Source organism: Stenotrophomonas sp. NPDC077420 (genome assembly GCF_044543385.1).
GTDB lineage: Bacteria > Pseudomonadota > Gammaproteobacteria > Xanthomonadales > Xanthomonadaceae > Stenotrophomonas.
This window is the reverse complement of sequence record NZ_JBITVZ010000012.1, coordinates 56,646-112,024: the sequence shown is the minus strand read 5'-3', so window position 1 is coordinate 112,024 and position 55,379 is coordinate 56,646. Positions and strand designations below refer to the sequence as shown.

Genomic DNA, 55,379 nt, shown 5'->3' with positions numbered 1-55,379 from the left:
GGACCTGGGCGATGGAGGCCGAGGCCAGCGGCTGCAGGTCGAAGCTGGCGAAGGCCTCGGCTACCGGGCGACCCAGCGCGGCTTCGACGATGCGCTGCGCGGTGGCGCCGTCGAACGGCTTCACCCGGTCCTGCAGCAGGGTGAGTTCGTTGGCGATGTCGGCCGGGATCAGGTCGCGACGGGTGGAGAGGATCTGTCCGAATTTGACGAAGATCGGGCCCAGGTCCTGCAGCGCCAGTCGCAGCCGGGCGCCGCGCGACTGCACGGCGATGTCGGCGGAGGCGCGCGGCACGAACGGCTTGGCCAGGCGCAGCCAGCCTTCCAGCGGCGTGCCATCCAGCAGGTCGTCCAATCGGTAGCGCAGGATCACCCGCCCGATGCGGCTGGCGCGGAACACCGCCTTCATGCGTGCACCTGGGCCAGGCGCTGCACCCGCGCCGCCATGCGTTCAACGTCGTCGCGCATCACATCCACATCGTCATGGAAGGCATCCAGTTCGGCTCGGGGTACCACGTCGCGCGACTCCTCGGTGACAAAATCGGCGGCGCTGTGCGCCAGGTCGGACGCGCCACGGCGCGCATGCTGCAGGGCCGAGCGCAGTGCATTGGCCACCTGCACGCCCAGTATTTCGCCGAACACCCGCACGAATGGCAGCTGCCAGTCCGGGTCGAAACGGCTGGCAAGCTGCTGCAGGCGGCGTGCCAGTTCGGCATCGCCGGAGACCTTGACCCGCCCCGCCGGGGCATCGCCGCCACGGCGCGCGTTGGCCAGCAGCGGCAGTTGTGCCAGCACCCCGCCCAGTGTGCTGCGCACGGCCAGGTCAGGTTCCTGCTGCGGGTCCACCGGGCCCACGGTGAGGCGTTCGCCCTCCACCCCGATCCGCATCGCCAGCGACGGCGACTCCAGGGTCAGGGCGATATGGCGGCCATCCAGCGCGACCAGCGCGCGGCGGGTTTCGGGGTCCAGCGCCAGCGCACGGTTAAACGCGAGCTGCAGCGCATTGCCGGCCAGCGGCTTGAGGGAGGAGAGCAGGGAACGTGCCATTGCGTCATTGTACCCGGCGCCTTGATGCGTAGAGCCACGCCCTGCGTGGCTGAACCACCGTCGGCCGTTCCAGCCACGCAGGGCGTGGCTCTACGGGGGAAATGCTTTCATGATGGGCATCCTCACACGCATGGCAGGAGCGGCAGCAGCATGGGCAAGATCCGGGTAGGCATCATTTTCGGTGGCCGTTCGGCCGAACACGAGGTCTCGCTGCAGTCGGCGAAAAACATCCTGGATGCGCTGGACAAGGACCGCTTCGAGGTCATCCTGATCGGCATCGACAAGCAGGGCCAGTGGCACGTGAGCGACCCGGAACGTTTCCTGCTGAACGCCGCCGACCCCGCGCGCATCGCCCTTGACCGCTCCGGCCACGGGGTGGCGGTGCTGCCGGGCGCCGACCGCCGCCAGCTGGTACCGGCCACTCCGGCAGCGGCGCTGGACCAGATCGACGTGGTCTTCCCGATCGTCCACGGTACGCTGGGTGAAGACGGTTCGCTGCAGGGGCTGCTGCGCATGGCCAACCTGCCTTTCGTCGGCTCCGGTGTGCTGGGCTCGGCGGTGGCAATGGACAAGGATGTGGCCAAGCGCCTGCTTCGCGATGCCGGGCTGGCGGTAGCCCCGTTCGCGTCCTTCACCCGGGCCACGGCAGCCGCCGCCGACTACGCGGCGCTGGTGGCGACGCTGGGAACACCTCTGTTCGTGAAACCGGCCAACCAGGGCTCGTCGGTAGGGGTGAGCAAAGTGCGTACCGCGCAGGAATTCCGGGACGCGCTGGCACTGGCGCTGGAGTACGACCACAAGGCGTTGGTGGAGTCGGCCGTCGACGGTCGCGAGATCGAATGCGCCGTGCTGGGCAATGCCACGCCGGAAGCGAGCGTCTGCGGGGAAGTGGTGGTGCACGACGAATTCTATTCGTACGACACCAAGTACATCAGCGAGAACGGCGCGGACGTGGTGGTGCCGGCCGACATCAGCGCAGACGCGCAGCAGCGCATCCGCGATATCGCGGTGCGGGCCTACCAGGCGCTGGACTGCGCAGGCCTCGCTCGCGTTGATGTGTTCCTCACCCGCAGCGGCGAGGTGGTGATCAACGAGATCAACACGTTGCCCGGCTTCACCCGGATCAGCATGTATCCCAAGCTGTGGGCCGCCAGTGGGCTGGACTACACCGCGCTGATCACGCGATTGCTGGAGCTGGCGCTGGAGCGGCATGCCAGCGAACGCTCGCTGCGCAGCTCGATTACTTCGGACTGACCGGTAGAGCCGCGCCCTGCGTGGCTGAACCACCGTCGGCCGTTCCAGCCACGCAGGGCGTGGCTCTACGGTGTGGACACCATCGGTCCCATATGCAGCGAGGGCCTGGCGCTCTTTCGAACGCCAGGCCCTCGGCGGTCTGCGCTGGATCCTGTCTGCCCGGAGAGAGGGGGCGGACAGGATCCTGCGCTACTACCCTCGCTTGCGGAACATCGAGATGATCGCAAGGATCAGGAACACCACGAACAGAATCCAGGCAACGTTGCTGGCGGCGCCGGCAATGCCGGAGAAGCCAAGCACCGCCGCGATGATGGCGATTACAAAAAAGATTACGGCGTAGTGCAGCATGTCGATCCTCGCGTCGTGCGTGCCGGATTGGCGTGCTGCCATATTCACCAAGGTGCGGTGTTCAGGAAGTGATGGGAATCTTGATGCGCGATGAAGCCTTCAGCCTCGTGAGACCTTCGTCAATGCTGACCTGCGGCACGTAGCCGAAGTCGCGCCGGGCCGGTTCCATGCTGTACCAGTGGGGGGTGCACAGCTGCTCGGCCAGGAAGCGGGTCATCGGCGGTTCGCCACGCAGGCGCAGCAGTGGCCACAGCCGCTCGGCCACGGCACCGATGCGGTAGGCGGTCTTGAAGCTGATCGACTTCTGCACCGGCGGCGCGCCGACGGCGGCCATCAGCTTGTTGACCAGCTCGCGCATCGGCAACGGCTCGCCGTTGGAGATGAAGTACGCCTTGCCCGCGCAGGCCGCGCCCGGGGCGAGGTGCTCGAAGGCGAGGAAATGCGCCAGCGCGGCGTTGTCGATATAGGTGGTATCGACCAGGTTGTTGCCGTCGCCCACGAAGCGCAGGCGACCGGCACGCGCGCGTTCGGCCAGGCGCGGTACCAGCTGCTGGTCGCCCGGGCCCCAGATCAGGCGCGGGCGCAGCGCGACGGTGGCCAGGGTCGCATCGTTGGCGGCCAGCACGCGCTGTTCGGCGATGGTCTTGGTGGCGGCATACGGCGCCTGGAAATCTTCGCCGTAGGGCACCTCGTCTGCGCCCAGCCCTTCCACCGGATGGGTGGCGCGGTGGGTGACGCTCGGGGTGGAGGTGTACACCAGCGTGCGCACGCCATGCGTGCGGCAGGCGGCGATGACGTTGTCGGTGCCGACCACGTTGGCCTGGTGGTAACTCTCGTAGCTGCCCCATGCGCCGGCCTTGGCGCCGTTGTGGAACACCGCGTCCACGCCGGCCACCGCATGCCGCACGGCGTCGGCGTCGGCCAGGTCGCCGCGGATCTGGCCCACGCCCAGCGCGGCCAGCGGCGGGTAATCGCCCCGGTTGAAGCTGAGTACTTCGTGGCCGCGCGCGACCAGGCCGCGGCACAGCGCCTGGCCGAGAAAGCCACCACCGCCGGTGACAAGGATCTTCATGCGTGTTGTTCCATTCGGGTAGCCGCCCAGGCCGCGAGTTTCTCGCGACCGATCTTGGCGTTGTGACGGATGTCGACGGGGAAACCGGGGTGGGCCAGGAAGCGTTCGATGCGCACGGTGCCCGCATGCGCTGCCGCTTCGGCACGCAGCCGTTGCTGCAACGCGGGCGAGTCGGGCGTGCCCGGCTGCAGCTCATAGCACAGCACCGGCAGCTGCGCGCCGGCCGTACCTACGCCGACCAGCGCGGTGCGGGCGATGCCGTCCAGCGCGTTGAAGACCGGTTCCACCTGCTCGGTGTACAGCGGGCCATGCGCGGTTTCCACGCGCTGGGTCTTGCGGCCGCAGAACCACAGGCGACCGTCGGCGTCGAAGTAGCCGACATCGCCCATGCGGTGCACCACGCGGGTGCTGCCGTCGGCCAGGGTCTCGCGGATCTTGGCGGCGGCGGTGGCTTGCGGGCGGTTGAAGTAGCTGTCGGTGGCGGTCGGGCCGGCCACGGTGATTTCGCCGACCACGCCGGTGGGCACTTCGCGCACCTGCGCCCAATCCGGCAGCGGCGCGTCGTCGATGGCGATCACGCGCACCTGGTTGGGCGGTACCACGCGGCCCACGCAGGTGCCGGCGCCGGCTTCGGTGGCCTGGCGCGTGCTCTCCAGCTCACGACCCTCGATCACCGCCACCGGGAGGCATTCGGTGGCGCCGTACGGGGTCCAGAACTGGGCCTCTTCCGGCAACAGCCGGCGGATACGGGCCACCACGTCCGGCGGCACCGGGGCCCCGGCGGAGGTCACGCGGCGCACCCCCGGCAGCGGTTGGCCGTAATCGGCCAGCACCCGCATCAACGCTGGCGACCCGAACAGCTGGGTCACGCCGAAACGGCTGATGGCGTCATGCAGCTTCCGCGGGTCGGCCTTGGCCGGACGGGTCGGGTCCATGTCGGGAATGACCGAGGTCAGGCCCAGCGCCGGGTCGAACAGCGCGAACGGCGGGAAGGTCGGCAGGTCGACCCCGCCGGCCTCCATGCCGAACGCCGCGCGCAACAGGTCCACCTGGCCGACGAAGTGGCGGTGGCGGTAGACCACGCCCTTGGGCACGCCGGTCGAGCCGCTGGTGAACAGGATGGCGGCGACATCCTCGCCATCGGTGGCGGCCATCGGCTGCGGTTGGCGTGCGCCCTGCGCTTCCAGCTGGTCCAGGGTGGTGCCGCCCCAGCCCCAGCGACGGCCGACCGTGACCAGGCGCGTGGCGGACGGGCACCAGCGCAGCACCAGCCGCGCCAGGTGGGCCAGGCCGATGCCGATGAAGGCTTCCGGCTGGGCCTCGTCCAGGCACTGCTTCAGCGCGCGCTTGTCGATGCCCGGGTCCACCAGCACCGGTACCGCGCCGTTCTTGAACAGCGCGAACATCAGCAGGAAGAACTCCGGCGAGGGCCGCACCATCACCACCGCGCGCACCCCGCGGCCGATGCCGTAGGCGGCCAGGCCGGCGGCCATGGCGTCGCTGCGGGCATCCAGGGTGCGGTAATCCAGGGTCACGTCATAGCGTGCCATGCCGTCCGGACCGGGCCTGCCGGGGCAGCGGATGGCGATCTGGTCGGGGCGTTCGCGGGCCAGTTCGGGCAGGCGCGCGGCGATGTTGATCGGGCTGTTCATCCGTTCATTGTCGCCGCTGCAGAAAATTCTTGCGCGGCGGCCGCCGGCGTGGAAAATTCGCGCCTCGCCTTTCCATCCCCTGCCGCCCGAGGCGGCACGCCCATGTCCCATCCCTGCATGACGTGCGGCGCCTGCTGCACCCAGTACCGCGTGGCGTTTCACTGGATGGAATCGGACGAGGCCACCCCCGGCGGCGTGCCGCACCGGCTGACCGAACCGCTCGACACGCACCGCCTGTGCATGCGCGGCACGCATTCGGCGCCGGTGCGCTGCGTGGCGCTGGATGCGCAGATCGGGGTGTATTCACGCTGCAGCATCCACCCCAACCGGCCCAGCGTGTGTCGTGAGGTGGACGCGTCGTGGGAGTACGGCAAGGCCAGCCCGCAGTGCGACAAGGCGCGGGCGATCCATGGGCTGCCGGCGCTGAGCCTGGAGAGCTGGGCGTGGCGGGATGGCGAGGGCAACGACGGCGATCGCGCCGCCTGAGGGTGCGTGTGACGACCAACGGTCGTCACCTACCCCCCGTGCCCGCCACGCCAACCCTTGTTATGTGACGACCAACGGTCGTCACCTACCCCCCGTGCCCGCCACGCCAACCCTTGTTATGTGACGACCAACGGTCGTCACCTACCGGCCGTGCCCGCCGCGCCAATCCTCGGTAGGTGACGACCGTTGGTCGTCACGCCCGTCAAATCGGGTTCTGGTCCAGGAACGCGCGGATCTCCGGCACCAGCACGTCGTGCTTGTCTTCCAGCACGTAGTGCCCGGCGTCCTCGAACGCGTGCACCTGCGCCTGCGGCAGCGCCGCCTGGAAGCCTGCCAGGAAGTGGTGGTCGAACACGAAATCGCGCAGGCCCCAGCCGATGAAGGCCGGGCGGTCGGCGAACGACGGCAGCGCTTTGCCGGCGCGCTCCAGCAATGACCAGGCCTTGTCGGCCGGGCCGAGCGGAATGTCCTGCATGAAGCGGATCGTGCTGATCCGGTTGGCGTAGCTGTTGTACGGGGAAACATACGCGCGGCGCACGTCCGCCGGCATCTTCCGCTCCACGCCCAGCCACGAGGCGCCGGACGAGAACGCGTTGAAGGTGCGGATGATCCACTCGCCGATCGTCCAGTGCCGGCCCAGTGCGATCTGCCACGGCATCTTCTTCGCCGCCGGCATCGGGAAGGCGGCAGTGTTGAGTACCACCAGGCGCTTGACCTGCGCGTGGTGCGACAGCGCCCAGCCAAAGCCGATCATGCCGCCCCAGTCGTGCACGGCCAGGGTGACCGGGCCGGTGATGCCCAGGTGCGCCAGCAGCGCGTCCAGGTCGTCCACGCGCGACTGCAGGGTGTAGTCGTAGTGCGCGTCATCGGGCTTGTCCGACAGGCCCATGCCGATGTGGTCGGGCACGATGCAGCGGTAGCGGTCCGACAAGCCGGCCACCAGGGTGCGCCAGTAATAGCTCCACGACGGGTTGCCGTGGACCATCACCACCACCTCGCCCTCGCGCGGACCTTCATCGAGATAGCTCATCGACAGGCCCGGGCGGACCTCGAAGCGCTGCGGATGGGCGGGGTAACCGGGAAGCTTGGGCATGCAATCGCACCTGTGAAAAGGGCCGGAAGAACCGGCCCTTGGATGTTGGAACCTTCGCGCAGCGCAGGGCTGCCGCGTCGGTTTACCAGACCACTTCGGCCATCGAGCAGTTCAGGCCCGAACCGATGCCGAGCAGGGCGATGCGGTCGCCCTTCTTCAGCTTGCCCAGCTGCTTGAGCTTGCTCAGCACGATCGGCACCGAGGCCGGGCCGATGTTGCCGTGCTCGCCGAAGATGGTCATCACCTTCTTCGGGTCGATGCCGAAGTTCTTGATGAACGCGGCGGTGTGCGGCTGGCTGACCTGGTGGATGACGAACTGGTCCAGCTCTTCCACGGCCCAGCCCAGCGCTTCGCGGGCGGCCATGAAGGTCTTCTGGGCCAGCTTGATGCCTTCGATCAGCAGCATGCGGGTGTCGGTGACCATGCGGTCCAGGTTGCCCCGGCACAGCTGGTTCCATTCGGTGGCCGAGCGGGTCACGCCACCGCGGTAACGCGGCGCGTCGGGGACCAGCTCGGTACGCGCCATCACCATGGCCGCCGCACCGCAGCCCAGGGTCAGGGCCGCCATTTCGTTGCGGAAGTCATCGGCGGTCACGCCCGGCAGGGCCATGCGCTCGAGGGTCTTCTCGTACACCAGGTTGGCGGTTTCGCCGTCGACGATCAGCGCATAGTCGATCTCGCCGCGTTCCAGCATGCGGGCGGCGATGTCCATGCCGTTGATGAAGGCCAGGCAGGCGTTGGCGACGTCGAAGGTCATGCACTGGTCGCTGACGCCCAGGTTGCCCGAGACGATGCTGGCCGTGGACGGCTCCAGGTAGTCGCGGCTGACCGAGGTGTTGACCAGCAGACCGATCTTGTCGGCGCCGATGCCGGCATCTTCCAGCGCTTTGCGCGCGGCAAGGGTGGCGGCGTCGGAGGCCAGCATGTCGGCGTCCCACAGGCGGCGGGCATGGATGCCGGCGATATCGCCGAGCACGTCGGTGCGGATACCCAGGCGGTCCAGCGTCGGCTGCAGACGTTCGTTGATTTCCTTGGACGTCAGCGTATGCGGCGCGTCGATATGCGCCAGGCCGGCGATCGATACATTCTTGAAGAGCATCAGTTAGCGCCAAGGCTCAGGCAAAGGGGGCGCTATTGTAAGCCCCCCGGGCCTTCACCGCACCTTTACGAATTCAGCTTCAGGCGTATGGTGCAGCGGAAAACGTGAGCGGTTCAGCGCGGCGGGCACTGGAACGCCCGGAAACGCTGGCTGCCGTCAGCCGGCAGGCCCGACGCCTGGACCGCATTGGCCCCGGCGCTGGGGGCCTCGTTGCGGGCCAGGGTCTCCAGTTCTTCCTGTACCCGCAGCGGGTTGCGGTTGTAGAAGCCCACCTTGCTCTTCACGGTCACCACTACTTCGCCCTTGTCGATGCAGCCGGTGGGGACCGGCCCGTTCGGCAGCACCCGCACGGCCTTGCCCACCGGTTCGATCGGCACCCAGGTGCAGGCGGTGGCGCTGAGGGTAAGAAGCGAGAGCAGCAGAATGCGCATGGCGGAGGGCTCGTGAAGATGAGAAAGGCAGTGTGCCTGAACGGGCTGAATCGCGGGTAGATGGACCCGAGGGCCGGCCAACGGCCGGCGCTACCGCGCTCTGGGTTCGTAGGTCCGGCCGTTGGCCGGACACCGCGCGCAGCGCGGCCAAAGCGTCCGACGCGGGAAAAACGCCGGTCGAATCAACCCGACCGGCGTTTACACCCACCGACGCCACCCGGTCGCCCGTTACGGAACCGGCTTGCCGTCGGCATCGATGATCGTCACGTCGCCCAGGTCGAGTGCGCGCACCGGGGCTTCGATCTGCTTCAGGTCGCCTACGACCACCCAGGTCAGGGTCTTGGGGTCCAGGGTGGCGGCAGCCTGCTGGACCTGGGCCGGGGTCATGGCCTCGATCTCGGCCTTGCGCTTGAACACGTAGTCGTCCGGGCGCTGGTAGCGGACCAGGCCGCTGATGGTGTCCAGCACCGCGCTGGCGGTCTCATAGGCGCCCGGGAGGCTGAGGTTCTGGATGTTGCGGATGCGGGTGACTTCGGCCGGGGTGATCGCTTCGCGGCCGGAGGCGAAATCGGCGATTTCCTTCTGCATTTCCTTCATCGCATCGGCGGTCTTGTCGATCTGCACCGGGGCCATGCCCATCCACGGGCGCTGGCCCAGGGTGCTGGCGGCCATGGTACGGGCGCCGTAGGACCAGTGCTTTTCCTCGCGCAGGTTCATGTTCAGGCGCGAGGTGAAGTCGCCCCCCAGCACGCCGTTGGCGATGTCGAAGCGGGTGGCGCTGGTGTCCATGGTCGACGGGACCACCTGGCCGGCGTACAGGTTGGCCTGCACCGCGCCCGGCTGGTCGATCAGGTACACGCGGGCCTTGGCCGGGCGTGCCACGTCGACCGGCGGCTTGGCCTGCGGGGCCGGGCCGCTGCTCTTCCAGTCGCCGAACTGGCGCTCCAGCAGCGGCACGATTTCCTTCAGGGTGGTGTCGCCGACCACGATCAGGGTGCCCTGTTCCGGGCGCAGCCAGTCCTTGTGGAAGTCGACCAGGTCGGCGCGGGTCAGCGACTGGATGTCCGCTTCATTGCCGCTGCCGGTGAACGGAATCGCGTAAGGATGGCCGGGGCCATACAGCAGCGGCGGCAGCACCCGCATGGCGGCAGCGCTGGGGTTGACCTTCTCCTGCTGGATGCCGGCGATCCAGGTCGCCTTGACCCGGTCGATCTCGGCCTGGTCGAAGCGCGGCTGGCGCAGCATGTCGGCATACAGGGCCAGCGACGGCGCCAGGTTCTCCTTCAGCGCCGACAGGTACACGCTGGCGCTGTCCAGCGACGCCGAGGCGCCCAGGTTGGCGCCCAGCGCGTCGGCGGCGTTGGCGAACGGCAATGCGCCCAGCTTGCCCGCGCCTTCGCCCATCAGGTCCATGGTGAAGTTGGCGGTGCCGGACTTGCGGCCCTGGTCGGCGGTGAAGCCGCCCGGGAACTCATAGCTGAACTGCACCACCGGAATGTCGTGGCGTTCGGCCAGGATCACCTGCGTGCCGTTCTTCAGCGTGGCGCGGTGCAGCTGCGGGAACTTCAGTTCCGGGAACGTCCTGGTCTGCGGCACGCCGGTGCTGCGGTCCACCACGCTGGACGTGGTGGAGAATTTCGGGTCCACGGCGGGGACGGTGAACGGCTTGGGGGTGGCCGACGGCAGTTCCGGCAGCGCCACGCGCGCGCCCGGTTCCACCACCAGGGTGTGGTCGCCGGCGCCCAGCCACTTCGCACCGGCAGCGCGAACGTCGGCGGCGGTGGCCGCATCGATGTTGGCCAGCGAGCGACGGAAGCAGCCCGGGTCGCCCTCGAACACGGCGCATTCGGCCAGCGCGTCGGCCTTGCCGCCGAACCCGCCGATGCGTTCGATGCCGCGGATGAAGCCGGCGCGGAACGCGGTCTTGCCCCGGCTGAGCTCGTCGGCGGTGGGACCGTCCTTGGCCAGGCGGCGCACTTCCTCGTCGATGATGGCTTCCACCTTGGCCGGGTCCACGCCCTGCTTCACCGTGGCCATGATCACGAAGTTGGAGCCCAGCTGCGAGGTGTAGGCACCGGCGCTGATGTTGTCCACCAGCTTGTCCTGGTGCAGCAGGCGCTGGTCCAGGCGCGAGGACTTGGCCCCGCCCAGCACCTGCGCGAACAGCTGCAGCTGGTCGATGTCGGTGGTGCCGGTCTGGGCGACGTTCCAGACGCGGTAGATGCGCGCCTGCGGCACCTTGTCGGTCATGGTTTCGCGGGTCGACTTCTCGCGCTTGGCCACGTTGACCTTGGGCTGGGCCATGGTCGGGCCGGCCGGGATGTCGCCGAAGTAGCGCGCGACCTTTTCCCTGGCGGTGGCCACGTCGATGTCGCCGGCCAGCACCAGCACCGCGTTGTTCGGGCCGTACCAGGTGCGGAACCAGTTCTTGACGTCGTCCAGCGAGGCGGCGTTGAGGTCGTTCATCGAGCCGATCACGCCGTGGTGGTACGGGTGGCCCTCCGGATACATGGCACGGCTGAGCTTGTCCCACACCTGGCCGTAGGGCTGGTTCTCGCCCTGGCGCTTCTCGTTCTGGACCACGCCGCGCTGTTCGTCGAGCGCGGCCTGGTCGATCGCACCCAGCAGGTGGCCCATGCGGTCGGACTCCATCCACAGCGCCATGTCCAGCGCGGTGGTGGGCACGTTTTCAAAGTAGTTGGTGCGGTCGGTATTGGTGGTGCCGTTCTGGCCGGTCACACCCACCTGCTTGAAGGGCTCGAAGTACTCCCCGTCGTGGTTTTCGCTGCCCTGGAACATGAGGTGTTCGAACAGGTGCGCAAAGCCGGTGCGGCCAGCCGGTTCGTCCTTGCTGCCTACGTGGTACCAGACATTCACCGCCACGATCGGCGCCTTGCGGTCGGTGTGCACCACCACGCGCAGGCCGTTGGGCAGGGTGAATTCTTCGTACGGAATGTCGACCTTGGCGACCTGCGCCGGCTTTGCCATCACCGGGGCCGGGGCGAGGCTGCCCAGGGCGGCGGAAAGCGCTACAGCCAGCAGCGCGGCACGCGGTCGAAGTTGGGCGGTCATTCCGTTTCCTTGGTCATGAAAGTGAAGGGGGGATGCTAGCCCGGGACTCCGGGTAAAGGCATCGGCCAACAGTCACTCCCTTTGTCGGGGAACTTTCCGGGCGCGTCGCTGACCGCCGCGGCGCCTTCTGCCGCCACCTGAACCCCTGTCCGGACAGTCGCGCAGCACTGGATCGGACAGGTGTCCGGACAGCGGACACCCGACGCATCCGATAAAAACCTTTCAAATCAACAACTAAGAGTTGGCACGGGGCCTGCTTATACCCAAGTGCGGAAAGAGCGCGATCAAACCAAAGCTGACTGATCGCTGAACACAACACGGAATCTGGAATTTTCTCTTGCACTCCCAGATTAGGTGTACTACCTTACTACCACACCACTGCTCACCAACACTAAACAGGCCCAGCCATGAACACCAAGACCATCGCAATTGCCATCGCCCTCGCTGCCGGCGCCGCGTTTGTTTCGAACGTGCATGCCGCTTCCGCCATCACCACCCTGCCGACCGTGCAGGTCCGCCCCGCCGCCGACCAGCTGGCCCAGGCCGAGGTCGAGCGCACCAGCAGCATCCCGACCCTGGCGCTGGTGGAAGTCCGTCCGACCGCCGGCCAGATCGCCGAATACCGTGCCGAACTGGCCAACAGCCAGCGCGTCACCACCCTGGCCGCCGTCGAGGTCCGCCCGACCGCCGAACAGCGCGAAGCCCTGGCTGCCGAGCAGGACACCCGCAGCACCGATTACATGGGTGCCCTGGCCTCGGCCGCCGGCACGATCGCCCGCGACGTGATCATCAACCTGCCGGCCCTGCAGGTGCGCCCGTCGCCGAACGACCTGCAAGCCTTCGCGGTGCGCTGAAACGTACCGTAGGGGTGCATGCCGTTTGATTTGTCCGTACATCGAGGGCGCGGCGTAAAATGCGCCAATGACAGCCACCCCGACGTTCCATGTTGTGTTGTTCCAGCCGGAAATTCCCCCGAATACCGGCAATGTGATCCGGCTCTGCGCCAACACCGGCGCGCGACTGCACCTGATCGAGCCGCTCGGTTTCGACCTGAGCGACAAGCAGCTCAAGCGCGCCGGCCTGGATTACCACGAATATGCTCGACTGCAGGTGCATCCGGACCTGGATACCGCCCTGCAGGTGATTGCGCCCAAGCGCCTGTTTGCGTTGAGTACCCGCGGCAGCGTGCGTTACGACACCCCGCAGTTCGAAGACGGCGATGCCTTCCTGTTCGGCCCGGAAACCCGTGGCCTGCCGCAGGACGTGCTGGATGCGTTGCCGCATGGCCGCCGCCTGCGCCTGCCGATGCAGCCGGACAACCGCAGCCTCAACCTGTCCAACACCGTGGCCGTGGTGATGTTCGAAGCCTGGCGCCAGAACGGGTTTGTCGGCGGCGCGTGAAGCGTATCGACCAACGGTCGATACCTACCGGATCATGGCCGAGGCCGGACACCGGTGGATGGCCACCGGTCGGTGCACGGACGATGGCCAACGCGCGATACCCGGTGGATCGCCAAACCGCCGGTGCAACGACGATGGTTCACGCGCGATACCCGTTGGATCGCCAAACCACCGGTGCAACGACGATGGTTCACGCGCGATACCCGGTGGATCGCCAAACCGCCGGTGCAACGACGGGGGTCAACGGCCGGTATCCGGGGTAGCGCACGACCGTTGGTCGTGCGGCACGCATTGACGAAGGCGCAGTGACCCTAGAACGCGTTGATCCCGGTCAATTCCCGGCCAATGACCAACTGGTGCACGGTCTCGGTGCCCTCGTAGGTGATCACCGATTCCAGGTTCAACGCGTGCCGGATCGCCACGTGCTCGGTGGTGATGCCGGCGCCGCCGAGCAGGTCGCGGCATTCGCGCGCGATGTCGATCGCCATGCGGCAGTTGTTCCACTTGGCCAGGCTGACCTGCTGCGGCTGCAGCTGGCCGGCGTCCTTCAACCGTCCCAGCTGCAATGCCAGCAATTGCGCGGTGGTGATGCGGCGGGCCATGTCGGCCAGCTTGATCTGCGCGCTCTGGGTGGCCGCAACCGGGCGACCGAACAGCACACGCTCCTTGGTATAGCCCAGCGCCTCGTCCAGGCAGGCCACTGCCGCGCCGATCGGGCCCCAGCTGATCCCGTAACGGGCCTGGTTGAGGCAGCCCAGAGGCCCCTTCAGGCCCTGCACGTTGGGCAGCCGGTTGCGCTCGGGCACGCGCACGTTGTCGAAGAACAGCGCGCCGGTGAGCGAGGCCCGCAGGCTCATCTTGTGCTTGATCTCCTGGGTGGTGAAGCCGGGCATGCCCTTCTCCAGCACGAAGCCCTGGATGCCGTCGTCGGTGTGGGCCCAGACGATGGCGATGTCGGCCACCGGTCCGCTGGTGATCCACATCTTGCTGCCGTTGACCACCCAGTCGCCGCCGTCCTTCACCGCGCGCGTCTTCATCGCCGCCGGGTCCGAGCCGCCGTGCGCTTCGGTCAGGCCGAAACAGCCGATCACCCGCCCGGCCGCCATGTCCGGCAGCCAGCGCAGGCGCTGTTCTTCACTGCCATAGGCGAAGATCGGGTACATGCACAGCGAGCTCTGCACTGAAACGAAACTGCGCAGGCCCGAGTCACCGCGTTCCAGTTCCTGGCAGATCAGGCCGTAGCTGACCGCGTTGAGGCCGCCACCGCCGTAGTGTCCCGGCAGGCTGGAGCCGAGCAGGCCAAGCGAGGCGATTTCGGGAATCAGTTCATCCGGGAAGCGGCCCTCGTCAAACGCGTCGCCGATGATCGGCAGCACGCGTTCGTCGGTGAAGCGCGCCACGGTTGCCTGCACGGCGCGCTCTTCCTCGCTGAGCAGCGAGCGGACATCAAACAGGTCGTACGGATCCAGGGCCATGGGCAGCGACGTCGCAGGGCGGTAACAGGGCGCCCATTGTGATGCCTGGCCCGGGGCCGGCCAAGGCACGCTGCACCACCCCTGCCCCGTACGATCACCGTCCACGCGGGATTGATGCGGCGCACCATAGGGTGACCAACGTCGGCGAACTAGGCTTGAACGGCGGGTACCGGTACCCTGATGCATTGATCCAGCATTGCGCAGTGACCTGTCGCGCGCGATTCCCAGGCAACCGCCGCCGGCTCCGGCCGGGATGGCACTACCCACGAGTTACGCATCACCATGAGCGAAGACACCACTGCCCTGCCCCCGCGTGAAGCCATGGAATTCGACGTGGTCATCGTCGGCGCCGGCCCGGCCGGCCTGGCCACCGCGATCCGCCTGCGCCAGCGCGCCGTTGAAGCCGGCCGCGAGCTGTCGGTATGCGTGCTGGAAAAGGGCTCCGAACCCGGCGCCCATATCCTGTCCGGCGCGATCATGGACACCCGCGCGCTGACCGAGCTGTTCCCGGACTGGGCCGAGCGCGGCGCGCCGCTGAAGCAGAAGGTCACCCGCGACGAGTTCCTGTTCCTGTCCGAAGACGGTGCGCGCAGCACGCCACATGCGCTGCTGCCGGACTGCTTCCACAACGAAGGCAACTACATCATCAGCCTGGGCGAGGTCACGCGTTGGCTGGCGCAGCAGGCCGAGGCGCTGGAGGTGTCGATCTTCCCCGGTTTCGCCGCTGCCGAAGTGCTGTACGACGAGAACGGCGCGGTGATGGGCGTGGCCACCGGCGACATGGGCATCCGCAAGGATGGCTCGCACGGCCCGAACTTCGAACGCGGCATGGAACTGCATGCCAAGTACACCATTTTCGCCGAAGGCTCGCGGGGCCACCTGGGCCGCCAGCTGATCGCCCGCTTCCAGCTTGACGCCGGCAAGGACCCGCAGGCCTATGGGATCGGCATCAAGGAGCTGTGGCAGGTTGACCCGGCCAGACACGAGCCGGGCCTGGTGGTGCATACCGCCGGCTGGCCGCTGGCCAGCGACACCTATGGCGGCTCGTTCCTGTACCACGCCGAAGGCGGCAAGGTCGCGGTGGGCTTCGTGGTCGGGCTGGACTACCGCAATCCGTGGATGAGCCCGTTCGAGGAATTCCAGCGTTTCAAGACCCACCCGTCGATCCGCAAACACCTGGAAGGCGGCAAGCGCATCGGCTACGGCGCGCGCGCGATCACTGCCGGTGGCCTGCTCTCCCTGCCCAAGACCGTGTTCCCGGGCGGGGCGCTGGTCGGCTGCGAAGCCGGCTACCTCAATGCCAGCCGGATCAAGGGCAGCCATGCGGCGATCAAGACCGGCATGCTGGCCGCCGACGCGGCCTTCGACGCGCTGGCCGCCGATCGCCAGCGCGACGAACTCAGCGCGTACCCGGCCGCGTTCGAAAGCAGCTGGCTGCACACCGAACTGCAGCAGTCGCGCAACTTCAAGCAGTGGTTCAAGAAGGGCCGCAACATCGCCACCCTGATGACCGGCATCGAACAATGGCTGCTGCCCAAGCTGGGCATCCGCAACCCGCCGTGGACCCTGCGCCACAGCAAGCCGGACCACGAATGCCTTGAACCGGCGTCGCAGCACACCCGGATCGTGTACCCCAAGCCGGACAACGTACTCACCTTCGACCGGCTCAGCTCGGTGTTCCTGAGCAGCACCAACCACGAAGAAGACCAGCCTTCGCACCTGACCTTGAAGGACGCCCGCATTCCGGTGCAGGTAAACCTGCACGAGTACGCCGGCCCGGAAGCGCGCTACTGCCCGGCGGGCGTGTATGAGTTCGTCGGCGCCGAAGGCCAGGAACAGCTGCAGATCAACGCGCAGAACTGCGTGCACTGCAAGACCTGCGACATCAAGGACCCCACCCAGAACATCGTGTGGGTGACGCCGCAGGGCGGGGGCGGGCCGAACTATTCGGGGATGTGATCCGGCAGCCCCTATAGGGTTGCCAGGTACTCCTGCAGGGCGGTTTCGAACGCTTCGATATCCGCTGCGCTCGCCGCCAGGCCCTGCTCCGGCACCTGCTGCATCAACGCGCGGGCCTGCTCGGCCAGTGCTTCGGCGCCAAGCGTGCCCAGCCCGCCCACGATGCGGTGCAGGACTTCCACCGCGGTGTTGGCGTCGCCCTGGTCGCGCGCCTGGCGCCCCCGCTGCAGGTCGTCGGTGGTGGCCTGGCGCATGCTGTCGATCAGCACGCTGGCCACGTGTTCGGACCCGAAGCGGCGCACGATCGCCTCGCGCGAGGGCGCCGCGGCGGGCACCGCCGACGCCAGCGGGGCGTCCTCTTCCAGCCCGGCATCGCGCTCGTCCGAAGGCAACCACCGGCGCAGTGCGTGGCGCAGGGTCGCCAGTGCCACCGGCTTGGCCAGCAGGTCGTCCATGCCGGCTTCGCGACACCGCTGCACGTCTTCGACCAGCGCGCTGGCGGTCAGCGCCAGCACCGGCATGCGCTGACCGCTGCCGCGTTCGCGTTCGCGGATGTGGCGGGTCAGGGTGTAGCCATCCATCACCGGCATGCGGCAATCGGTAATGACCAGATCGAAGCGCGACTGCGCCAGCAGCGACAGTGCCGCTTCGCCATCCACCGCCAGTTCATGCTGCAGGCCCAGCTGCTGCAGGCGCCAGCGCATCAACGCCTGGTTGGTGGGATGGTCTTCGACCACCAGCACGCGGCGCCGCGCCTGGCTGGGCGGCAGTGGCTCCACGCCGCCCACCGTGCGTTGTTCGTCGCGTACGCGTTCTTCGGCCGGCACCAGCGGCAGGCTCAGCACCACGTCCACGCGCGTGCCCTTGCCCGGCTCGCTGTGCATGTCCAGCCGCCCGCGCATCAGCCCCACCAGGCGCTGGCAGATGCTCAGGCCCAGGCCGGTGCCGCCGTAGTGGCGGGTGATGGCCACGTCGGCCTGGGCGAAGGGCTTGAACAGCCGCTCGCGCTGCTCGGCTGAAATGCCGATGCCGGTGTCGCTGACACGCAGGCGCAGGGTCTGTGCGATGTCGTCGGCGCGCACCACGGCCAGGGAAATATCGACCGCGCCTTCGTTGGTGAACTTGATCGCATTGCTGAGCAGATTGAACACCACCTGGCGCAGCCGCATGCCGTCGGCCAGGTGCTGCGGGCCCACCGCCGGGTCGACTTCCAGGCTGAGCTCCAGCCCCTTGCTGGACGCCTGTGGCGAAAGCAGCTGCTTCACGTTGTCGAGCAGGCTGCGCAATGCCACCGGCTGCGGTTCCAGTGGCAGCGCGCCGGCCTCGATGCGCGAGTAGTCCAGGATGTCGTCCAGGATCTGCCGCAGCATCTGCGCCGAATCCTCGATGACACCGATGATGCGCCGCTGCTCGCCATCCAGCCCGGTGTGCGACAGCGCCTCGACCATGCCCAGCACCCCGCTCATCGGGGTGCGGATTTCATGGCTCATGGTGGCCAGGAAGTTGGACTTCGCTGCCGTGGCGCGTTCGGCATCGGACTTGGCTGCGGCCAGCGCATCGGCCTGCGCGCGCGCCTCGGTCACGTCCACCCAATAGCCGCTCCACAGCACGGCGCCGTCGGCGGCGGCGTACGGCAGTGCGCGCGTACGCACCCAACGCACTACCCCGTGCGGGCTGGTGCGGAATTCCATGTCCAGTGCGGAAAAATCGCGCGCGGCCTGGGTCAGCGCCTGCTGCACCGCCTCACGGTCGCGCGGGTCGATCTGTTCGGCCAGGCGGGTTTCGTCGGCAATGACCTCACCGGTACTGACCCCGAACATCGCCTGCAGGTCGCCGGTGATGTACGGGAAGGTGACCCGCCCGTCGCTGTCGCGGCGGGCCTGGTAGACGATGGCCGGCAGGTTGTCGGTGACCTCCACCAGCCGCTGTTCCAGCCCGCGCCGCATGCCCACTTCGCGGCGCAACCGCCAGTAGCCCCAGCCGTGCACGACGATGCCGGTCAGCAGCACCAGCGACAGCGGCACCGCCCAGCGGGCCACCGAACGCCAGTCCAGCCCGGTGCGGTACTCGGCCAGCAGCCAGTCGCCGCGGATGGCCGCATGTTCGCGCGGGGTCACGTTGGCCAGCACGCGGTCGAAGGTCGTGGCCAGCGGCGCGTACTGGCGCTTGACCGCCAACGACAACTGGTCGCTGAAGCCGGCCGGCGCCGCCACGTGCAGCGTGGCCGGGTACAGGTCGCGGACCACCCGGTCGATCATGGCCAGGTTGCCGACATAGGCATCGGCATCCCCATTGGCCAGACGCGACAATGCCTGCTCCACGCTGCGCGCCGGCACGATCCGCGCCTTGGGCGCGTACTGCAGGATGTAACCGCGCAGGCGTTCGGGGTCGGACAGCAGGATGCTGCGCCCGTCCAGGTCGCTCAGGCCCAGCACCGAGCGGCTGTTGTTGGGGGTGACGATCACGTTGGGCACGCTGATGAAGGGCTGGCTGAACACCCAGTCGTCGCCCAGGTAATGCGCGTCGTTGGGCATGCCCATCACCACGTCGACATCGCCGCGCCGCATCTGTTCGCGCACTTCGAACCAGTCGTGCGCCGGCACCCGGTTCAACTGCGCCCCGACCATGCGCAGCTGGCGCAGGTAATCCCCGGACACGCCGCTGGGTTCGCCGGCCGCATCGATGAACGACAGCGGCGCCCCGGTAGGCGCGTAGCCCATGCGCAGCGGCGTGGCCAGGATGCGGCGCTCGGCATCGTTCAGGACCAGGCGCGACTGCGCCGACCACTGCAGCGGCGGCAGCCAGCGCTTGTACAGCGCTTCGCGCTGGGCGGCGGTCACCGTCGACAGCGCGCTGTCCAAGGCTTCGGCCAGCGGCTGCTGGGCGTTGGGCACGCCGAAGTGAAGGCGTTCAGGCGGCAGGTCGCTGGGCCGGAGCAGGGCAATTCCGTCAAGCGCTTCCTGACGAATCAGCGTGTTGGCCACATGGGCATTGCCGATGTAAACGTCGGCCCTGCCCTGGGCCACCATCAGCAGGGCCGCCCGGGTGGTGGGGGCGGTGAGCTGCCGCGCCCCGGGAAAACGCGACCGGACCTGGTCGCGGGTGAGGAACTCCTGTTCGGTCACCACGCTCAGGCCCACCAGGTCCGGATCGGAGGATATCCGGGTGTCGCCCGGCCGCCCTACCAGCGCCAGCGGGGCATCGGCGTAGGTGCCGGTATAGACCATGCAGCGGGTCCGGTCCGGGGTCAGGGTGATGTTCATCACCACGTCGATTTCGCCACGGCAGGCGGCATCCAGCACGTCGGCCCAGTTGGGATATACCCGTACCTTCACCTCGATCCCGAGCTGCCGGGTCAACAGCATCAGATAGTCATAGCCAAGTCCGTCAGGGCGACGGTTATGCATGAATTCGAATGGTGGCCAGCCGCTGTCGTACAGCCCCAAGAAGATGGTAGGGTTCCGTTCGATCCAGTCGGCTTGGCTCGGCGACAGCGAAGGAGCAGGCGCCGGTGACGCAACAGCGGCGCCGCCCCCCGCCCACGCCAGCCCCAGCACGACCAGCCAGCGGACAACCGAGGTACGCATGCTGTCTGTTCTCCCAGGAGTGATCCGCCCACCGCGACGTGCCCCAAGGGGCCGCTGCCTACCAGGCAATACTAGTCCATGACCTTGCGCATAATCATTGCCGACGACCACCCCGTTGTCCGGGTCGGCGCCAAAGCTGCCATCGAATCCAGTGGCGTGGGCGTGGTGGTGGCCGAAGCCAGCAGCGTGGAGGAGCTTTTCGAAGCCCTGCAGACCCACGAATGCGACGTGCTGGTCACCGACTACTCCATGCCGACCTCGTCCAAGGCTGACGGGATCGGCATGATCGAGAAAATCCGGCGCACGTATCCCGACCTGCGCATGCTGATGCTCAGCGTGTCCAACAATCTGGGCATCCTGCGCATGGTGGTGGGGGAAGGCGTGCTTGGACTGGTCGACAAAGGCTCGACCATGGATGAGCTGCCGGTCGCCATCCAGGCCGTGCACCGCGGCCAGCCCTATGTCAGCCGCAAACTGCGCGAGCGTATCGACATGGTGGGCACCCAGGCCATCGGCGACGACCGCACGCGCGCACTGTCGCCGCGCGAAGTGGAAGTGCTGCGGCTGCTGGCCAGTGGCTTGATGGTCAAGGAAATCGCAAAGAAGCTGCACAAGAGCGTGAGCACCATCAGCCGCCAGAAGGGCGACGCCATGCTCAAGCTGGGTGTCATTGGCGACGCACAACTGTACGACTACATGCGCGACAACAAGCTCTGAGCCGACGCCGCAACGCCCGATGGAAAGCGAACACCGTGTACAGGGCCTGGACAACGACCAGGTCGTCGCCGACTGGCCCGCGCTGGGCGACGACGAACTGGCCTGGCTGTGCGGGCACTACCCTGCACTTGCCGGCGGCTGCAGCGTGCTCTGGCACAGTCCACGTCCCTTCTCCGCAGCGGCCCTGGTGCAGTCCGGCGCGCGGCGTTACCTGGTCAAACGCCATCACGCCCGCGTGCGTACTGCCGCGCTGCTGGGTGAGGAACACCGCTTCATCGCCCACCTGGCCGCTGCCGGCCTGCCGGTGGTGGAGGTGCTGCACAGCCACCACGGTGCCACCGCGCTCGAACGCGACCACTGGACCTATGAACTGCATGCGCAGGGCGCCGGTCACGACCTGTACCGCGACAGCCCGTCGTGGACGCCACCGTTCGAGCCGGCGCATGCGCGCGAGGCCGGCGCCGTGCTCGCCCGCCTGCACCTGGCCGCGGCCGACTACCACGCGCCCCAGCGCAGCACCCACCTGCTGGTGGCCCGCGACGACCTGATCCGCGCGCGCGACCCGCTGGCCCGGCTGCGCAGTGAGCTGCCGGCCCGGCCCGGGTTGGCCGCGTACCTGTCGCGGCAGCCATGGGAGCAGGACCTGCAGCGCGCGGTGCTGCCCTGGCACGCGGCGCTGGCCGACCGCCTGCAGGCCGAACCGGTGCTGTGGGGGCACAACGACTGGCATGTGTCCAACCTGCTCTGGCACGGCCAGGGCGCGGCGGCAACGGTCGCCACCGTGTTCGACTTCGGCCTGGCGTCTCCTGCCAGCGCGCTGTTCGACCTGGCCACGGCGATCGAGCGCAATGCGGTCGCCTGGCTGGAGGCCGGCGGCCAGGGCCCGGTCGCCCATGCGGATGTCGCCCTGGCCCTGCTCGCCGGCTACCGCCAGGTGCGGCCGCTGTCGGCTGCCCAGGTGCACCTGCTGGCCGACCTGCTGCCGGTGGTGCACCTGGACTTCGCCTTGTCGGAAGTCGAGTATTTCCAGGGGGTTACCGGCTCGATGGCCAATGCCGACGTGGCCTGGCACACCTTCCTGCTGGGCCATGCGGACTGGTTCGCCAGCCCCGCCGGCCGCGCCCTGCTGGACGTGCTGCACGCCGCTGCCTGAGCCTGCGGGCTCGCCACGGGCGTCGATTGGTGTGAAAATGACCACTGAAGCGGGGGTGCCTGGATCTGCCAGGCTGAGAGAGTCCCTTGGAACCTGATCCGGTTTGCACCGGCGTAGGGAGCTTTGCGCAGCAGGCGCACCCCCGTTCCGGGCCGGTGTGCGTGCGTGCCTTCGCTTCGTCTCCCCTGGCTGATGACGAATCGAATGAACCGCTGCTACCGCCTCACGCTGTTGACTGCCGCCCTCTGCGCCGCACTGCCCCTGCATGCCAGCGAAGCCGACACCGGCGCGGGCGGGCGTTCGCCCACCGACCTGGCCGGGATCCGCGTCCAGGCCGACAAACCTGCCGCGGCAACCACCCCGTCGAGCAGCTTCGGCAGCGCCGACTGGAAGAACACCCCGGCGTCGGTCAACGTGCTGGACCGCGCGCTGCTGGACCAGCTGCAGGTGCGTACGCTGTCGGAACTGGCCCGGCAGGACGCCTCGCTGGGCGACAGCTACGCCCCGGTGGGCTACTACCAGAACATCGCCATCCGCGGCTTCGCACTGGACCCGGCCACCGGCTACCGCTTCAACGGCCTGTCCATCGCCGGCGAACAGCGGCTGGCGCTGGAAAACGTGCAGCAGGTGGAAATCCTCAAGGGCGAGGCCGGGCTGGCCGCCGGCGTGATGGCCCCGGGCGGCATCATCAACTACGTGGGCAAGCGCCCGGCCGACGTGCGCACCGTTACCCTGGCCACCGATTCGGAAGGCTCGCGCTACGTGGCCGCCGACGTCGGCGGCTGGATCACGCCGCGCTTCGGCGTGCGCGTGAACGCGGCCTGGGACGACAGCGCGTCGTACATCGACCACGCCGATGGCCGCCGCAACTTCTACTCGGTGGCCGCCGACTGGCTGATCGGCGAGCGCGGCAAGCTGGAAGTGGATGCCAATTACCAGACCAGCGCACAGCGCTCGGCCAGCGGCTACCAGCTGCTGGGCGGCAGCGTGCTGCCGCGCGGCGTGGACCGCAGCCGCATGCTCGGCCACCAGCCGTGGCAGCAGCCGGTGGGCATCGCCAGCACCAACCTCACCGCGCTGCACACCTATGATTTCAGCCCCGACTGGCAGTCGCGGCTGTCGGTGGGCCACAGCCGTTCGGTCATCGACGACAATGTCGCGTTCGCCTACGGCTGCTACTACGCGGCCGGTTGCGCCGACGGCAGCGTGCCGGGCAACTACTTCGCGCCGAATGGCGATTACGACATCTACGACTACCGCAGCCCCGACGACACCCGGGTCAACGACGAAGCACGCGGCGAACTGCGCGGGCGCTTCGGCAGCGGCACGCTGCGGCATGAACTGTCGGTCGGGCTCAGCGCCTTCCATCGCACCGTGGACAAGCGCCAGAACGTCAACGAATACGTGGGCACGGCCAACATCGCCGATGCGCAGGTGCCGGTGTTCGCGCCGTCGCCGCTGCAGCCGGGTGCCTCGGCGCGGCGCCTGGACAGCTGGCAGCGCGCGCTGTTTGCACTGGACCGCATCCACATCGGCGATACCTGGCAGTTCCTGGCCGGTGGCCGCTACGTGCGCCTGGACGAGCGCGCCTACGACAAGCGCGGCGTTCCGGAACGGCACAGCCGCCTGTCGCAGTTCCTGCCGCAGACCGCGCTGGTCTGGCAGGCCAGCGAACGCGTCAATGTCTACGCCAGCTACGTGGAGGGCCTCTCGCTGGGCCAGGAAGCGCCGTTCTGGACCAGCAACGGCAGCACCTTCCTGCCGGCCATGCAGTCGCGCCAGCGCGAGGTGGGCGTCAAGTACGCCGCCGCGGATGGGCTGATGCTGGGGGCGGCGCTGTTCCGCATCACCCAACCGTTCCAGTACGCCAAGCCCGATGCCAGCGATGCCGGTTTCACCTTCGTGCAGGAGGGCACCCAGGCGCACACCGGGCTGGAGCTGACCGCCAATGGCCAGGTCAGCGAGCGGCTGTCGGTGAACGCCAGTGCCAGCCTGCTGCAGGCACGCGCGCGTGATGCCGGTACCGCGTATTACGACGGCCAGCAGCTGGTCAACGTGCCCAAGGTGCGGGCTGCGTTGCACGTGGATTACGCATTGCCGTACGTGGACGGCCTGGCGGTGAGCGGCGGCTGGCGTTACGCATCCAGCAATGCAGCCACCGTGGACGGCAGCGTGAAAGCCCCGGCCTATTCCGTGTTCGACGCCGGCGTACGCTATCAGCATCAGCTGCACGCGCACCCGGTCACCTGGAGCCTGTCGGTGGACAACCTGTTCGACCGCTTCTACTGGCGCGACACCGGCAGCAGCGCCGGCGATTACTACCTGTTCCCCGGCGCGCCACGCCAGGCGCGGCTGTCGGTCACGGTCGGCCTGTGAGCGCGACCGTGCTCGAATGGGCGGCGGTGGTGGCCAGCCTGCTCGGCGTGTGGCTGATGGCACGCCGGCGCATGCTCGCCTGGCCGGTGGGGCTGATCGCGGTGGCTCTGTACGCCACGGTGTTCATCGAGGCGCGGCTGTATTCGGACAGCCTGCTGCAGGTGGCGTTCGGGGGCTTCCTGCTGTACGGCTGGCTGAGCTGGCACCGGCATGCCGAACAGGACGGCGCGATCGTGATCGTGCCGCTGCCGCGCATGCAGCTGCTGCGCGACCTGGGCGTGGGGTTCGTCTTCGGCGTGGCGTTGGGGGCGGCCATGCACACCTGGACCGACGCCGCGCTGCCGTGGCTGGACGCCATGCTGGCCGCGCTGAGCCTGGTGGCGCAGTGGTGGCAGGCCCGGCGCCATGTCGCCACCTGGTGGCTGTGGATCGTGGTCGACGTGGTGTACGTGGGCATGTACCTGGTCAAGTCGCTGGATGTCACCGCCGGCCTGTACCTGGTGTTCATCGGCCTGGCAGTGATGGGGCTGCGTGCCTGGTCGGCCGCCCGCGACGAGGGTGCGCTGCTCAAACCGCGCTAGCCTGTGCGGCATGAACCCGACCCCCGAACTGCTGCGCCGGCTGCTGCGGGCCAAGGACCACATGGACCGCGCCCCGCACGAGGCGTGGCCGGTGGCGCGACTGGCCGAGGTCAGCGCGGTGTCCGAGGCATATTTTGCACGGCAGTTCCGCCAGGCGTTCGGGCTGCCGCCGCACCGCTACCTGCTCACCCGGCGCATCGAACGCGCGGTGGCGCTGTGCCGCGACACCGACCTGCCGATCATCGACATCGCCCTGCAGACCGGCTGGAGCAGCCTGGGCACGTTCGGGCGGATCTTCCGCGACATCACCGGGCAGAGCCCGGGCGCGCTGCGCGCCAGCCTGTTGGCCGGAACCGCCGCGCAGGCGCCGGAGTGCATCGCGCGTGCTGCCAGCCGGCCGGATCTCAAGACCTCAGTTTCGGAGAAGCGGCAGGGTCGCGGCGGGCGTAAAAAGGAGCCTCACACACCGGAGGTCACATGAGCCAGGGCATTGAAGTAGTGGGTCTGTACGTGCGCGACCAGCAGGAAGCGCTGGACTTTTACGTGGGCACGCTGGGCTTTGTGGTGCATACCGATGCAGGCAACGGCGACTACCGCTGGCTGACCGTGCAGCACCCCGAACAGCCCGGTGTCCAGCTCGGCCTGTTCCGGCCCGGCCCGCCAGTGCACGATGCGGCCACCGCGCAGGCGCTGAACGCGCTGGTGGCCAAGGGCGCGATGCCGCCGCTGGTGATGACCGTGGATGACTGCCAGGCGGTCTACAAGCGCTGGTCGGCCGCCGGGGTGGAGTTCAACCAGGAACCGACCGAGCGCTACGGCACCGTGGATGCCGGGTTCCGCGACCCGTCCGGGAATGGTTGGAAGCTGATCCAGCGCGCGGGTTGACCGACGCTGGCACCCCCGGATCGTAGAGCTCAGCGGTAGCGCCGACTGTCAGTCGGCTGCCGTTCGCGCGGTGATGGGCGTGCGCGAAGAGCAGCGGACTGACAGTCCGCTCTACCTGTCCGCTCTACCGGTCCGCTCTACCGAGACGCTTCACCTCGGCGGTAGCGCCGACTGTCAGTCGGCTGCCGTTCGCGCGGTGATGGGCATGCGCGAAGAGCAGCGGACTGACAGTCCGCTCTACCGGTCCGCTCTACCGAGATGCTTCACCTCGGCGGTAGCGCCGACTGTCAGTCGGCTGCCGTTCGCGCGGTGATGGGCGGGCGCGAAGAGCAGCGGACTAACAGTCCGCTCTACCGGTCCGCTCTACCTGTCCGCTCTACCGAGACGCTTCACCTTGTCAGTGCGCGTGATGCGTGGACTTGTGGCGGAACTTCCGCGACATCCACTCACCCAGGTCATCCATCACGGTGAACGCGGCCGGGATCACGATCAGGCTCAGCAGCGTTGAGGTGATCAAGCCACCGATCACCGCAATCGCCATCGGCGCGCGGAAGCTGGAATCGCCAGCAAAACCCAGGGCGATCGGCATCATGCCCGCGCCCATCGCCAGCGTGGTCATCACGATCGGCTGGGCGCGCTTGCGACACGCATCAATGAGCGCATCGTGCTGGCTCATGCCCTGTTCGTCTTCCGCCATGACCGCGTAGTCCACCAGCAGGATGGAGTTCTTGGTGGCGATGCCGATCAGCATCAGCAATCCGATCAGCGCGGGCAGCGAAAGCATGTTCTGGGTGATCAGCAGCGCGCCGAACGCACCGCCGGCGCACAGTGGCACCGCCGCCAGGATGGTCACCGGCATCAGCGCGTGGTTGAACAGCAGCAACAGCACCATGTAGATGCAGATCAGGCCAGCGGCCATCGCCAGCATGAAACCGATGAACAACTCCACGAACACTTCGGCATCGCCGGTGTTGAGGAAGGTCACGCCCGGCGGCAGCTTTTTCACGCTGGGCAAGGCCTGTACTTCAGTCATCACATCGCCCAGCGGGCGGCCGTTGAGTTCGGCGGTGAGGGTCACGTTGCGCTGGCGCTGGTAGCGCGAAATCTGCGAGGGGCCACTGCCCTGGCGGATCTCGGCCACCGCCGCCAGCGGCACCGGGCCATCGCGGCCGGGCACGCGCAACTGCCCGATCAGCGCCGGATTGGCCAGCGTGGCTTCGGCGAAGCCGACCCGGATCGGCACCTGGCGATCAGGCAGGTTGAGCTTGGCCAGGCGCTGTTCGTAGTCGCCGGCAGTGGCGATGCGCGCGGCTTCGGCGATGTCCTGCGTAGCCACGCCCAGGTCGGCCGCACGCGCCGCGTTGGGCACGATCTGCAGTTCCGGGCGCAGCAGCGACGCGGTGGAAGTCACGCTGCCCAGCCCCTGGATGCCGCGCAGGTCGCGCTCCAGTGCGGTGGAGGCGTCCTGCAGGCGCTGCGGGTCGTCGCCGGACAACACCAGCTGCAGCAGGTTGCCCGGCTCGGAGCTGACATAGCTCACGCGTACGCCGGGCAGGTTGGCCAGGCGCTCGCGCGCATCGCGTTCCAGCGCGCGCTGGTCGCGGTCGCGGTCATCGGCCACGCCCCAGTCCAGGATCAGCGTCGCCTTGCGCGGTTCGCCCACGCCGGTGGCGCTGGGATCGCCCAGGTCGAGCACCGCACCGACGGCGGTGTAAACCTGCTTCAGCTCCGGCATGTCCTTGAGCAGCGCACGCGCACGCTCGGCCACGGCCACGGTTTCCTGCAGGCGGGTGCCCGGTGGCAGCTCCAGGTTGAGGTTGCTGCGGCCCAGGTCGGACTGCGGAATGAAGGTGGCCGGGATCAACGGGACCAGTGCCAACGACCCCACGAACATGGCGAAGGCCAGCCACAGGGTCCAGCCCCGGTGGCGCAATGCCTTGTCCACCCAGCCCAGGTACCAGCCCATCAGCTTCGATTCGGGCTTCTCTTCGCCATGCGGCTTGAGCAGGTAGGCGGCCATCATCGGGGTGAGCAGGCGTGCCACCAGCAGCGAGAACAGCACCGCCGTAGCGGCGGTCCAACCGAATTCGCGGAAGAACTTGCCGGCGATGCCGGGCATGAACGCCACCGGCACGAACACCGCAGCCAGGGTCAGCGAGGTGGCGATCACCGCATTGCCGATCTCGCCGGCGGCTTCGCGCGCCGCTTCCAGCGGCGGCTTGCCCATGCGCAGGTGGCGCACGATGTTTTCGATCTCCACGATCGCATCGTCCACCAGGATGCCGACCACCACCGACAACGCCAGCAGGGTGATGATGTTGAGGGTGAAGCCGAAGAAGTACATCACCGCGAAGGTGGGGATGATCGACAACGGCAGCGCCAGCGCCGACACCCAGGTGGCGCGCCAGTCGCGCAGGAACAGCCACACCACCAGCAGGGCCAGCAGGGCGCCTTCCCACAGCATGGTCATCGACGAATCGTAGGAGCGGTGGGTTTCGTCGATGGCGGTGGTGACCAGGCGGAAGTCGATGCCGGGGTGCTCGGCCTTGATCTTGTCCAGCGCCTCGTGCACGCCGGCTTCCACCTTCACTTCGCTGGAGCCGCGGGTGCGCGACATCGAGAACGCGACCACCTTTTCACCGTCCAGCAGTGCGGCTTCGGTGGGGTCGGCGGCGGCGTCGGTCACCTTGGCCAGGGTGGAAAGCCGCACCGCGCGGCCGTCCGGCAGGGCGATGGAGTAATCGCGCAGCGCCTGCGCGTCGCCCACCGTGCCCAGCGTGCGTATGGTCTGCTGCGCGCCTTCGATCTCGGCCTTGCCACCGGCGCGTTCCACCTGGATGCGGGCCAGCTGCTGCGAGACATCACCGGCGGTGATGCCCATGGCGATCAGCGCGTTCGGGTCCAGGTCCACGCGCACCTGGCGCTGCACACCGCCCACCCGGGTCACCCGCGCCACGCCGGGTACGCCGTACATGGCGCGCGAGATGTCGCGGTCGACGAACCAGCTGGCTTCGTCCGGGGTCATGTGCGGCGCGACCAGCGCGTAGGTCATCAGCGAACCGCCGATGTCCACCTTGGAGATCACCGGTTCCTGGATGTCCTGCGGCAGGTCGGTGCGGATGCGGGTAACCGCATCGCGGGTATCGTCCAGCGCGGTGGCCAGGTCGGCCTCCAGCTGGAACTCGATGGTGGTGGTGCTGACGCCTTCGCTGACCGAGGAGATCACGCGCTTGACGTTGTTGACCGTGGCGACCGAGTCCTCGACCTTGCGGGTGACCTCCGCTTCCAGCTGGCTGGGCGAGGCACCCGGCTGGGTCACGGTGACCGTGGTCATCGGGAAGGCGATGTCGGGGAAGCGCGCCACCGGCAGCTGGTAGAAGCCCCACAGGCCGGCCACGCACAGCACGAAGAAGATCAGCAGGGCAGGCAACGGGCGTTTGATCGCCCAGGCGGAAATATTCATTTGGCGCCGGCCTTGGCATCGGTCACCACGCGCACGCGGTCGCCTTCACCCAGGAAGCCGGCGCCATCGACCACCACCCGGTCGCCGGCCTTGAGCCCTTCGAGGATCGCGGTGCGGCCCTGCACGGCCTGGCCGGTACGCACGCGCAGGCGCGCGGCCTGCTGCTTGTCGTTCACGGTGAACACGTAGCTGTGGCCGTCGCGCTGCACGATCGCGGCGGTCGGCACGGTCAGCGCCGGGCCTTCGCCGATGACGATGCGGCCCTCCACGTACACACCCGGCTTGAGCGTGCCCGGTTCGGGCAGGTCGGCGAAGAGGGTGCCGGTGCGCGTCTGCGCGTCCACGCCGGGGGTGACTGCACGGATGCGGCCAGACACCACCGCATCGGCATAGGGCAGCTCGACGGTATTGCCCACGGCCACGCCGGTAAGCTGGTCTTCGGGCAGTTCGGCACGCCATTCCAGGCGGCCATCGCGGATCAGGCGCAGCAATTCGGTACCCGCCGACACCACCTGCCCCGGCTGCACCAGGCGCTTGGAGATCAGGCCATCGGCGGGCGCGCGCAGGTCGGCGAAGTCGCGGCGCAGCTGCGCCGCATCGCGCGAGGCACGCGCGGTGGCGGTCTGTGCTTCGGCATTGATGCGGTTCGCCCGCAGTTCGTCCAAGCTGCTTTCGCTGATCAGCTTTTCCGCCGCCAGCTTTTCGCTGCGCTGGTAGTTCAGGCGGGCGAGCTCCTGCGCCGCCTGCGCCTGCTTAAGCGAAGCGTCGGCCTGCGCCAGTTCGCTGTCCAGGGTGCGGTGGTCCAGCTGCAGCAGCACCTGGCCCTTCTTCACCCACTGGCCCACGTCCACCGGCAGCGCGGTCACGCGCTGGCCGCTGATCTCCACGCCCAGCTGCATTTCCTCATACGCGGTGACCGGGCCGGAGACCAGCACCGTGCGCGCCATGGTCTGCTGCTGCACGGTGGCCAGCGACACCGGCAGCGCCGAGCTGGCGGCGGCCGCGGCGGCGGCGTCCTGTTCGTCTTTGTTTCCGCAGGCCGCAAGCAACACGGCCAGCAGCAGGAGGGGGGTATGGCGGAAAAGTGAGGCACGCATCGGTGAGCTTCCGTGTCGGAACTGCGGTAACGAAGGAAAGGAATTCAGGGGGCGCGGGCCAGGCGCTGTTCGATGCCATCCAGCATCAGGCCGAGGCCCTGTTCAAAGCGCGTGTCGAAATCGACCTCGCTCCAGACCTCGCGGGCGCTCCAGCAATGCGGGAACCGTGCTTCGGCCAGTGCCATGAAGGACTCGCCCAGCGCCTCCATGCTGCCGTCGCCGGGCCAGGACTGTTCTTCGATCACAAAGCCCATCGTGTAGTACACCAGGTCCATCGGCGCGGTCGCGGCCACCCGCACCGACGCCCCGGCGCCGACCAGTACGGCGATGCAGGTTTCGCCCACCCGCAGCATGTTTTCGGTGGCCAGGAAGGTGCCCGCGTAGACCCGGGCCCCGTCGCGACGTGCCTTGAACGCGGTACGGAACTCGCGCGCGACCTGCAGCAGGGTCTGCCGCCAGGGCTGGCCATCGGGGATGTCGCGGGCCACGTCCACGATCATCGCGTCGGCCATGGCATCCACCAGCGCCTGCTTGCTCTTGAAGTGCCAGTACAGCGACGGCGCGCGGATACCCAGCATGCAGGCTACCTTGCGCAGGGTCACGCCCTCCATGCCGGCTTCGTCGAGAAGCTTGAAGGCGGCCGCGACGATGTGGTCCCGGGCGATGGGTTTGCGCACTGGGGGGAATCTACCTAACGTTGTTAGGGAGCGAATCTAACAGTGTTAGGTTTGGGGGTGCAAGGGGGAGGCACGCACCCTGGAGAACTCAAGGCTGCGGCCAGCCTTTGAGATGTCCGAGCTTCCACCGCCAGCACGCGTAGGCCAGAAACGCGAAGCACACCGCTACGGAGCTTGGGCTGAAGGCGTCGGCAGTTCCGTTCTTCATCACATAGCCAACAATGAATGCCGCGAAGAAGAACGCGCAGATCCGTCGACGCAGCAGGAGCGTGATGCCACCCAGCAACAACGAGGATGACAGGAACGCACCGAATGCAAGCTGCGAGGACGGAGGTGCATCGGCGTAACGCGAACCTGCCTGCGCGGCCAGGTACAGCAGCATGGCGAAAAACTGCAGCAGGCAGAACGTGGCGATCAGCGCCGAGATGACGGTATGCGCTGCGCCCTTCCACCGGCTTGGGCGCTTGGGGACATGTGCATTCGACGATTCATAGGGGTTCTCCACCGGATCTTCCTTGACGGTTGCTTGGGCGGGAGGATGATAAGCCGCCTGGGGGAGGGTTAGCCGACTGACAGTCGGCTCTACCGTCGGCTCTACCGCTGGCGCTACCGGTGCACTTCGGTATTTACGCTTGCGTTGTGGCGCGGCAGGCGGCACGGTTCACTTCTGACCGGGACCCGACCATGACCATCCGCATCCTCACCGTCGACGACCACCCGTTGATCCGCCAGGGCATCGCGTCGATGCTGGCGCTGGAGAGCGATCTGGAACTGGTCGGTGAAGCGGCGGACGGGACCGAGGGCATGGCACAGTTCCGTCGCCTGCTGCCGGATGTCACCCTGGTGGACCTGCAGATGCCCGGTATCGACGGCATCGAGCTGACCCGCCGCCTGCGCGGTGAGTTTCCGCGGGCGCGGATCATCATCCTCACCACCTACCGTGGCGATGCCAATGCACGCGAGGCGCTGGCCGCCGGTGCCTGTGGTTACCTGCTGAAGAGCTCGCTGCGCGGCGAGTTGATCGATGCGGTACGGCGGGTCGCGCAGGGCAAGCGCTGCCTGTCGGCGGAGATCTCCGAGGAGATCGCGCAGCACCTGGGCGAGGAGGCGCTCACCGCGCGTGAGCTGTCCATCCTGTCGGCGCTGGCGCAGGGCTGGGAGAACAAGCGCATCGCCAACACGCTGGGCATTTCCGCGGAAACGGTCAAGTCGCACGTGGCGCGCATTTTCGAGAAGATCGGCGCGCGTAACCGCACCGAGGCGATTCATATCGCACTGCGTCGCGGCCTGGTACGGCTGGAAGATTGAGCCCTAGCGCTTCAGCATCGGCAGCGGTCGCAGCGGATGGCGCAGACCGTGCCTGAGCGAAACTGCAGCAGCCGTAGGTGGAAACCCAGGCGCGGAAAGCGCTGCACGGTACGGCGGAAATCGTCCGTGCTGAGGTCGAAGCGCAGCGTGCCCATCGACACGTCGATCCAGTCCGCGCGGCGGAACGTTTCGATGCGGGGATCCTGCCCGCGCGGCAGGGCCGAGATCCTGTGGTGCTCGCGGATCATCGCCAGCACCACCGTCACCAGCTCTGGCCGCTGCTGCTCGACCAGGTAATCGCGCGCGAGGGCTTCGGACGGCGCCAGGTAATCGAACGTCCCGGCGGTCCAGATGCCCAGGTCGTGGAAGGCCACCGCAACCGACAGCACGTACAGGTCTTCCAGACTGCCCGGCAACAGGCACCAGTGGAAGTTGGCCACGCGGTAGGTGTGGTTGCGGTACGGGTGGAAGTCGCGCCCCAGCACGCTGGCATGGGCGTCCAGGATGTCATCCAGTACAGCCAGGCGGTCGAGCACGGCGTTCTCCCTGCGTGCACCGTGGGTGCACCGGCGTCCAGCGTAACGCCGGTGGGGGCGATGGCCGCTGCCGACAGGGGCATGCGTAGTCCCCCCATGTGGGGGAGCGCATCCGCGCCCGAACGACCGATGCCCGGCACCGGCCAGGGTGCAAGGCTGCACCGTCGCCCCCCCTTCCCCTTTCGGCATCGAGACGACCATGAGCACCTTCACTACGTCCGACGGCACCTCCCTCTACTACAAGGACTGGGGCACCGGCCCGGTGGTGTCCTTCAGCCACGGCTGGCCACTCAATGCCGACGCATGGGAAGCGCAGATGTTCTTCCTGGCCAGCCACGGCTTCCGATGCATCGCCCACGACCGGCGCGGCCATGGCCGCTCCAGCCAGCCATGGGACGGCAACGAGATGGATACCTACGCCGACGACCTGGCGCAGCTGTTCGAGCACCTGGACGTGCGCGGGGTGACCATGGTCGGGCACTCCACCGGCGGCGGCGAGGTGGCCCGCTACATCGGGAGGCATGGCACCGCGCGCGTGGCCAAGGCCGTACTGATGGGCGCGGTGCCGCCGATCATGCTCAAGACCGCCGAGAACCCGGACGGGCTGCCGATCGAGGTGTTCGACGGCTTCCGCGCCGCGTACCTGGCCGACCGCGCGCAGTTCTTCCTGGACGTGGCCACCGGCCCGTTCTTCGGCTTCAACCGACCCGGCGCGAACGTGTCCGAAGGCCTGATCCGCTCATGGTGGAACCAGGGCATGCAGTCCGGCCACAAGAATGCCTACGACTGCATCAAGGCGTTCTCGGAAACCGACTTCACCGAAGACCTGAAGAAGTTCGACGTGCCCACGCTGATCATCCACGGCGACGACGACCAGATCGTGCCGATCAAGGCCGCGGCACTGCGTTCGGTGGAGCTGGTCAAGGGCGCGCAGTTGAAGATCTATCCGGGCGGCGGCCACAGCCTGGGCGACACCGCCAAAGACCAGCTCAACCAGGACCTGCTCGCCTTCCTGCAGCGCTGAGCCCTCCCCTCCCCCCACGTTTCGAGGACCTGCCATGAACACCGTGCCCCCTGCCGCCCTGCACGCCGTGCCTTCCGAACCCCGTGGATCGGGTCCTTCGCGCAGCGAAGAGTTCATCAGCGGCGGCGAGGGCGAGCTGTTCATCCGCAGCTGGCGCCCCAGCGGTCCGCCGCGCGCGGTGGTGGCGATCGTGCCCGGCTTCAATTCGCACAGTGGCCACTACCAATGGGCCGCAGCGCAGTTCACCGCGATGGGGCTGGCGGTATACGCAGTGGACCTGCGCGGGCGCGGCAAGTCCAGCGGGACGCGCTTCCACGTGAAGCACTTCGACGACTACCTGGCCGACGTGCAGTCGCTGTTGGACGTGGCCCGCACGCGCGAACCGGGCCTGCCGGTGTTCCTGCTGGGGCACAGCGCAGGCGGCGTGATCGCCTCGGCCTACACCCTGGCCCACCAGGACGAGCTGGCCGGCCTGATCTGCGAGAGCTACGCCTTCCAGGTGCCCGCACCGGATGCGGTGCTGGCGCTGGTGCGCTGGCTGAGCGGCCCGTTCCCCACCCTGCGCGTGCTGAAGCTGCCCAACAAGGAATTCTCGCGGCTGCCCGAGGTGGTGAAGGCACTCAACGCCGACCCGCTCATCGCCAACGAGAAGCAGACCGCGTTGACCGTGGCGCAGATGCTGGTGGGCATCGACCGCCTGCGCCGCGGCTTCCCCACGCTGCGCCTGCCGGTGCTGGTGATGCATGGCACCGCCGACAAGGTCACCGTGCCCGCCGGCAGCCAGGTGTTCCAGGACAACGCCGGTTCGGCCGACAAGACCCTGTTGCTGTACAAGGATCATGCGCATGACCTGCTCAATGACCTCGGGCGCGAGGAAGTGATCGGCGACATCCAGCGCTGGATCGACCGGCATCTGGCCGTCGGCGCCGCCAGCAGCGTGGAGCGCAGCGCCTGAGCGTTGCCGCCGCACCAGCACCCCGCCACCAGTACGTAGGCCATCCGCAGCGTCGTTGATCCTGCATGAGCCGTGTTCAGCCCTCGTCCCGATCCTGGCCTGCGTCGCGCGCGTGCACCCACCCGCGCGGTGACGCCCCGGTACGGCGACGGAAGGCCCGCGAGAAGGTGGGCGCGTCGGCGAAGCCCAGTTCCAGCGCCACCTGCTTCACCGGCCGCCCCGCGCGCAGCAGCGAAGTGGCTACGTTGAGCTTCCAATCCAGCGAATAGGCCGCCGGCGTGGTGCCGGTGGCGCTCTTGAACGCGGCGGCGAAGGCGCTGCGCGACATGCCGGCCAGGCCAGCCATGCGCGCCAGCGTCCACCCTTCCCCAGGTGCGGCATGCATTGCCATCAAGGCCCTGGCCAGGCGTGGGTCGGACAGGCCCAGCATCATGCCCGGCGCCACCCGCGCCTGTTCCGGATGGTCGATGATCCAGCGCAGCACCTGGATCAGCACCACTTCGAACAGGCGGTTGGCCAGCAGGCGCGACCCGCAGCGGGTGCGGTCGGATTCGGCGAACAGCAACTCCAGGGTGGCCTGCAGTCCGTCGATGGCCTGCAGCGGCAGCAGGATCGCGTCCGGCAGCGACTGCACGATCGGATTGCGCAGCCCGCCGTCGAAATCCAGCGTCGCGCAGGTGAAGTCGGAGCCGTCCACCGGCGGATTGATGAACTCGTGGTGCACCGCGCGCGGAAACAGGAGCAGCGTAGGTTCGCACAGATGGGTGCGCGCCAGCTGCTTGCCGTCCCGGTACAGCAGGTCCATTTCGCCCCGCCGCAGCACATGCAGGAAGCCGCGCCCGGGCTGGGCGTCAAAGGTCTGCAACCCGCACAGCGGGCCGGCATGGAACAGGGTGGCCTCAACCCGGAACCGCTCCAGGACGGGGCTCAGGCGGCCGAGGGCGGTGCTGGACGAATTGCCATCTATCAGCGACATAAAGACACCAAACGTCCCGAGCGGGTTCCTATTATGCCCATCAACCGGCCACTCCGCGCCGGCATCCAACAGGAAACCCAGCCATGTCCCGTATCCCCCTTGTCACCGCGCAGGACGCCACCGGCGAGGCCCAGGCCGTGCTCGGCCAGATCCACGGCGCCTTCGGCACCACCCCCAACATGTTCCGCGCCGTGGCCAATTCCACCGCTGCGTTGAAGAGCATGTGGGGTTCGTTCGGCGCCCTGGGTGCCGGCGTCATCCCGGCCGCGCTGGGCGAGAAGATCGCCGTGGCCATCGCCAACCGCAACGCCTGCGAGTACTGCCTGGCCGCGCATACGGCACTCGGCCGCAAGGCCGGCGCAAGCAGCCAGGAAATGAGCGCCGCGCAGGGCGGTAAATCCGACGACCCGAAGACGGCCGCCGCGCTGCACTTCGCCCTGCGCGTGGTGGAAGGCCGTGGCCAGATCGACGATGGCGAGGTCGCCCAGCTGCGCAGCGTGGGCTTCAACGACGGGGAAATCGTGGAGATCCTCGCCCACGTCGCGTTGAATCTGTTCACCAACTACGTCAACGTGGCCTTTGCGGTGCCGGTCGATTTCCCCGGCGTCAAACTGCGTTGAATGATGAGCACAGGCTGGCCGGCGACACCGGCCAGCCCACTGTGCCACCCGCACCCTGGAGGCAAACCCATGTCCCGCTCCTACCAACCGATCAACTGCGAGTTCCACGATGTACTGGAAGCGGTCGCCACTGGCGGTCGCCGCGTGCCCATCGTGTATGCCACCACCGGCGCAGCGCAGGCTGCGGTCGTCGCCCGCATCACCGACCTGGGCGCCAGTGACGCCGTCGAGTACATGCACCTCGATGACGGCAGCCGGGTCCGGCTGGACGACATCGTGAGCGTGGACGGCATCGACCAGCAGGCATTCGGCCCGCGCTGACCGCGGTACCGGCTGTCCCGCTCCCGACATCCCCGCCGTGGGACAAGTGCGGCGCCTGCTTTCGTGGGATCATCCTGCGTTCCAAAGATACGTCCACCCGCCCCATGCCTGTGCTGACCGACCCGGCCCTGCTGCGCGACATCGCCGACATCAACCGGATCCGATCGGTGCCGCGGATCCTGGAGACGGTTGCCCACATCACCGGCTCCCGGTTCACCGCCATCGCGCGGGTCACCGACACCACCTGGACGGCGTGCGCGACCTACGACACGTTGGGGTTCGGCCTGGTGCCCGGGGGGCAGCTGGTGCTGGAGACCACCCTCTGCGATGAGATCAGGCAATCCTCCAACGCGGTGGTGTTCGCCCACGCCAGCCAGCATCCGCTGTATTCCCGGCACCACACGCCACGCATCTACGGGCTGGAAAGCTACGCGTCGGTCCCGGTCTTCCGCCCGGACGGAAGCTTCTTCGGCACCCTGTGCGCGATCGACTCGGCACCCGGCAGTTTTGACGAAGCGCACGTGCAGCGCTCCATGGAGTTGCTGGCCGAACTGGTCGGCAACTACCTCGACAGCGAAGACCGCCTGGTGGAAGCCGCCGCGCAGCTTTCGGCAGCGCATCGTGTCGCGGACCTGCGCGATCAGTTCGTGGCCGTGCTGGGCCACGACCTGCGCAGCCCGCTGCAGGCCATCAGCATGGCGGCCGATTCGCTGGAGATGTCACCGCTCACGGAAAGCCAGGACCACATGCTGGGCCACATCCGGGCCGGCGTGGACCGGATGGACGGACTGATCAACGACGTCCTCGATTTCGCCCGCGGTCGCCTGGGCGGCGGCATCCCGGTATTGCTGCGCGAGTGCGATTCGCTGGAACAGACGTTGCGCAAGGTGGTGGTGGAAGTGGAGGTGGCGAGCGGTCGCTCGGACATCGCCGTGCAGGTAGACATCGACGGAAGTGTTTACTGCGACGCCAGCAGGCTTGCCCAGCTGCTGGCGAACCTGCTGGGCAATGCCGCACAGCACGGCGATACGTCCCGCCCCATCTCGGTGGACGTACGCGCCGATCCGGACGCGCTGTCACTGGTGGTCCGCAATGGCGGCCGGATCCCGGCCGACAAGCTGGCGGACATCTTCAGCCCGTTCTCCCGCGAGAAGGGCGACGATCCGCGCCCGGGCCTGGGCTTGGGTATCTATATCGCCGCGGAAATCGCCCGTTCGCATGGCGGCACGCTGGGTGTCGAATCGGACGCCGACACGGGAACGGCGTTTACGTTCAAGATGCCGCGTGCAGTCGCGACGGGCATCGCGGTTCCCTGAACACGCGCTTCATTCATGTACCGGTCAGTTCAATATTCAGGGTTGATTAGAACGCCTAACGGATAATTCACACCTGTCGACCGCCTGCTTCTCTCCCCTCCCCCGGAGCAGGCGGTCGACGAAACCAAAATAAAAAAAGGTGTGTTCCCGATGATGAAGTCTTCCCTGCTTGCCCTGGGTCTGGTCGCTGCACTGCCGTTCGCGGCGTCGGCCGCCGATGGCCTGTCCTACAACTACGTTGAAGGCGGCTACGTGAACACCGATACCCGCGGCGGCTCCGCCGACGGTTGGGCGGTGAAGGGCTCGGCCGCGATTGCGCCGAACTTCCATGTCTTTGGCGATTACAACTCGCAGGAAACCGACCGCGGCAACGTTGACGTCGACCAGTGGCGCGTCGGCCTGGGCTACAACTACGGCATCGCGCCAACCACCGACCTGGTGGCACGCGTTGCCTACCAGAAGTTCGATCCGAAGGAAGGCCTGGACTTCAACGGTTACGCCACCGAAGTGGGCGTGCGCACCGCGTTCACCCCGATGATCGAAGGCTACGCACTGGCCGGCTACGAAGACTTCAGCAAGAAGCACGGCATCAACCCGGACGGCGAGTTCTACGGCCGTGTCGGCGCCCAGGCCAAGTTCAACCAGAACTGGGGCCTGAGCGGCGAAGTGAAGCTGGCCAAGGGCGGCGACAAGGAATGGTTCGTCGGCCCGCGCTTCACCTGGTAACACGCACGTTGCAAGCTACGTTGTTGCATGGCGCGTGACCTCTCTCCCACGCGCCAAGAAGCCCGCCCCTCCGGCGGGCTTCGCTTTTGTGGGGGAGTGTGGGTGTGGTTCTAATCCGTATCAGGATGACGCAGAGCAGCTTCGTAATCCCGCCCTCCGTAGAACACGCCCAGAATCGACACCATGCATTTCTGATCATCCACGTGGAGCGCGATGACCGTGGTGCCTCTGAAGTTGGTGATCCGAAGTCCGGGCAGTACGTCATCTCGCTTGATTCCACGCATCGGAAACGAGGCGAGTGTCTCGCAGTAGGCGACGATGGCGTCAACGTAGCGCACGGCGGCAAGTGGCGAACCAGCCGCTTCAATGTGGTCTTCGAGTGCTTCCAGTTGCTCCACCGCCGCTGGTGCGAACTGGATGCGGTACGTCATACCGGATTGGAAACGTTGCGGGCTCGGCGCCTGCGGGTGAGACGCTCTTGCGCCTCTTCGAGCGACAAGGCTTGTGCCGGGTCAGCCTCAAGTGCGCGTGCTGCCGGTATGACCTGCTCCCGCAGCCACGCATCCATTGCCCTGTCGCGCGCCAGAAGTGCGCGAAGGCCATCGCGTATCACCTCGCTCTCGGTGGCGTACTCGCCGCTCGCGACCTTGGCGCGGACGGAGTCCGCCATCTCATTTGGCAGCGTAATGCTGAACTGTTGGGTCGAGCGCATGGGGCGGCCCTTCACCTGAGTAGGATTCAATCCTACTCCCTTACCAGCTTCGCTCAAAGCGACCCATCCCGATGGCGCAAAAATCTGCATACACGTTGGACTCACGGCAGAAACGGGGAGCCAGTCTGAACACGTCGCCGGATGGCAGCATTGAAACTTGTTGCAGGCGGCCGGGGTTGTGATCGGAGCCAAAAAAAAACCCGGCCTTGGCCGGGTTTTTTTGCTTGAATCACTTGAACAGCGTATCCGGATACTCCGGCTTCTGCTCCCGCGCCAGCAGCGCGCGCAGGCCTTCTTCCGGCGTCTGTTCGCCGTGCAGGACGGCGCGTACCCCGTCGGAGATCGGCAGGTCGATGCCGTGGCGGCGTGCCTGGCGCATGACCTCGTCGGCGGTCTGCACCGATTCCACCACCTGGCCGATGTCGCGCACCGCGTCGGGCAGGCTCTGCCCGCGTCCCAGCGCCAGGCCGAGTCGACGGTTGCGCGACAGGTCGCCGGTGCAGGTCAGCACCAGATCGCCCAAGCCGGCCAGACCCATCAGGGTTTCCGGCTTGGCGCCGATCGCGGCCGCCAGGCGCAGCATTTCATTCAGGCCGCGGGTGATCAGGCCGGCACGGGCGTTCAGGCCCAGCTGCATGCCATCGGCCACGCCGGTGGCCACGGCCAGCACGTTCTTCATGGCGCCGCCGAGTTCGGCACCCACCATGTCATCGCCGGTGTAGGCACGGAACGCCGGGCCATGCATGGCCTCGGCCACCTGCTGGGCAAACTCCGGGTCATCGCCGTGCACGGTGATGGCCGTGGGCAGGCCCTGGGTGACTTCCTTGGCGAACGATGGGCCGGTGACCACCGCAAGCGGCACGTCCGGTCCGAGGACCTCGCGGGCGACTTCGTGCAGGAAGCGACCGGAACCGGGCTCAAAGCCCTTGGTCGCCCACGCCACGCCGGCGTCGGCCGGGCGCAGCGGCGCCAGCGCGCGTACGGTTTCCCCGAACGCGTGCGACGGCACGACCACCAGAATCCACTTCGCACCCTCGACGGCCGCAGCCAGGTCGGTGGTGGCACGCAGCGATTCCGGCAGCGGAATGCCTGGCAGGTAACGGGTGTTCTCGTGGCGCTGGTCGATGGCGTCCACCATCGTCGCGTCGCGCCCCCACAGCACGGTCGGGTGACCGTGCCGTGCCAGCAGGCTCGCCAGGGCAGTGCCCCAGGAGCCTGCGCCGAGAACGGCGATCTTGTCTGCGTTGTCGCGCATCACAACCACTGCAGCGCCGATCAGGCGTTGCCGGCCGGCTCGGAATCGGCGAGCGAGGTTTCGCCCTGTTCCTGGCGCTGGCGCAGGGTTTCGGCGTACAGGCCTTCGAAGTTGATCGGCTGCAGGAAGAACGGCGGGAAGCCGCCGGCCTGGATCAGGTCGCTCACCAGCTGGCGCACGTACGGGAACAGGATGTTCGGGCACTGGGTGCCCAGCAGCACGTCAATCGACTGCGGGTCCAGGCCCACCAGGCCGAACACGCCAGCCTGCTGCACTTCTGCCACGTAGGCGGTCTTGTCGCCGGCCTTGCAGGTCAGGGTCACGGCCAGCACTACTTCGAAGGCGCTCTCGCCCAGGCGCTGCACGCGCTGGTTGAGGTTGAGCTGCAGCTCCGGCTGCACGGCTTCGTTGAACACGGCCGGGGCGTTGGGCGATTCGAAGGAAACGTCCTTGACGTAGATCTTCTCGACGGTGAACGCGGGGCCGGTGGCGGCGTCGGCCGGCGCGATGGCGCCGTTGGTGTTCGCTTCGGACATTTCCTGTTGCTCCAGATATTTACAGTCAATAATGGATTGTTACATGCCCTGCGATGGGGGCGTGTGGCGCCGCGCACAAGGCGCGCGGCCAAATCCGGTGGAAAATCAGTTGCGGCCCTTGACCAGCGGCAGTTCGGCCTGCTGCCAGGCCGGCAGTCCGCCGTCGAGCACATGCACCTGCTCGAAACCGGCCTTCTTCAGCGCCTTGGCGGCGGTTTCCGAGGCGGTGCCACTGCGGCACACCAGCACCACCGGCTTCTGCTTGGCGTTGGCGACGAGCTTGTGCTCGGGACCGAACTGGGCCGGCTGCACGTTGCGGCTGCCGGCGATATGGCCCTTTTCGAAATCGGTCCCCGCAGACAGGTCGACCACGACCGCGCCGCCGGCATTGATCAGCTGGGTCAGCTCGGCCGGCTTGATCGACTTGTAGCCGCGCATCAAGCGGCGCACCTCGGTGACGAGGATGGCTACGGTCAGGCCCGCGAAGGCCATCGACAACATCGGGTTTCGGCCGGCAAAGGCCAGCAGCTCTTCGTAATTCACTCAGATCACGGGTCGATTAGCGGGCGCCGATTGTCGCACATGCAGGCGAACCGGCGCCCGGCGGGCGGTTCAGGGGCTCAGCGCGGTTCCTGCCACAGGTTCGGCAACCCGTTGGCCTGCAGCCAGCGCTTGTCCTCGGCGTCCCAGCGCCAGATTTCCTTGACCGTAACCTCGCGCTGCGCCTGGGTATTGAGGTTGATCACCCCCACCACGGCCGAACGGCCCACGCTGCCGTCGGGCATGTTCACGTTCTCCAACGGCCGGTAGCCGGAGATCTTCACCTGCTCGTAGCGACGCAGTTCCAGGTCGCTCAAGGGGTGTTCCTTGGTGTACTTCGGATCCAGGTAGGGCAGCGCTTCCTCGGTGGTTCCCCAGCGGATGGTGGAGGCGTAGAGGGTCTGGGTCTTCTCCAGCTCCACACGCTGCTTGCGGGTCAGCTTTTCCTTGGCCGACAGCGTGTTCACGCTGGTCAGCGCCAGCAGGGCGAGAAGCAGGATCTGGATGGTACGGCGCATGCGAATTCCCCAATCGGCAAGGCGCCCATCCTACCGCCTTGCGAAGGCCACGAAACGTCCGCTCAGTTCAGCCGCGGGTTTTCCGGCCTCGCCGGGCTGGCGCGCCACCACTTCGATGCGGGCCTTGCCACGCTGGGCGAAGGTGGCCAGGAAGGTGGCCCAGTCGGCCTCGTCGGCGGCCTGGGCCTGGGCCTGCAGGTCCTGGTAGACCGGGGCCAGGTAGCGCACGTGGCTGTCGGCTACGTACACGTCCGCGTCGAAGCCGGCCTGGCGCAGGCGCAGGGTGACCAGGGCCCAGCCGGACAGGGTCAAGGCCGACGACAGGCTGCCGCCGAAGGCGTTGCCTTTGTCGTTGACGTTGGCGGCCAGCGGTGCGCGCAGGGTCAGCACACCGTCGGCGTAGCCGGCCACCTGGATCTGCATCGCCGCCACCGGCGGCATGCGCTCAAGCACCTGCTGCAGGACGGCCAGGTGCTGGGACGGGGAATCGGTTTCGGACATCGGTACGGCGACGTTACGGCGAAGGCCTCGCATAATGCCCGCAATGAACCGCCTCGCACATGTGCCGGAATGGACCCTGTTGTCGCTGCGCCCGCGTGGCCAGCACGCCGCGCTGCGACGCGCGGCGGCGGCGCTGGGCGCGCAGGTGGTGGGGCTGTCGCCCTGGGCCCTGGTGGCCCGGCACGACGCGGCCACCCGCACCGCGCTGGCGCAGGCGCTGGAGGCCGACCGGGTGGTGTTCAGCAGCCCGGCGGCGGTGCATGCGGCCGCGCGGCTGCAGGCGCTGGGTGGGCCACACGCGGGCACCTGGCTGGCGGTAGGCGCTGGCACTGCAGCGGCGCTGCGCAGCCACGGCGCGACCGACGTGCAGGCGCCGCAACGGATGGACAGCGAGGGGCTGCTCGACCTTCCCGGGCTGGCCAGCCTGCACGGGCTGCGCGCGGCGCTGGTGACCGCGCCCGGTGGCCGCGGGATCATCGCTGACACGCTCCAGGCCCGTGGCGCACAGCTGCAACGGGTGGACGTCTATCGCCGCCAGCCGCTGCGGCTGGCGCCACGCCAGCTGCAGCGGTTGCGCCACCACCCCACGCCGTGGGTGCTGGCCCTGAGCAGCGCCGAGGCACTCGCGTTGCTGCAGGCGCAGCTGCCACCGGACCTGCTGGCGCGGGTGCAGGCCCAACCGGTGGTCGCCGCCAGCCCGCGCCTGGCGGCGCTGGCCGAGGACGCCGGTTTTGGCCGGGTCCGCCTGGCCGAGGGGCCGCTGCCGGTGCAGCTGGTACGGGCCGCACACGCCGCGATCACCACTGCCCAAGCTTCCTGAACAGGGGACGCAAGCGGCCTTGCGGGTCGCTTGGGCGGCGGGCGATGCTGTGCACCTGCGTGCCCGCCAGCTCGTGAATGCACCGGCGCGGGCGCCGAGGATGACTGCCTTGAACGACATCGATCCGCCCCCGCCCCACCGACCGCTGCGCTGGATACTGCCGCTTGCCGCGGTCGTGGTTGTCGCAGGCGGCGCCGGCTGGGGTTGGACCCAGTGGCAGGCGCAGCAGCTGCGCAGCGCCCAGCGCGACGCTGACGCCAACGTGCTGGTGCAGGGCCTGGCCAGCAGCGTGGACGCGCTGCGCCGCGACCAGCGTTCGACCTCGCAGCGGGTGCAGGACGCGGCCGCCACCAACCGGGTGTTGCGCGACGAGATGCTGGGCCTGGGCCAGCGCAGCGCGCTGCTGGAAGAGAACCTGGCACGCCTGGCCGACAGCACCCGCCACAATGCACAGGCGCTGCAGCTGGAAGAGGCCGAACTGCTGCTCAGCCAGGCCGGACAGCGGCTGGCGTTCGCCGACGATGTGGAGGGCGCCCGACGCCTGTACGCGTTGGCCGCGGCGGCACTGGAAGACGTCCAGGGCAGCGAGTACCTCAACCTGCGCCAGGCGTTGATGCAGGAGCGCAACGCGGTGGATGCACTCGGCCCCGGCCCGCGCGCGGAGGCCAGCCAGGGCCTGAACCGGTTCGCCACTGCGATAGGCGCGCTGCCCGAGCAGATCGTGCCGACGGCCGACAGCGCCGCCCCGTGGTGGCACGAGCTGCTGGCGCCGTTCGTGACCATCACCCCCACCGCCACGCAGGGCCCGCTGACCGGCGCCGAGCGCGCCGCCGCGTGGGATTCGCTGCAGCTGGAACTGACCCTGGCCCGCGCGGCCGTGGAACGCGGCAATCAGTCGGATTTTGAACAGTCGCTGGACCGCGTGGCGCTGTGGATGCCACGGCTGTGGCCGGATTCACCCGGCCTGCGCGAGCGACGTGCTGAACTGCAGCAGTTGCGCGCTCTAGTGCTACGCCCCCCGCTGCCCGAACTGGGCAGCACCCTGCAGCAGCTGCGCGCCATGCGCGATGGGAGTTGATGGATGAAGCCGATTTATTCCGTAGTGGTGTTGTTGCTGGCGGTGGTGCTGGGCGTGGTGGCCGCACACTGGCTGGGTGCCGAATCGATGCGCCAGTACGGCGAGGTGATCTACCGCGCCGGTGGCAACGACTACCGCTCCACCGCGCCGCAGGTGGCGCTGATGGCGCTGGTGGCCTTGCTGCTGCTGTGGCTGCTGTGGAGCCTGGTGGCCTCGCCGTTCCGGGCATGGGGCCGCTATCGCCGCAAGCAGGGGCGCGCGCGCCTGATCGAAGGCCTGCAGGCGCACGAGTACGGTCATTGGCAGCGCGCGGAAAAACTGCTGGGCACCGCCGCAGAGGACGAGGAAGTGAGCGCGATGGCGTACGTCACCGCCGTGCGCAGCGCCGAGGCGCGGGGCGACCAGGCCGCAGCGGACCAGTACCTGCAGCGCCTGGCCACCACCGACGCAACCGCCTACGCGCTGCTGCAGGCCGAACGCCTGCTGGGCCAGGAACGCCCGGTAGATGCGATCAACGCCTTGGACGCCCCCGGCATCCAGCCGCTGCCGCCGCGTGGCCTGTGGCTGCGGACCGAAGCGTTGGCCCGCGCCGATCGCGCCCATGAGGCTTACGGCCAGCTGGGCGCGCTGCGCAAGCAGAAAGTGCTGCCCGATGATGCGGTGGCCGAGCTGGAAGTGCGCCTGGCCGCGCAGTCGCTGCTGGAGGCTGCTGACGTGAATGCGCTGGCCGCGCAGTGGGAGGCCACCCCGAAGGCGCTGCGCAGCGACCCGGACGTGGCCTCGGCCTATGCACTCCGTGCGGTGGCGCTGGATTGGGACGAGCCGGCCCTGCTCAACCTGGAACAGGCGCTGGACACGCGCTGGGACGAATCGCTGGTGACCCTGTACGGGCAGATGCCGGTGGAAAAGCTGGCCACCCGCCAAGCCAACCTGCAGCGCTGGCTGGCCCAGCAGCCGTCCAGCCCGGCGCTGTTGCTGGCGCTGGGCCGGATTGCCGCGCGCCAGGGCGATACGGTGCAGGCCGAGGACTACCTGCACCGCGCCATCGCCGCCGGTGCCGGTCCGGAGGCGTGGGAAGCGCTGGGCGAGGTCTTCGCCGCCCGCGGCGAACCCGCGCCGGCGGCACAGTGCTATGGCAATGCGCTGCGGCAGTCGCGCGGGGAAAGCAGCGTGGTGCTCGTGCGCGAAGCAGCGGCGCAGAGCCCCGCTCTACACTCAGGCGTGCCGGAGCGTGCGACGGTGGAAGAGCAGTCATTGATGACCGATCCGGTAGTAGTGCGCGAGGCGCGCATTGAGCGGGTCGACCGCGACGAGTTCGGCAACCCCCTGGTACCCTGACGTAGCGCGGGGCGCTGCCCCGCTGCTTTTCAGCTGCACACAAAAAAGGCCGCCCTCGACGGGCGGCCTTTTTCCGTGCAGCGGGGCAGCGCCCCGCTCTACCGGGTTCAGCGCTCTACGATCGCCACTACGCCCATGCCGCCGGCGGTGCAGATCGAGACCAGCGCGCGGCCACCGCCGCGTTCGGCCAGCTGCTTGGCCGCGGTGGCGATCACGCGTGCGCCGGTGGCGGCGAACGGGTGGCCAGTGGCCAGCGACGAACCCAGCGGGTTGATCTTGGCCGGGTCGATCCGGCCCAGCGGTGCATCCAGGCCCAGTCGGTTGCGGCAGTAGTCTTCGCTTTCCCAGGCGCGCAGCGTGCACAGCACCTGCGCGGCGAACGCTTCGTGGATTTCATAGATGTCGAAATCCTGCAGGGTCAGGCCGTTGCGCTTGAGCATTTCCGGCACCGCGATGGTCGGCGCCATCAGCAGGCCTTCGCCGTGCACGAAATCGACGGCGGCCACCTGCGAATCGCGCAGGTAGGCCAGCGGCTCATGGCCGTGCGCGCGCGCCCATTCCTCGCTGGCCAGCAGCACCGCCGAGGCGCCGTCGGTGAGCGGGGTGGAATTGGCGGCGGTGAGCGTGCCACGGCCGGACACCTTGTCGAAGGCCGGCTTCAGCGTGGCCAGCTTTTCCAGCGAGGTGTCCGCGCGCAGGATGTTGTCGCGCTCCACGCCACGGAACGGGGCGATCAGGTCGTTGAAGAAACCGCGCTCATAGGCGGCGGCCAGCTTCCTGTGCGAAGACACCGCCCATTCGTCCTGCGAATCGCGCGAGATGTTCCATTCCTTGGCCATGTCCTCGCAATGGTCGCCCATGCTCTTGCCGGTGCGCGGCTCGGCCACGCCCGGGAATTCCGGCTTCAGCTCGCCCAGCTTGAAGCCGCGCACGATGGCGCGGAGCTTGTCGCCGGTGCTCTTGGCGCGGTTGGCGGCCAGCAGGCGCGCGCGCAGTTTCTTGCCGTACACGATCGGCACGTCGGAGGTGGTATCCGAACCGCCGCCGATGCCCGATTCGATCTGGCCCAGCGCGATCTTGTTGGCCACGGTGATGATGGTGTCCAGCGAGGTGCCGCAGGCGCGCTGCAGGGTGATGCCGGGAGTAAGCGGTGACAGGCCCGAGGACAGCGTGGCTTCGCGGCCCAGGTTCCAGTCGCTGGAATGCTTGATTACCGCACCCATCGCCACTTCGCCCAGCTGCTGCCCGTGCAGGCCGAAGCGTTCGACCAATGCACCCAGGGTGCGCACCGACATGCCCAGGTTGCCAACATCCGAATAGGCGGTGTTCTGGCGGCAGAACGGGATACGGACGCCACCGAGGATGGCGACGGGACGAGCGATGGGCATGGAGATACCTGGCATGGGAAGGGTGTCTGCAACATGGCCTGCACGAAGGAGCAGGCATAATGGGGGCAAGTGTAGCTGCCGCCCTGTGATGGGCCAACCGTGAACCCATGAGCAAACCCGACCCCGGCATGAATGCCCTTGGCGTACTGGCATTGGAACTGGCCGGAGGAGACGCCCCCCGCAACGCCGCCCTGACGTCCGCGCAGGCCGGTGAACTGGCCGACCGCGTTGGCCGCGACCTGGTCAAACTGGTCCCCGGCGTGAGCGGGCTGGACTTCGTGTTCGCCGGCGCCCATTTCGACCCGGCCGAAGTCCTGCGTCCCGGCTACCCGATCCACCGCCGCCTGGAAGAACTGCAGATGCGCGCGCCCGGTCGCAATGAAGGAGCGCGCCTGCTGGCCTTCGGTGCTGGCGCGGACGGCGACGTGCCGCTGCCGTTCCAGGCCGATCCCAGCCTTACCGGCGGCGGCCTGCGGGTGGTGCCGTTCCTGCTGACCGGCACCGAGGTGGCCCAGACCACGGCGGTGGCCGAAGCGCTGGAAGAGGTGCTGCTGGCCCAGGGCATGGCCCAGGCCGACACCGCGCTGCTGGCGCAGAACGCCTTCGGCGCGCAGATCGAGCACGCGCGCTACTTCACGGTGAATGACCTCGCCGCGATGATGTCGATGCAGTACGACAACCAGGGCCTGGCCGCGCTGTGGCCGCTGATCGAAACCGCGGTGATGGCGCCGCAGGAAGAACAGTGGCTGGATCAGGCGCCGGAACCGCTGCTTCGATACGCTGACGGCGAAGTGCGTATGGCGCTGTTCGACCCGGCCGGGTGGTGCACCTTCTACAACCATGGCACCGGCGACTGCGAGCGCCTGAAGGGTATCTACGAGCAGTACCTCATGCGCCAGCGGCAGATGGCGGCGGTGCTGGAAGCGCACGGCCTGCCGGTGCTGTTCGTGCATTGCGAAGCCGGGCAGGCGCCGAGGGACCTGCTGGCCCGTTGACGGTGCGTCGCGCAGACACGACAACGCCGGCGATCGCCGGCGTTGTTGTTACCGCGTAGCGACACGCCATGCGTGTCCCACGGAACTTACGGCGCAGCCTTGATCACCGCACACGCCAGGCGCGCGCCGGCATTGCCGGTCGGCTGGGTCTTGTAGTCGTCCGGGTCGGCATGCACGATCAGGCCACGGCCGATGATGTCGCTGTCGTTGCCTTCGCCGATGTTGACGTTGGTCGACACCGCTGCGTCCACCATTGCATTGCCCTGCGCGTCGGCCTTGATGTTGGGCATGTCGCCGCCGTGGTGCGGGGTGGTGGCCACGTTGCCATGGTCCTCCTTGCTCGGGTTGAAGTGGCCGCCGGCGCTGTCGCCGTTCGGCGCGCTGCAGTCGCCCTTCTCATGGATGTGGAAGCCGTGTTCGCTGTTCGGCTTCAGGCCGCTGACCTGGCCCTTCACGTGGACCTTGCCGTCGACGACGCTGAAGGTCACGTTGCCCTTGACGTCATTGCCCTGGGTCGGGGCCAGCTCCGCCATCGCGCTGTGGTTGGCGTGGGCTTCGCTGGTCATGGCCGGCGGCGCTTCGGTGGTGCGCGCGGTTTCAGCGATCGGCGGGGTGGCGGTAGCGGGATCGGCAGCGGGTGCGTCGGCCGGCTTGTTGCAGGCGGTCAGGCCGATGGCGGCGATGGCGGCGAACAGCGACGTGTGGATCAGGCGCATGTGGATCTCCTTGCGGGTAACAGGGGAAAAAGCGACGTCGGTGGCCAGCGCGTCAGCGCGTGACCCGGATGACGCCGCAGGCGATGCGGGCACCGGCATTGCCGGCGGGCTGGCTGCGGTAATCGTCGGCGTTGGCATGTACCACCAGCGCGCGGCCGACGATGTTGGTAGCTGCACCGCCGCCGAGGGTAACTGCTGGCAGGCGCACATCGACGCTGACGCGGCCCTGCGCGTCGGCGCGGAGGTTGTCCATGTCGCCAACGTGATGTGCCCCAACGCTGTTGCGGCCATGCGGCTGGTTGCCCGGGTTGAAATGCGCGCCGGCACTGCTGGCGTCAACGGCACTGCAGTCGCCGCGCTCATGCACATGGAAGGCGGCGGTCTGCAGCGGCTGCAGGCCCCCGATGGTGCCGGTGATGTGCACACCGCGCGCGTCCGGCACCAGCACCAGGCGGCCGCTGACGATACTGGCCGAGGCCGGCGCCAGGTTGGCTTCGGCCTGCTGGGCCAGGCTCACCACCGGTGCACTGGGCGCCGGCGGCGGCGCCTTCTGCGGCGCGCTGCCACAGGCAGCAAGCACCAGCAGGGTCGGCGTGAGCAGGGCAATGTGGGAACGGCGCATGGGGTACTCCTTGGATCTGCAAACTAGCGTTGAGGTCGTCCACACACCATGAAAGGCGGTGAACGCGCGATTCATCCGCCGCGCCGGCGCCCGGCGCCGAGCTTGCGGGTCAGGGTGTTGCGGCCCATGCCCAGTCGGGCGGCGGCCTCGGCACGGCGGCCATGGGTGATCTGCAGGGCCGCTTCCAGCAGCGCCTGGTCGACCCGTTCACGCACCTGCGCGTGCAGGCCCTCGGCGCCTTCGGCCAGTCGCTGCCGGGCCCATGCCGACAGCAGCGCCTCCCATTGGCCCGGGTCGCCGTGCGCGCGCGTGCGCGGGCCGGGACCGCGGTGCAGCGCACTGTCCACGTCGGCCACGCCAATGGTGTCGGCGGCGGCCAGCGCGGCCATGCGCCAGCACACATTTTCGAGCTCGCGGACGTTGCCCGGCCAGTCGTGCTCGCGCAGCGCCTGCAGCGCCGCGGCGGTGAGCCGCTTCGGTGGCGTATCCAGCTTGCGCGCGGCCGCGGCCAGGAAGGTCTCGGCCAGCTGCGCGATGTCCTCGCGGCGCTCGCGCAGCGGCGGCAGGCGCAGTCGCACCACGTCCAGCCGGTGCAGCAGGTCGGCGCGGAAGCGCCCCTGCGCCACCAGCGTTTCCAGGTCCTGGTGGGTGGCCGCGATGACCCGTACATCAACCCGGATCAGTTCACGCCCGCCCACGCGGAAGAACTCGCCTTCGGCCAGCACACGCAGCAGCCGCGTCTGCAGCGGCAGCGGCATGTCGCCGATTTCATCGAGAAACAGCGTGCCCCCATCGGCCTGCTCGAAGCGCCCCACATGCCGTCGCTGCGCACCCGTAAAGGCGCCGGCCTCGTGGCCGAACAGTTCGCTTTCCAGCAGTTCGGACGGAATGGCGGCGGTGTTGAGCGCCACGAACGGGCCCTGCACGCGCGGCGACTCATGGTGCAGCGCGTGCGCCACCAGTTCCTTGCCGGTGCCGGTTTCGCCGTTGATCAGCACCGACAGCGGCGCCTGCGCCAACCGGCCGATGGCGCGGAACAATGCCCGCATGGCGGGGGTATCACCGACCAGCTGCGGGCGCTGGTCGGGCGTGGCCTCCACCGGATGCGCACTGGGCGCGGCCACGGCGGTATCCGGGGCCGGCAGCACGCGTTGCGCCAGCGCCACGGCATCGTCCAGGTCGAACGGCTTGGACAGGAATTCCTGCGCCCCGCCGCGGAAGGCGCCGGCCGTACTCGCCACGTCGGTATAGGCCGACATCACGATCACCGGCAGCTGGGGGTGGGCAGCCTTCAGCTTGTCCAGCAGCACCAGTCCGTCATCGCCGGGCATGCGCACGTCGGTGAAGAGCAGGTCCGGCGGCGGTTGGCTGGCCAGCATGTCCAGCGCGGCGGCGGCGCCATCGAAGCCCTCCACCGTGTAGCCGGCATCGCGCAGCGCCGTGCACAGCACGAAGCGCACCGCGCGGTCGTCGTCCACCACCCAGACGCGCTGGGTGCCGGTGTGCGTGTCATCCGCCATGCGCGGTGTCCTCCATGGCAGGCGTGCCCTGCCCGATCGGCAGCTGCACGGTGAATACGGTATGGCCAGGGCGCGAGCGATAGGTCAGCGTGCCGCGGTGTTCGCGCGCCACCTGCTGGGCCAGCGCCAGGCCGAGCCCGGTGCCTTCGGCGCGGCCGCTGACCAGCGGCAGGAACAGGTGTTCGGCCAGCGCCTCGGGCACGCCGCGCCCGTCATCGGCAATTTCCAGGCGCAGCGCCATCGGCTGCAGCTGGTCGCCGATGCGAACACCGTGTTCCACCCGGGTGCGCAGGGTGACGGTGCCGGCGCCCGCCTGGATCGCATTGCGCACCAGGTTCCACACGGCCTGGGTGAGGCGGTCGGCATCGCCGTCGAATTCGGGAATGCTGGGGTCATAGTCGCGCTGCAACCGCACCGCCCAGCCGCCTTCGCTTTCCGCCAGGCGCAGTACCCGCTCCAGCGAGGCGTGGATGTTGAGTGGCGCGTGCGGCGCGGCTGGCGCCGGCGACAGCAGCTGTTCCAGCAGACCGTTCAGGCGTTCGATTTCCGAGCCGATCAGCTCGATCAGCTCGCGTTCTTCCGGGTCGCGCTGGCTGCTGCGCCGGGCCAGCAGCTGGGCCGCACCCTTCAGGCCGGCCAGCGGATTGCGCAATTCATGGGCCAGCCCTTTCAGCGCCGCGCTCAGCGCGCTGGGCAGGGCCTGGGTGGGGTCCAGCCCGGGGAACTCGTCCACCGGGTGTGCCTCCAGCAGCCAGCCGTCTTCGTCATGCCGGCTCAGCCATCCCTCGGCGAAGCGCGGGGCCTCCCCGGGAAGGGCCAAGGCCAGCCGGTGCAGGCGCAGGGTGTCGCGCTCGCCGCGCGCCAGGAAGTGCGCCAGCGCCTCGCCCTGTACCTCCAGCGAGGCCAGCGGCTGGCCGAGCAGGCGCCGCACGCTCACCCCCAGCCAGCGTGCGAAGGCCGGGTTGCAGCCGGCGACGCGGCCTTCGGCATCGGCCCAGGCGACCGGGGTGCCAAGGACTTCAAGGGACGGAGACGGTGGTGCGGGGGTCATTGCACCAATGTAGTGCAAATGGAGTGGAGTTGCTCAATCCAGTATGTCCTGCGCGATCACGGAGAAGAACCGCTCCGCATCGGGGTAGTTGGTAGCGGCCTCCACACCGAATGCAGCAGGGAGCCCCTTGGGATTTGAGGAATGCTCGTACACGAATGCCAGTGTACCGCTCGCAAGGAGCGCTATGATCTCCTGCCCAGAGAGATCCTTGACCACTACGACCTCGCCACACGCGGTCCTCATGGCAACGTATGCGGAATAGAGCTGAATTTCCTCGGTTGGGTCGAACGAGACGACCACACGTATTCGCCGCCGACAGACCAGTCTCATCTCCCAATCCGCCCCATCAACATCCAGCAGCGATTCATCCGGTTCCCCACCCGCCGTGGTGCTCTCGTGTACGCCGCGCAGGGAAAAGCTCACTCCGGCATACCGCTCGTACTCCTGCAGCGTGCGAACCGTGCCGAGTCCGAAGGACGTATCGTGCCTACCATCACTATCTGAATCCAGACCCAGCAACGACCTCGCACGCCGCGCCGAACCGAGGACTCTTTCATCCACTGTCCTGGCGGGAGGTGGACTACTCGCCTGATCGTCCGCGTGGTCTTCCCACACCTTTGGCGATCGGTTGCCGTAGTAGTGCCACAACAGCACCCTGTCCGCATGGAACATGTCGTAGCCGTGGGTATACGCCCTTACCGTCATGATCACCTCCTCCGTCGCAAAGTAGTGGCTGGGGTCCTGCGCAACCTCTCTGATGAAAGAGCCCGGCGAGAAAACGAATCCACCACTCATGAACCGGGCACGCCATGGTCGCGATCGTAACGACGCGGGAGCAACTAGCTTGGCCATGAATCGCACGATCCCCAGTGCCGAGAAGTTGGCTACATACATTATCGTCGGTTGCTCCTGACGGCCCGCAGGATAAGTCTCCGGCCAGAACGCAGGTGGGTGACCCGTCAATAGTGGCTTGGTGGAAATCGACATGAGCGACTCCAGCATGCCTATCATCTCCCTGTCCCATGCCTTGACGAACCGGTGATGCGCGTCGATCTGAAGGTTGTATGCCTCGCCTTGGTACCGCTGCTGGGCGACGCTCCGCGCCCAACCTGCCCCTTCTGCGTTCTCGAACGCGATATCAATCAATTCAACAGCGACGCCGCGAAGCTCCAGCGAATGAACCAAATGGCCGTGGATGGCGTCTGTTGATCCCAGTCTGAATCCGCACGCCGTGAATGCTGCAAGGTCTTCATCCGGACCGTGCTGCCAGCACACCACAACACGAATAGCGCCTGGTGCCGACGCGTTCTCGATCAGGTCAATCAACGTCGGGATGAGTTGCGGATCCCTGTAACTTGGAATTTGAACAAAGACACGGCGCTGGACATTCATTTGGAGATTGTGCGGCTGTGACCGTGCGAGATCTGCGACGTCAAGCACACAATTCTCAAGCCCTACGAATATAGGAAAATCACTAGAGAGTAATTCCATCTGCAGCCGCACCATCTCTTTTTACTGGCAGTACCGCCAGGGAATGGGAGAACTGCATGAGCGCACGCGTTTTAAGTACGATTCTGCTAGGCACGGGCATAGCTGTTGCCGCCGCAGACGCTGGTGCGGCGCGCACGATGGTCCACAACGGCTACAAATACTTCTGTAGATCCTGGTGCATGATCCAACCCGGAACCAACCACGTTGTGGACGCTGCCGGGTATCCGGTGAGCCGACGACCGTTCTCGTCCACACCGCCGCCAGATTGCAATCAGGTGGACTGCGAGACCTCTCATTGAATAGGCCACATCGTTCCGCGTTCACAAAGGAAAAGGAATGATCAACTGGCCATCCAAGTGCGCATTGGTCGCGGTGGTGATGCAATGCATCGGCTGCGCGCCCGACGCTACGGGCACGGACAGCCCCGGTCAACGTGCCACACAACGCCGAGCGATCGCTGCGGCTCCTGGGGAGACGTTGGCTCGGCTAAGCGGGTCAGTATCCCTTTCCACTGTTTCGGATCGACCTACGCGGGCTTTTGGCGCAGAGACAGCGTATCCAAAGGATTCATCGCAGCTTGCAACCGAATCCGAATTCATCGATCGAGGTGGCATTTCATCCGAGCACGCTGACCTGATTCTTGAGTCCAGAGAGTTGTTCTCTGACGCACTTCAGAGGATGAGCGAAGACGAGAGGAAGAGCACTGACGCGCAAGATCTCGCCAAGCTCTACAGGAATGCGCTCGAACGTGCTGTGGGAGCACAAGGCATAGTCCAGAATCTTGCCTGCGGCATGAGCCTCTGCATGGGCTCGGTGTCTTCCCAGTCACGGGCGGATCGCGACGCGTGGGCTGAGCGACTGCACGAGGATGCTGACGCTGCAAGACATGTGACCTTCGATGTATTTGAAGTCAATGGTGACCGAATTCAGAATCGGTTCCTGTTCTCAGCCGACCCCTCCATTAACGCGATTGTTCTTCCACCCAGGCGTGACAAATAGTTGATGGATGAACATAGAGCCCGCTGCTGCATGTACCACCCGAATTCATACCCCGTCTCGCAATCAAGGTTCTTCAAATGATCAAGTGTCTAGTCCGTAGCACTGCTGTCGCAGTTGCTCTGCAGTGTATTGGCTGTTCAGCAGACACAGTAAGTACTGATCTGGACACCACGCGCGTGGCGACAGAAGTTCGGAAGGACGTAACACAGGAACGATCTGCGACCCATACCGGCACTGATCCAATCGCAGGACCGAAAAATCGTCGAATCCCGGCTTCCGACCAGGGAACGGAAAATCCTGCAGCGTCTCCTTTTCTCAACACGGAGTCGGAGTTGATTGTTCAGAATTCTATCTCAGTCGATCTGTCTCACGAAGTATTGGAAGACAATGCACTGTTCTCGAGCGCAGTGGAGAGGATGCGGGGCGAGGAGAGCCTAAACGTTGAAGCGCAGCAGCTCGCCAGCCATCATAGAGAGGTGTTGGAGCGCGCAGTTGGTGAGCTTGGCGTAGTGGAGGAACTGACCTGCGGTCTAAGCCTTTGCATTGGCGCGGTTACATCCCTTTCTCAGGCAGACCATGAAGCCTGGAGTCGTCG

53 protein-coding genes and 1 riboswitch (1 of these 54 only partly in view) are annotated in these 55,379 nt (G+C 67.6%); of the genes, 23 read left to right on the top strand and 30 right to left on the bottom strand.

Going from position 1 to position 55,379, the window contains the following annotated elements:
• Both ubiB and ACIGII_RS13085 read right to left on the bottom strand, forming a co-directional pair.
• A protein-coding gene (ubiB, locus tag ACIGII_RS13090; protein ID WP_399638709.1) for a ubiquinone biosynthesis regulatory protein kinase UbiB crosses the window boundary here: on the bottom strand, positions 1-406 show its start. 1,253 nt of this gene lie to the left of the window's left edge; 406 of the gene's 1,659 nt are visible here — the first part of the coding sequence; it begins with the start codon at positions 404-406; its stop codon lies beyond the left edge, outside the window.
• Positions 403-1,044 carry an SCP2 domain-containing protein gene (locus ACIGII_RS13085; protein ID WP_399638708.1) on the bottom strand — a complete coding sequence of 214 codons (642 nt, stop codon included), beginning with the start codon at positions 1,042-1,044 and terminating at the stop codon, positions 403-405. The genes ubiB and ACIGII_RS13085 overlap by 4 nt, the downstream gene beginning before the upstream one ends.
• Before the next feature lie 150 nt (positions 1,045-1,194).
• Between ACIGII_RS13085 and ddlA the strand changes: the two genes are divergently transcribed.
• Positions 1,195-2,298 carry a D-alanine--D-alanine ligase gene (ddlA, locus tag ACIGII_RS13080; protein WP_399638707.1) on the top strand — a complete coding sequence of 368 codons (1,104 nt, stop codon included), beginning with the start codon at positions 1,195-1,197 and terminating at the stop codon, positions 2,296-2,298.
• A gap of 192 nt (positions 2,299-2,490) precedes the next feature.
• Here ddlA and ACIGII_RS13075 read toward each other — a convergent pair whose 3' ends face one another.
• The 3 genes from ACIGII_RS13075 to oleC all read right to left on the bottom strand — a co-directional run bounded on the left by ACIGII_RS13075 (position 2,491) and on the right by oleC (position 5,370).
• Positions 2,491-2,646 (bottom strand): DUF1328 domain-containing protein, encoded by a 156-nt coding sequence (locus tag ACIGII_RS13075; RefSeq protein WP_145480833.1) that lies wholly within the window; start codon positions 2,644-2,646, stop codon positions 2,491-2,493.
• 61 nt (positions 2,647-2,707) lie between these two features.
• Entirely contained in the window at positions 2,708-3,718 is a 1,011-nt protein-coding gene (oleD, locus tag ACIGII_RS13070) for a 2-alkyl-3-oxoalkanoate reductase (RefSeq protein WP_399638706.1), read from the bottom strand.
• Complete coding sequence (gene oleC, locus ACIGII_RS13065; RefSeq protein ID WP_399638704.1) at positions 3,715-5,370, bottom strand: olefin beta-lactone synthetase; 1,656 nt, start codon at positions 5,368-5,370, stop codon at positions 3,715-3,717. Before oleC ends, oleD begins: the two co-directional genes overlap by 4 nt.
• A 102-nt stretch (positions 5,371-5,472) precedes the next feature.
• Between oleC and ACIGII_RS13060 the strand changes: the two genes are divergently transcribed.
• Positions 5,473-5,856, top strand: coding sequence for a YkgJ family cysteine cluster protein (locus tag ACIGII_RS13060; protein ID WP_399638702.1), 384 nt, complete (start codon positions 5,473-5,475; stop codon positions 5,854-5,856).
• 202 nt (positions 5,857-6,058) lie between these two features.
• Here the strand turns inward: ACIGII_RS13060 and ACIGII_RS13055 are convergent, their stop codons facing one another.
• From ACIGII_RS13055 to ACIGII_RS13040, 4 genes are all read right to left on the bottom strand, one after another.
• Positions 6,059-6,949 (bottom strand): alpha/beta fold hydrolase, encoded by an 891-nt coding sequence (locus ACIGII_RS13055; RefSeq protein WP_399638701.1) that lies wholly within the window; start codon positions 6,947-6,949, stop codon positions 6,059-6,061.
• Positions 6,950-7,031: 82 nt separating this feature from the next.
• Entirely contained in the window at positions 7,032-8,048 is a 1,017-nt protein-coding gene (locus ACIGII_RS13050; RefSeq protein ID WP_399638699.1) for a 3-oxoacyl-ACP synthase III, read from the bottom strand.
• 113 nt (positions 8,049-8,161) lie between these two features.
• Positions 8,162-8,479, bottom strand: coding sequence for a DUF4156 domain-containing protein (locus ACIGII_RS13045; RefSeq protein WP_399638697.1), 318 nt, complete (start codon positions 8,477-8,479; stop codon positions 8,162-8,164).
• Between the two features lie 228 nt (positions 8,480-8,707).
• A complete protein-coding gene (locus tag ACIGII_RS13040) occupies positions 8,708-11,551 on the bottom strand; it encodes a M16 family metallopeptidase (protein WP_399638696.1) in 2,844 nt (947 codons plus the stop codon).
• 407 nt (positions 11,552-11,958) lie between these two features.
• Between ACIGII_RS13040 and ACIGII_RS13035 the strand changes: the two genes are divergently transcribed.
• Both ACIGII_RS13035 and trmL read left to right on the top strand, forming a co-directional pair.
• Complete coding sequence (locus tag ACIGII_RS13035) at positions 11,959-12,405, top strand: hypothetical protein (protein ID WP_399638694.1); 447 nt, start codon at positions 11,959-11,961, stop codon at positions 12,403-12,405.
• 67 nt (positions 12,406-12,472) lie between these two features.
• Positions 12,473-12,952, top strand: a complete 480-nt coding sequence (trmL, locus tag ACIGII_RS13030) for a tRNA (uridine(34)/cytosine(34)/5-carboxymethylaminomethyluridine(34)-2'-O)-methyltransferase TrmL (protein ID WP_399638693.1) — start codon at positions 12,473-12,475, stop codon at positions 12,950-12,952.
• A gap of 311 nt (positions 12,953-13,263) precedes the next feature.
• On the opposite strand, the gene ACIGII_RS13025 is transcribed toward trmL, so the two are convergent.
• Positions 13,264-14,427 (bottom strand): acyl-CoA dehydrogenase family protein, encoded by a 1,164-nt coding sequence (locus tag ACIGII_RS13025; RefSeq protein WP_399638692.1) that lies wholly within the window; start codon positions 14,425-14,427, stop codon positions 13,264-13,266.
• A 282-nt stretch (positions 14,428-14,709) separates the two neighbouring features.
• On the opposite strand from ACIGII_RS13025, the gene ACIGII_RS13020 reads away from it, so the two are divergent.
• Positions 14,710-16,386, top strand: a complete 1,677-nt coding sequence (locus ACIGII_RS13020) for an electron transfer flavoprotein-ubiquinone oxidoreductase (RefSeq protein WP_399638690.1) — start codon at positions 14,710-14,712, stop codon at positions 16,384-16,386.
• 11 nt (positions 16,387-16,397) lie between these two features.
• Here ACIGII_RS13020 and ACIGII_RS13015 read toward each other — a convergent pair whose 3' ends face one another.
• Positions 16,398-19,973, bottom strand: coding sequence for an ATP-binding protein (locus ACIGII_RS13015; RefSeq protein WP_399638689.1), 3,576 nt, complete (start codon positions 19,971-19,973; stop codon positions 16,398-16,400).
• Positions 19,974-20,051: 78 nt separating this feature from the next.
• Between ACIGII_RS13015 and ACIGII_RS13010 the strand changes: the two genes are divergently transcribed.
• The 6 genes from ACIGII_RS13010 (at position 20,052) to ACIGII_RS12985 (ending at position 25,685) form a co-directional block, all read left to right on the top strand.
• Positions 20,052-20,690: a response regulator gene (locus ACIGII_RS13010; protein WP_399638687.1), complete on the top strand. Its 639-nt coding sequence runs from the start codon at positions 20,052-20,054 to the stop codon at positions 20,688-20,690.
• A 19-nt stretch (positions 20,691-20,709) separates the two neighbouring features.
• The gene (locus ACIGII_RS13005) at positions 20,710-21,843 is read left to right on the top strand and encodes a phosphotransferase enzyme family protein (protein ID WP_399638685.1); all 1,134 of its coding nucleotides are present in this window, start codon (positions 20,710-20,712) and stop codon (positions 21,841-21,843) included.
• 41 nt (positions 21,844-21,884) lie between these two features.
• Positions 21,885-21,980, top strand: a riboswitch (TPP riboswitch).
• A gap of 67 nt (positions 21,981-22,047) precedes the next feature.
• Positions 22,048-24,219 (top strand): TonB-dependent receptor, encoded by a 2,172-nt coding sequence (locus ACIGII_RS13000; protein ID WP_399638684.1) that lies wholly within the window; start codon positions 22,048-22,050, stop codon positions 24,217-24,219.
• 8 nt (positions 24,220-24,227) lie between these two features.
• On the top strand, positions 24,228-24,800 hold the full coding sequence (gene pnuC / locus ACIGII_RS12995; protein WP_399638749.1) for a nicotinamide riboside transporter PnuC: 573 nt from the start codon (positions 24,228-24,230) through the stop codon (positions 24,798-24,800).
• 10 nt (positions 24,801-24,810) lie between these two features.
• Positions 24,811-25,281 (top strand): helix-turn-helix transcriptional regulator, encoded by a 471-nt coding sequence (locus tag ACIGII_RS12990; protein WP_399638682.1) that lies wholly within the window; start codon positions 24,811-24,813, stop codon positions 25,279-25,281.
• A complete protein-coding gene (locus tag ACIGII_RS12985) occupies positions 25,278-25,685 on the top strand; it encodes a VOC family protein (protein ID WP_399638680.1) in 408 nt (135 codons plus the stop codon). Before ACIGII_RS12990 ends, ACIGII_RS12985 begins: the two co-directional genes overlap by 4 nt.
• Before the next feature lie 397 nt (positions 25,686-26,082).
• Here the strand turns inward: ACIGII_RS12985 and ACIGII_RS12980 are convergent, their stop codons facing one another.
• The 4 genes from ACIGII_RS12980 to ACIGII_RS12965 all read right to left on the bottom strand — a co-directional run bounded on the left by ACIGII_RS12980 (position 26,083) and on the right by ACIGII_RS12965 (position 31,427).
• A complete protein-coding gene (locus ACIGII_RS12980; protein WP_399638678.1) occupies positions 26,083-29,148 on the bottom strand; it encodes an efflux RND transporter permease subunit in 3,066 nt (1,021 codons plus the stop codon).
• A complete protein-coding gene (locus ACIGII_RS12975) occupies positions 29,145-30,245 on the bottom strand; it encodes an efflux RND transporter periplasmic adaptor subunit (RefSeq protein ID WP_399638677.1) in 1,101 nt (366 codons plus the stop codon). Before ACIGII_RS12975 ends, ACIGII_RS12980 begins: the two co-directional genes overlap by 4 nt.
• A gap of 44 nt (positions 30,246-30,289) precedes the next feature.
• Positions 30,290-30,922, bottom strand: a complete 633-nt coding sequence (locus ACIGII_RS12970) for a TetR/AcrR family transcriptional regulator C-terminal domain-containing protein (RefSeq protein ID WP_399638676.1) — start codon at positions 30,920-30,922, stop codon at positions 30,290-30,292.
• Between the two features lie 88 nt (positions 30,923-31,010).
• A complete protein-coding gene (locus ACIGII_RS12965) occupies positions 31,011-31,427 on the bottom strand; it encodes a hypothetical protein (protein WP_399638675.1) in 417 nt (138 codons plus the stop codon).
• A gap of 179 nt (positions 31,428-31,606) precedes the next feature.
• Here ACIGII_RS12965 and ACIGII_RS12960 point away from each other — a divergent pair, with 179 nt between their 5' ends.
• A complete protein-coding gene (locus ACIGII_RS12960; protein ID WP_399638673.1) occupies positions 31,607-32,230 on the top strand; it encodes a response regulator in 624 nt (207 codons plus the stop codon).
• A gap of 11 nt (positions 32,231-32,241) precedes the next feature.
• Here the strand turns inward: ACIGII_RS12960 and ACIGII_RS12955 are convergent, their stop codons facing one another.
• Positions 32,242-32,766: a hypothetical protein gene (locus tag ACIGII_RS12955; protein WP_399638672.1), complete on the bottom strand. Its 525-nt coding sequence runs from the start codon at positions 32,764-32,766 to the stop codon at positions 32,242-32,244.
• A gap of 199 nt (positions 32,767-32,965) precedes the next feature.
• Between ACIGII_RS12955 and ACIGII_RS12950 the strand changes: the two genes are divergently transcribed.
• Both ACIGII_RS12950 and ACIGII_RS12945 read left to right on the top strand, forming a co-directional pair.
• Positions 32,966-33,790 carry an alpha/beta fold hydrolase gene (locus ACIGII_RS12950; RefSeq protein ID WP_399638670.1) on the top strand — a complete coding sequence of 275 codons (825 nt, stop codon included), beginning with the start codon at positions 32,966-32,968 and terminating at the stop codon, positions 33,788-33,790.
• Positions 33,791-33,824: 34 nt separating this feature from the next.
• Positions 33,825-34,745, top strand: coding sequence for a lysophospholipase (locus ACIGII_RS12945; RefSeq protein ID WP_399638668.1), 921 nt, complete (start codon positions 33,825-33,827; stop codon positions 34,743-34,745).
• Positions 34,746-34,821: 76 nt separating this feature from the next.
• Here the strand turns inward: ACIGII_RS12945 and ACIGII_RS12940 are convergent, their stop codons facing one another.
• On the bottom strand, positions 34,822-35,721 hold the full coding sequence (locus tag ACIGII_RS12940) for an AraC family transcriptional regulator (protein WP_399638667.1): 900 nt from the start codon (positions 35,719-35,721) through the stop codon (positions 34,822-34,824).
• A gap of 83 nt (positions 35,722-35,804) precedes the next feature.
• Between ACIGII_RS12940 and ACIGII_RS12935 the strand changes: the two genes are divergently transcribed.
• The 4 genes from ACIGII_RS12935 to ACIGII_RS12920 all read left to right on the top strand — a co-directional run bounded on the left by ACIGII_RS12935 (position 35,805) and on the right by ACIGII_RS12920 (position 38,704).
• Complete coding sequence (locus tag ACIGII_RS12935) at positions 35,805-36,341, top strand: carboxymuconolactone decarboxylase family protein (RefSeq protein ID WP_399638666.1); 537 nt, start codon at positions 35,805-35,807, stop codon at positions 36,339-36,341.
• A gap of 69 nt (positions 36,342-36,410) precedes the next feature.
• Entirely contained in the window at positions 36,411-36,662 is a 252-nt protein-coding gene (locus tag ACIGII_RS12930; RefSeq protein ID WP_399638665.1) for a hypothetical protein, read from the top strand.
• A 104-nt stretch (positions 36,663-36,766) separates the two neighbouring features.
• Positions 36,767-37,978: an ATP-binding protein gene (locus tag ACIGII_RS12925; RefSeq protein ID WP_399638664.1), complete on the top strand. Its 1,212-nt coding sequence runs from the start codon at positions 36,767-36,769 to the stop codon at positions 37,976-37,978.
• Positions 37,979-38,131: 153 nt separating this feature from the next.
• Complete coding sequence (locus ACIGII_RS12920; protein ID WP_399638747.1) at positions 38,132-38,704, top strand: Ax21 family protein; 573 nt, start codon at positions 38,132-38,134, stop codon at positions 38,702-38,704.
• Positions 38,705-38,814: 110 nt separating this feature from the next.
• Here the strand turns inward: ACIGII_RS12920 and ACIGII_RS12915 are convergent, their stop codons facing one another.
• From ACIGII_RS12915 to ACIGII_RS12885, 7 genes are all read right to left on the bottom strand, one after another.
• Positions 38,815-39,135 carry a type II toxin-antitoxin system RelE/ParE family toxin gene (locus tag ACIGII_RS12915; protein ID WP_399638663.1) on the bottom strand — a complete coding sequence of 107 codons (321 nt, stop codon included), beginning with the start codon at positions 39,133-39,135 and terminating at the stop codon, positions 38,815-38,817.
• Positions 39,132-39,416, bottom strand: coding sequence for a type II toxin-antitoxin system ParD family antitoxin (locus ACIGII_RS12910; RefSeq protein ID WP_399638661.1), 285 nt, complete (start codon positions 39,414-39,416; stop codon positions 39,132-39,134). Before ACIGII_RS12910 ends, ACIGII_RS12915 begins: the two co-directional genes overlap by 4 nt.
• Positions 39,417-39,645: 229 nt before the next feature.
• Positions 39,646-40,671: an NAD(P)H-dependent glycerol-3-phosphate dehydrogenase gene (locus ACIGII_RS12905; RefSeq protein WP_399638659.1), complete on the bottom strand. Its 1,026-nt coding sequence runs from the start codon at positions 40,669-40,671 to the stop codon at positions 39,646-39,648.
• A 20-nt stretch (positions 40,672-40,691) separates the two neighbouring features.
• Complete coding sequence (secB, locus tag ACIGII_RS12900) at positions 40,692-41,207, bottom strand: protein-export chaperone SecB (protein ID WP_399638658.1); 516 nt, start codon at positions 41,205-41,207, stop codon at positions 40,692-40,694.
• A gap of 105 nt (positions 41,208-41,312) precedes the next feature.
• Positions 41,313-41,750 carry a rhodanese-like domain-containing protein gene (locus ACIGII_RS12895; protein WP_399638656.1) on the bottom strand — a complete coding sequence of 146 codons (438 nt, stop codon included), beginning with the start codon at positions 41,748-41,750 and terminating at the stop codon, positions 41,313-41,315.
• 77 nt (positions 41,751-41,827) lie between these two features.
• Positions 41,828-42,265 carry a hypothetical protein gene (locus tag ACIGII_RS12890; protein WP_399638654.1) on the bottom strand — a complete coding sequence of 146 codons (438 nt, stop codon included), beginning with the start codon at positions 42,263-42,265 and terminating at the stop codon, positions 41,828-41,830.
• 30 nt (positions 42,266-42,295) lie between these two features.
• Entirely contained in the window at positions 42,296-42,766 is a 471-nt protein-coding gene (locus ACIGII_RS12885; protein WP_399638653.1) for a YiiD C-terminal domain-containing protein, read from the bottom strand.
• 43 nt (positions 42,767-42,809) lie between these two features.
• Between ACIGII_RS12885 and ACIGII_RS12880 the strand changes: the two genes are divergently transcribed.
• From ACIGII_RS12880 to ACIGII_RS12870, 3 genes are all read left to right on the top strand, one after another.
• Positions 42,810-43,586, top strand: coding sequence for a uroporphyrinogen-III synthase (locus tag ACIGII_RS12880; protein ID WP_399638652.1), 777 nt, complete (start codon positions 42,810-42,812; stop codon positions 43,584-43,586).
• 109 nt (positions 43,587-43,695) lie between these two features.
• On the top strand, positions 43,696-44,664 hold the full coding sequence (locus ACIGII_RS12875; protein ID WP_399638651.1) for a hypothetical protein: 969 nt from the start codon (positions 43,696-43,698) through the stop codon (positions 44,662-44,664).
• A gap of 3 nt (positions 44,665-44,667) precedes the next feature.
• Positions 44,668-46,002: a heme biosynthesis protein HemY gene (locus ACIGII_RS12870; RefSeq protein WP_399638650.1), complete on the top strand. Its 1,335-nt coding sequence runs from the start codon at positions 44,668-44,670 to the stop codon at positions 46,000-46,002.
• A 107-nt stretch (positions 46,003-46,109) separates the two neighbouring features.
• Here ACIGII_RS12870 and ACIGII_RS12865 read toward each other — a convergent pair whose 3' ends face one another.
• Positions 46,110-47,405 (bottom strand): acetyl-CoA C-acetyltransferase, encoded by a 1,296-nt coding sequence (locus ACIGII_RS12865; RefSeq protein WP_399638649.1) that lies wholly within the window; start codon positions 47,403-47,405, stop codon positions 46,110-46,112.
• Positions 47,406-47,497: 92 nt separating this feature from the next.
• Between ACIGII_RS12865 and ACIGII_RS12860 the strand changes: the two genes are divergently transcribed.
• Positions 47,498-48,385, top strand: coding sequence for a hypothetical protein (locus ACIGII_RS12860; protein ID WP_399638647.1), 888 nt, complete (start codon positions 47,498-47,500; stop codon positions 48,383-48,385).
• Between the two features lie 86 nt (positions 48,386-48,471).
• On the opposite strand, the gene ACIGII_RS12855 is transcribed toward ACIGII_RS12860, so the two are convergent.
• From ACIGII_RS12855 to ACIGII_RS12835, 5 genes are all read right to left on the bottom strand, one after another.
• Positions 48,472-49,101, bottom strand: coding sequence for a superoxide dismutase family protein (locus tag ACIGII_RS12855; protein ID WP_399638645.1), 630 nt, complete (start codon positions 49,099-49,101; stop codon positions 48,472-48,474).
• 52 nt (positions 49,102-49,153) lie between these two features.
• A complete protein-coding gene (locus tag ACIGII_RS12850) occupies positions 49,154-49,723 on the bottom strand; it encodes a superoxide dismutase family protein (protein WP_399638643.1) in 570 nt (189 codons plus the stop codon).
• A gap of 71 nt (positions 49,724-49,794) precedes the next feature.
• Entirely contained in the window at positions 49,795-51,243 is a 1,449-nt protein-coding gene (gene ntrC, locus ACIGII_RS12845; RefSeq protein WP_399638641.1) for a nitrogen regulation protein NR(I), read from the bottom strand.
• Positions 51,233-52,294, bottom strand: a complete 1,062-nt coding sequence (locus ACIGII_RS12840) for a nitrogen regulation protein NR(II) (protein WP_399638639.1) — start codon at positions 52,292-52,294, stop codon at positions 51,233-51,235. The genes ntrC and ACIGII_RS12840 overlap by 11 nt, the downstream gene beginning before the upstream one ends.
• A 33-nt stretch (positions 52,295-52,327) precedes the next feature.
• A complete protein-coding gene (locus ACIGII_RS12835; protein ID WP_399638638.1) occupies positions 52,328-53,686 on the bottom strand; it encodes a GlcNAc-transferase family protein in 1,359 nt (452 codons plus the stop codon).
• A 777-nt stretch (positions 53,687-54,463) separates the two neighbouring features.
• Between ACIGII_RS12835 and ACIGII_RS12830 the strand changes: the two genes are divergently transcribed.
• Entirely contained in the window at positions 54,464-54,784 is a 321-nt protein-coding gene (locus ACIGII_RS12830) for a hypothetical protein (protein ID WP_399638636.1), read from the top strand.
• The last annotated feature ends 595 nt before the right edge of the window (positions 54,785-55,379 follow it).

What these genes read in the sequence shown, in the direction of transcription:
- ACIGII_RS13085 (WP_399638708.1), bottom strand. Translation starts at nt 1,044, where the DNA reads ATGGCACGTTCCCTGCTCTCCTCCCTCAAGCCGCTGGCCGGCAATGCG.
- ddlA (WP_399638707.1), top strand. Translation starts at nt 1,195, where the DNA reads ATGGGCAAGATCCGGGTAGGCATCATTTTCGGTGGCCGTTCGGCCGAA.
- ACIGII_RS13075 (WP_145480833.1), bottom strand. Translation starts at nt 2,646, where the DNA reads ATGCTGCACTACGCCGTAATCTTTTTTGTAATCGCCATCATCGCGGCG.
- oleD (WP_399638706.1), bottom strand. Translation starts at nt 3,718, where the DNA reads ATGAAGATCCTTGTCACCGGCGGTGGTGGCTTTCTCGGCCAGGCGCTG.
- oleC (WP_399638704.1), bottom strand. Translation starts at nt 5,370, where the DNA reads ATGAACAGCCCGATCAACATCGCCGCGCGCCTGCCCGAACTGGCCCGC.
- ACIGII_RS13060 (WP_399638702.1), top strand. Translation starts at nt 5,473, where the DNA reads ATGTCCCATCCCTGCATGACGTGCGGCGCCTGCTGCACCCAGTACCGC.
- ACIGII_RS13055 (WP_399638701.1), bottom strand. Translation starts at nt 6,949, where the DNA reads ATGCCCAAGCTTCCCGGTTACCCCGCCCATCCGCAGCGCTTCGAGGTC.
- ACIGII_RS13050 (WP_399638699.1), bottom strand. Translation starts at nt 8,048, where the DNA reads ATGCTCTTCAAGAATGTATCGATCGCCGGCCTGGCGCATATCGACGCG.
- ACIGII_RS13045 (WP_399638697.1), bottom strand. Translation starts at nt 8,479, where the DNA reads ATGCGCATTCTGCTGCTCTCGCTTCTTACCCTCAGCGCCACCGCCTGC.
- ACIGII_RS13040 (WP_399638696.1), bottom strand. Translation starts at nt 11,551, where the DNA reads ATGACCGCCCAACTTCGACCGCGTGCCGCGCTGCTGGCTGTAGCGCTT.
- ACIGII_RS13035 (WP_399638694.1), top strand. Translation starts at nt 11,959, where the DNA reads ATGAACACCAAGACCATCGCAATTGCCATCGCCCTCGCTGCCGGCGCC.
- trmL (WP_399638693.1), top strand. Translation starts at nt 12,473, where the DNA reads ATGACAGCCACCCCGACGTTCCATGTTGTGTTGTTCCAGCCGGAAATT.
- ACIGII_RS13025 (WP_399638692.1), bottom strand. Translation starts at nt 14,427, where the DNA reads ATGGCCCTGGATCCGTACGACCTGTTTGATGTCCGCTCGCTGCTCAGC.
- ACIGII_RS13020 (WP_399638690.1), top strand. Translation starts at nt 14,710, where the DNA reads ATGAGCGAAGACACCACTGCCCTGCCCCCGCGTGAAGCCATGGAATTC.
- ACIGII_RS13015 (WP_399638689.1), bottom strand. Translation starts at nt 19,973, where the DNA reads ATGCGTACCTCGGTTGTCCGCTGGCTGGTCGTGCTGGGGCTGGCGTGG.
- ACIGII_RS13010 (WP_399638687.1), top strand. Translation starts at nt 20,052, where the DNA reads ATGACCTTGCGCATAATCATTGCCGACGACCACCCCGTTGTCCGGGTC.
- ACIGII_RS13005 (WP_399638685.1), top strand. Translation starts at nt 20,710, where the DNA reads ATGGAAAGCGAACACCGTGTACAGGGCCTGGACAACGACCAGGTCGTC.
- ACIGII_RS13000 (WP_399638684.1), top strand. Translation starts at nt 22,048, where the DNA reads ATGAACCGCTGCTACCGCCTCACGCTGTTGACTGCCGCCCTCTGCGCC.
- ACIGII_RS12990 (WP_399638682.1), top strand. Translation starts at nt 24,811, where the DNA reads ATGAACCCGACCCCCGAACTGCTGCGCCGGCTGCTGCGGGCCAAGGAC.
- ACIGII_RS12985 (WP_399638680.1), top strand. Translation starts at nt 25,278, where the DNA reads ATGAGCCAGGGCATTGAAGTAGTGGGTCTGTACGTGCGCGACCAGCAG.
- ACIGII_RS12980 (WP_399638678.1), bottom strand. Translation starts at nt 29,148, where the DNA reads ATGAATATTTCCGCCTGGGCGATCAAACGCCCGTTGCCTGCCCTGCTG.
- ACIGII_RS12975 (WP_399638677.1), bottom strand. Translation starts at nt 30,245, where the DNA reads ATGCGTGCCTCACTTTTCCGCCATACCCCCCTCCTGCTGCTGGCCGTG.
- ACIGII_RS12960 (WP_399638673.1), top strand. Translation starts at nt 31,607, where the DNA reads ATGACCATCCGCATCCTCACCGTCGACGACCACCCGTTGATCCGCCAG.
- ACIGII_RS12950 (WP_399638670.1), top strand. Translation starts at nt 32,966, where the DNA reads ATGAGCACCTTCACTACGTCCGACGGCACCTCCCTCTACTACAAGGAC.
- ACIGII_RS12945 (WP_399638668.1), top strand. Translation starts at nt 33,825, where the DNA reads ATGAACACCGTGCCCCCTGCCGCCCTGCACGCCGTGCCTTCCGAACCC.
- ACIGII_RS12940 (WP_399638667.1), bottom strand. Translation starts at nt 35,721, where the DNA reads ATGTCGCTGATAGATGGCAATTCGTCCAGCACCGCCCTCGGCCGCCTG.
- ACIGII_RS12935 (WP_399638666.1), top strand. Translation starts at nt 35,805, where the DNA reads ATGTCCCGTATCCCCCTTGTCACCGCGCAGGACGCCACCGGCGAGGCC.
- ACIGII_RS12930 (WP_399638665.1), top strand. Translation starts at nt 36,411, where the DNA reads ATGTCCCGCTCCTACCAACCGATCAACTGCGAGTTCCACGATGTACTG.
- ACIGII_RS12925 (WP_399638664.1), top strand. Translation starts at nt 36,767, where the DNA reads ATGCCTGTGCTGACCGACCCGGCCCTGCTGCGCGACATCGCCGACATC.
- ACIGII_RS12920 (WP_399638747.1), top strand. Translation starts at nt 38,132, where the DNA reads ATGAAGTCTTCCCTGCTTGCCCTGGGTCTGGTCGCTGCACTGCCGTTC.
- ACIGII_RS12915 (WP_399638663.1), bottom strand. Translation starts at nt 39,135, where the DNA reads ATGACGTACCGCATCCAGTTCGCACCAGCGGCGGTGGAGCAACTGGAA.
- ACIGII_RS12910 (WP_399638661.1), bottom strand. Translation starts at nt 39,416, where the DNA reads ATGCGCTCGACCCAACAGTTCAGCATTACGCTGCCAAATGAGATGGCG.
- ACIGII_RS12905 (WP_399638659.1), bottom strand. Translation starts at nt 40,671, where the DNA reads ATGCGCGACAACGCAGACAAGATCGCCGTTCTCGGCGCAGGCTCCTGG.
- secB (WP_399638658.1), bottom strand. Translation starts at nt 41,207, where the DNA reads ATGTCCGAAGCGAACACCAACGGCGCCATCGCGCCGGCCGACGCCGCC.
- ACIGII_RS12890 (WP_399638654.1), bottom strand. Translation starts at nt 42,265, where the DNA reads ATGCGCCGTACCATCCAGATCCTGCTTCTCGCCCTGCTGGCGCTGACC.
- ACIGII_RS12885 (WP_399638653.1), bottom strand. Translation starts at nt 42,766, where the DNA reads ATGTCCGAAACCGATTCCCCGTCCCAGCACCTGGCCGTCCTGCAGCAG.
- ACIGII_RS12880 (WP_399638652.1), top strand. Translation starts at nt 42,810, where the DNA reads ATGAACCGCCTCGCACATGTGCCGGAATGGACCCTGTTGTCGCTGCGC.
- ACIGII_RS12870 (WP_399638650.1), top strand. Translation starts at nt 44,668, where the DNA reads ATGAAGCCGATTTATTCCGTAGTGGTGTTGTTGCTGGCGGTGGTGCTG.
- ACIGII_RS12865 (WP_399638649.1), bottom strand. Translation starts at nt 47,405, where the DNA reads ATGCCAGGTATCTCCATGCCCATCGCTCGTCCCGTCGCCATCCTCGGT.
- ACIGII_RS12860 (WP_399638647.1), top strand. Translation starts at nt 47,498, where the DNA reads ATGAGCAAACCCGACCCCGGCATGAATGCCCTTGGCGTACTGGCATTG.
- ACIGII_RS12855 (WP_399638645.1), bottom strand. Translation starts at nt 49,101, where the DNA reads ATGCGCCTGATCCACACGTCGCTGTTCGCCGCCATCGCCGCCATCGGC.
- ACIGII_RS12850 (WP_399638643.1), bottom strand. Translation starts at nt 49,723, where the DNA reads ATGCGCCGTTCCCACATTGCCCTGCTCACGCCGACCCTGCTGGTGCTT.
- ntrC (WP_399638641.1), bottom strand. Translation starts at nt 51,243, where the DNA reads ATGGCGGATGACACGCACACCGGCACCCAGCGCGTCTGGGTGGTGGAC.
- ACIGII_RS12840 (WP_399638639.1), bottom strand. Translation starts at nt 52,294, where the DNA reads ATGACCCCCGCACCACCGTCTCCGTCCCTTGAAGTCCTTGGCACCCCG.
- ACIGII_RS12835 (WP_399638638.1), bottom strand. Translation starts at nt 53,686, where the DNA reads ATGAATGTCCAGCGCCGTGTCTTTGTTCAAATTCCAAGTTACAGGGAT.
- ACIGII_RS12830 (WP_399638636.1), top strand. Translation starts at nt 54,464, where the DNA reads ATGAGCGAAGACGAGAGGAAGAGCACTGACGCGCAAGATCTCGCCAAG.